Here is a 57,208-nt window from a genome sequence, read left to right as displayed (position 1 = left end):
CAGCAAACACCTGCCGGACAAAGCAAAGGGTTTGTGCCAATGGAAGGAGGGCGCATGCTTGGCTTTGGTCCTGACACGCCGCATGTCGCCCTTGAACTGAGCCGAAGACTCAGTATGTTTCGCAAGCCTGCTTGAAGTTTTGTAGAATGAGCACAAAACTTATTTTTCTGGTCATTATCCTTCTATCTCTTCTGATCTCAATTTTATTTTCTCTGAATATTGGCGCAACACACATCAATCTCTGGGCGCTTGTGTCCTCTCAGGCGCACCAGGCCCTTAACCGGGAGGTTGTGCTCTTTATCCGTGCGCCGCGTGTTGCAATGGGAGTTCTGGCTGGCGCGGCCCTGGGGGGAGCGGGTGCCATCATGCAAGGGTTGTTCCGTAACCCTCTGGCAGACCCAAGTCTGATAGGTGTTTCCTCCGGTGCAGGGCTTGTAACATCCGTTTTGATTGTATGTGGCGTGCCAGAGTTTCTTCCGCCCGCATATGGAGCGTGGAGCCTCCCACTTGGTGGCATGGGGGGTGGATTTGGCGCAACTGCGTTACTCTATCTCTTTGCCAGGCGGCAGGGAGAAACATCTATCAGCACTATTCTGTTGGCTGGTGTGGCATTTTCTGCGTTCTGTGGTGCGCTAACAGGTATATTGGTGTTTCGTGCAACGGATCAGGCTTTGAGAGATATCACGTTCTGGACCATGGGCAGCCTGGTGGGGGTTAATTGGTCACGTGTTCTGCTTGTTCTTCCTTTTTTTGCAGTTTCCCTGCTTTGCACAGTCGGTCTGGCGCAGCCATTGAACGCCTTGCTGCTGGGGGAGGCTGATGCCAGTTTGATGGGGTTTCCGGTTGAACGTACCAAGCAACTTGCCATGGTGGCCTGTGCGGCTTCTGTGGGGGCCTCGGTTTCCATGGTTGGGTCCATAGGGTTTATTGGCGTGGTGGTGCCACATCTTGTCAGGTTGGTCACAGGGCCCGATTACAGGTGGGTTTTACCCGGCAGTGTTCTTTTGGGTGCCATGCTTCTGGTGATGTCAGATTCGCTTGCGCGTATTGTGGCCGCGCCAGCAGAAGTGCCGGTAGGGATTATCACAGCCATATTGGGCGCGCCGGTTTTTGTCTGGTTATTGGTGCGCACCCATAAAGGGAGCAGTGTGTCATGAAGCTGCGCCTTGAGGAGTGTTGTGTTGTTCGTCAGAATAAAACCCTTCTGGAATCGCTTTATCTTTCCGTAAAGCCTGGAGAAATTCTTGCAATTATTGGCCCAAATGGTGCCGGGAAAAGTACGCTGTTGCGGGTAATGAGTGGCTCCATACAGCCCACATCTGGCACCGTGTGGCTTGGTGGTCGCAATATGGCAGAATTCAGCGGCATGGAACTTGCTCAGCACCGTGCGCTTCTGGCGCAGGAGTGCACAACAACAGCACGTTTTTCTGTGCAGGATCTGGTGAGTATGGGGTTAACCTATACTGGGAAACATATTGTCCGAAAAAAGAAAAATGAGATTATAGAATCGGTTCTCGACCGCGTGGGTTTGGCTGATTTTGGGGAGCGGGATAGCACTACCCTTTCCGGAGGAGAGCGGCAACGGGCGCATCTGGCGCGCGTGGTGGCTCAGTTGCACGGTGGGGTGGAGAGTCGGGGCGCTGGCATTCTGTTGCTGGATGAACCTCTAGCCGCGCAGGATCTGGCCCACCAGAAATTGATCATGGAGTGTGTGCTTGCGTACGCTGCACAGGGCGGGAGCGTTGTGCTGGTGTTGCATGATCTTAACTGGGCGGCAGCCTGTGCTGATACCATTGCAGTCTTGTCTAGAGGGCGGTTGCATGCGCAGGGTAAGCCGGTGGAAGTTCTAAACACCCATCTTCTGGCAGAGGTGTTTGGAGTGCAGTCACGCAATTATGTGACTCACGTTGGCACAGGTCGGCCGTTTATCATACCGCACGATCTGATGGAACGTTCATCTTTAAGGACATGAAAAAGGAAAGCATATGTATATCGCCATGAATCGCTTCAAGGTTCATCCTGACCACGAGGAAGCTTTTAAAAAGCGTTGGCTTGACCGTGAAGTTCTTTTGAAAACGGTTCCCGGTTTTGAAAGCTTTCAGTTTCTTCAGGGGCCACGGTATGAGGATTATGTGCTGTATGCCTCTCATACTGTCTGGGCGTCTTATGATGCCTTTATCGGGTGGACAAAATCCGAACAGTTTCGGGCCGCTCATGCCAATGCGGGAGAGGGCAAACCACTGACAGTTGGTCCCCCGGTTTTTGAGGGGTTCCAGGTTCTTCAGAATATTACCAACTGAGATTTTCCATTTCTTTCTGCCGTATATTTCTGAACCATACGGCAGTTTTTTGGCCTGACGGTGATTTTGGAAATGCAGGAAGGAGGCATCTAAAGACCTCCTTTCATGATCGAATGACAATTATGACTGATTGATATCTCAAGATGTGGAAAATTCTTGAGAGAGGTTTTTCGGCCTCTTCATGTACAATATTTATAAACTTCTATAAAATAGTTATAAAATTTAAAATATTCCAAAACAGATGGGTTTTTGTTCCTTCAGTTTTGGGGAGAGTGGCGATCAATGTGGCCCAGATCACGGTCTGGGGCGATCACATTGCGGACGCGTCGTTTTAGTTCCTTCGCGTCAGGAAAACCACCATCCTGTTTCCTCTCCCAGATGACATGATCATTAACGCAAATTTCAAACCGTCCTCCTGTATCAGGGATAAGGGAAACTTCTCCCAGCTCTTGCCCGAATGTGGACAGAAGCTCCTGCGCCATCCACCCAGCGCGCAAAAGCCAGTTGCATTGTGTGCAGTAGCGAATGGAAACGCGAGGGGCAGTGGAAGAAAAGACAGTCATGCCGACACCACTTGAGTTTTGCGAAAGATGGGGAGACAAAGATCAGAGTGGGTTTATAGCATGTGTGAAAGCGCCGGATGGAAAATATTCTTGGAGAATGAACGGGAAGCGCTATTGCGTAGAGCGCAAAAGGCAGGTTCCGTTACGCTGCGGTAAGATCAGACTTGCTCAGAAAAAGAGAAAAAAGCTGATTATGTAAACGCTGGAGAGAATGAGGTGCGTTTGAATGATAGGCGACAAGAGGAGTGATTATTATGCAGGCGACGTTAGCAACGAAGAGTCAATAGAGGGCATAAAAAAACGCCGGGTTTTTACGCCCGGCGTTTTTTGCTGGTGAAGCTAGATGCTTCAGAACTCGACGCTTGCGCTGCCCATGACCATGAAAGGAGCGGCGATGGAGTAAGTGCTGTTGCCAGCCCTGATCTTGGAGCCAAACACGCCTGTTGTGGCCAAGCCATTGGCCGCGGTTCCGTTTACATAGCCAAGATAGTGCCGGTCCGTGATGTTGCGCAGGTTGAGGCGCAGGGTGGGGGCCTTCAGAACACCCCAGTCCTTGAAACGGTAGCCGGCATTGACGTTCATGGTCAGATAGCCAGGAATATGCTGGTCATTGTTGAAGGAGGAATACTGCTTGGCGATATATTTCAGGCCGTATCCTGCAAAGAAGTGACCGTCATCGTAATCAAGATTGAAAGCCAGTGAGTATTTAGGGGTTTGGGGTGCGAACTTGCCTTTGCTGAACACATAGTCGCTACCGCTGCCAGCGGCCACGTTGCTGTCCGTGCGTGCATTAATATATTCTGCGGAGAAATACGGACGGAGATGGTAGAGGATCGGGCGGGTACCCACTTCAACATCCACACCATCGGCATGGGAGTTCCCGCCATTGATGCTCTGGCTGTAATAATCACCATTCGGCATGACCACGGTCTGCTGGTATAGGCGGTTGGTGAAATTGTAATGGAAGTAGGTGATGGAGCTCATCACCAGCGGTCCCTGATAACGCCAGCCAAATTCTTCAGAAATCGAGATTTCAGGCTTCATGTTGGCATTGGCGTGGGTGGAATAGCCACTGCCTGCAAAGTAGGCGCCGGAATCATAGAGAGACGTATTCATGGGAATACGGAAATTTGTAGTAGAGGACGCGAAAAGCTGGTTTTCGTTGTTGATCTTGAAACGGATAGAAGCGGCGGGCAGAGGCTGCTGCCAGGAACCGTTGATATAGGGGCCAGTTGAGGTGTCTGGCAGGAAGTTGTGACCCTGCCGGTTGACTACCGTATATTTCAGACCAGCTTCCAGTGTCAGGCGGTTATGCAGAAGGGAAAGGCTGTCTGCAATGAACATGGTGTGAATGCGGGTTTGGGTCAGGTTGTCCCGATATTGTGCGGTTTCACCGTTAGAGAGAAGAAGGTGAGGGCCGCTTCCCATCAGATCATTGGGTTTGCCGGTGGCGTAATCGATCAGGCTGTAAGGGCCAGTCTGGATCTGCTTGGAATATTCGAACCAGTAGCCGATGCTCAAACGGTTGATGCCGGTATGCAGGGACAGCTTTGTAACCGCACCGGGACGGTAGGTTTGTGTGTTGGATGGGTTATACAGCAGCAGGGAGCTGGTGTTGGACGCATTATAGGGGCCGATAGAGCCCGTCATGGTCTGAGACCCGTACTGCTGCTTTGTCAGGTCTTCGTTATAGGCGCCCCCACCATTGCCGTTCCCATACCAGAAATAAGGGGTTTCGGTCAGGGTCAGGTTATCAGTCAGCGTAAAGGTTGAAGGCGCACTGGCGTAGATATTGGTGAAGGGGTTGCGGTGCAACTGATAGTAGGTGGAGTTGGGTTTTTTGGGATCCCATTGGGAGGAATAGGCATTATGAATGCCCTTTTGCTGCCAAGCGCTCATGTTGGTGGATGGGAACATCACACCTGTTGACTGGTTGCCGACGAGGGAGAAGGAAATTTTGTTTCCTTTGCCCCATTCACTGACCCACTTTGTTTCACCATGCAGCTTGTTCTGGCCGCCGGGGCCGCGCCAGGATTGTTCGACAGCATCCGAGAAGGACACATAACCGCGCACATTGGTGTGGCCAACATACCCGGTATCAAGGCGACCGAAAATGCGACGGGCATTATAGTTGCCGTAGGAGCCAACTATTTTACCGCCCAGGCGTTCCTTGGGGTCCAGCAGATACATGTTCACAGCACCGCCCGTGGCGCTGATGTGCGGACTATCAAGATCGGCGGAGCCCTGTTCCACATTAATGGTACGCAGATTTTCAGGATCGACGATTTCCTGCGGATAGACAGCGTAGCTGCCGATATCGTTGATGGGGAACCCTTCAAGCGTGAAGCCGATCTGACTTTCGGTCAGACCGCGCATGCTCACATGCCCACCGGACAGCCCCATGGGGTCGGTAGAGGTTGTGTTGACACCCGGCAGCATTTCAATGAGCTGCATGGGGTTGAGGCCCGCAGCCTGTTTCTGAATGAATTCAGCTGTCACGGTCGAGCGGGACTTGGGCGCATCTTCCTTGATCATCAGACCACCGCCCACGGACCGATGGCGGGAGCCTTTGACATCCAGATTTTCAGGAGCCTGATCGGTAGGGGCTGTTGATCCCATCATGGAGGGCTGAGAGGAGGAAGCGGCTCTCGGGGCCTGTTTGACCTGCCGGACAGGTTTACTGCTTCTCTCCGTATGCGCCTCCGTCGGAGCGGCTAAGGCGTTTGCCGCTGGAATGGCAAAGCTGATCAATGCAGAGGTTGTAAGAAGGCGGCGCATGAAGGAGGGCATTGGGTCCTGTTCACATCGGCTGGTATAGTGAGCATGAGCTCTTGGAATGACGATAGCGTCTCATTACGATAAAATAACATCAGTGGGCACAGCAGAATCAGGGCAGAGGTGTGTTTGCTGCATGGCCGTGTCAAATTGGTAACAGTGTGCCCATGGAGCATGACTAATTGGCCTCTTAACCTGCGAGTTGTTTGTGCAACTGGTCAGGTATTGAGCAACAGGAGAAGGGATGGCCCTTGGGAAGGCAGGGGTAGGACGCATTATTGGAAGGGAGCCGGACCCTACAGCGGGTGGTAATATATACAGCGAGGATGCGTGGTTTTTTATGTTGCCACAGTGTGTTGTTATTTTTTTTGATTTTTATTTCTGGTTGTGGTTATTTTTTAATAATAATATAAATTTGTATTTTATCTGTAAATAGAACTCAAATAATCGTTGTATTTATTCCATTGATTTTTTATTTGGAATAAGGTGTTCGTAATATTTCTATATCGCTATGTGTTAAAGGCATTTTTGGCCTGAGGGCAGAGGAGCACAATCATTCTCCTCTTTTCTCAAGTGGGATCTCGTCAGCCGTTTTTGCAAAAAGAAGTTAAAACCGGAAAACGAAGTTTGACTGATAGTAGGTGGCGCTGGACCCGCCTGCGCGGTTGAGGCTGTGAGATGTCATGAAGCGTGAGACATATTGTGTCCAGGAAAGATGAGGCGTGATCTGCCATGCCAGAGAGGCCTGCGGGGCCATGCCAATGAATTTCCCATCAAAATTATGAGCGAAAGTATAAAATCCAGAAGACCGGTAAACAGGATCTTGAGTGCTGTAACGCCAGAAGAGCGGGTATTTCACTTGCAGGCTAAGCGATTTTACAAAAGTGGCTCTCACCAAGGGCGCAAAGCTGATCAGGTTTGATCCTGTCATGTAAGTGGTGGTGTCCAGATAATTGGTTTGCGGATTAAAGGGAGAAATGTAGGTGCCGATTGTGCCGGAATTCTTGTTCTTGTTGCCTCCGGAATAGACATCTGTCTGGAGGCCCAGAAATGTATGAAACCGGTTTTTAGGTAAGCGGTATCCTACAAGCGTATTGATGGCATAACTGCTGACAGAACGGGCTTCATTGGTTTTGGCATAACGGAACACCCCACCCTGCCAGATGCCGCCAAGGGAAAATTCAAATGGGCCCGCAATTCCATGCCAGCGGATGCCAAAATTGTTACGGGTGTTGGACCCTTTGCTGCTGCCTGTGGCCGTTGCAATAGCGCCGCCGGAGCCTGAAAGTTTATAGCCAACATAAAAGGCATCCAGAAAAGAATAGGTGCGGTCTCCCATGAAGTGACCATCAGGTGCGGCCCATGTCATGTTGAAACCATAAAGACGGGTATTGTAGTTTTCAGTATCCCGGAACATTTTTGTATAGCTGTCATTGGTCTGGACAAAATCCCAGCCATCTATACGCAGACGTGGCCAGACCATATAGGCCCGAAAGCCGTTCCAGGACAGGGGGACGTTGGGCGTCTCCCGGTTGTAGAGCATATAGGATGGGGCATCCAGAAACTGCTGTCTGCCAAACATGAAACCACTTTTTGCCCCCAGCATGTTCCAGCGGGTTTCAATAAAAGCCTGCTGCACATCAAGCCGTTTTCTGTAGGTGCTTCCATAACCGTAACCATTCCAGCCCCCGGCATCCGCATTGATGAGCTGACCAAACAGGCGCACGTGAGAGCCCAGATGCAGATCAGCACCGTACAGGTTTCTGACCCCAAAGCGACCGGAATCATTGTTTTTCTGGGTGCCCAGATTAGGACGACTTTCGAACCAGTTGCGCAGCCGGGTCTCGCCAGAAAAACTGAGCCATATTGAGCCACTGTTATTCAGGGCGATGTATTTGAGAATATCAAAAGGGTCCGTCCGCCTGCTTTTGTCTCGCAGACGGCTCCAGTCTTCCGCCCAGGGCGCGATACCGTATTGCCCTACAGGACCAAATCCTGCTGCTTCACCATTGCCTCTGTTGAAAACACCCCAGTCATATTGTCGGCCAGAGGAACGCCCTTGTGCGCCAGTGGTGCGGATTGGCTGCCCGACAGGTGTGGCGTGCGGGTAGAGGATAATTTTAGGCAGGGGGGCGGTGTGGACTGTAATCTGTTCTCCCGAATGAGCAGGAAGCTGAGCGATGCCATCTGGTGCGGGGACAGTGGTGCCAGTCTGTGTGGAGGCCTGAGGGGTGATGGTTGTTGGAACACTGACGGCAGAAGGCGCGGCAGCCATAGCCGGAGCAGCCATCAGGCAGAGCGCAGAAGGTGAGGCGAGAAAGAGGAGGCGCTGAACGGCTGAAGACTGAAAACCAACCATGGGATTTCCCAAAAAGCAGTATAAAACCAATAAATGAAATTTAATCGTAACGAAAAAAGAATATGCATATCACGAATTAAAACGCAATATAAAACTAACAACGATATATATTAGTTAGTATGTGAACTATTCTCTAAGGTTGTGGGGTGGTTTGTAGAGGGATGTTACAAAAGGTGAGATACGATGATGATAAGGGTTATCAAAAAATACTATAATTTATGTTTTTACTTGACGAATAATATACAAATGATAACGTGAATTAGGCGCTGGGGTTGCTGCGGTACCCGAAGAGATACGCGCAAGGTATGAGGAGAGACAATTACAGTGTCAGATATCCTGTCACGGCGCGCTTTTATGGGCGCCGCAGCTTTAGCTGGGGGCGTAGCCGCCGGTTTTGCTTTTCGTCCCGCAAAGGCGGACACTATCCGGTTGCTGAATGTCTCCTACGACCCCACACGGGAGCTGTATGCGGATATCAATAAGGCTTTTGCCGCAGCCTATACCAAAACGCATGCTGACAGTTCCGTTTTTGTCAGAACATCGAATGGTGGGTCTGGTGCGCAGGCGCGTTCCGTTCTGGAAGGGGCCCCTGCCGATGTTGTCACGCTGGGTCTGGCGTATGATATTGATATTCTTGCCCAGCACGGCTTGCTGGCTCAGGATTGGCAGAAGCGTCTGCCTCATAATTCCACACCCTTTACCAGCACGATTGTTTTTCTCGTCAGAAAGGGAAACCCCAAAAACATTCATGATTGGCCAGACCTGATCCGTGATGATGTAAAGGTTGTTACGCCCAACCCCAAAACATCAGGGGGTGCCCGGTGGAACTATCTGGCTGCATGGGGATGGGCCCTGCGTCAGCCCGGTGGTTCGGAAGAAACGGCACGCGCTTATTTGAAAGCGCTTTTCAAGCATGTGCCTGTGTTGGATACGGGCGCGCGCGGCGCGACAAACAGCTTTGTACAGCGTGGATTGGGTGATGTGTTGCTGGCGTGGGAAGATGAGGCCCTGCTGGCGGCCAAGGATATCGGGCCAGACCAGTTTGATATTGTGGTTCCCAAAGTGACCATTCTGGCGGAGCCGCCTGTCGCTGTTGTGGATAAGAATGTGGCCCAGCATGGCACGCAGACTGCTGCGCAAGCGTATGTTGATTTCCTGTTCTCTCCTGAAGGGCAGCGTATTGGCGCGAAACATTATTTCCGTCCCGTAGACCCCGCGGTGGCTGCTGAAAGCCAAAGTCGCTTTCCAAAAGTGGAAACGTTTGACATCGCCAGTTTGGGTGGGTGGGCCACGGTGCAGAAAAAGCACTTTGGTGACAACGGTATCTTTGACCAGATTTATCGTGGCTGAATAAGAGAGACTCTGGCTTGGTATGATGGTTGCCAAGCCTAAAAGCGCCCCATTTCAGGTGCCCTTTTAGAAAGGGCGGAATGCCGTTTGTGGTGGCATAGGCGGCTGAGGGGCTGCCTGAGAAGAAACGGGTGGCCTGTCGAAAGGACCAAAGGGGCCTTTGGGTACGGCAGGCCAATTTCCCGTGGAGGGAGGTTCCACCAGATCTGAGGGGGGATGGGGCATAGCCTGTTCTGCTGCTGTCATGGCCAGACGGTTGCGCGGCAGAGCTTCCGGGCAGTGGTCACACATCCAGCGAATGATTTTTTCCCGAATTTCACAGCGTAAATCCCAGCTTCTGATAGCCGTGCGCGCGCTGGCCGTAACACGGATGATCATGGTCTGGTCTGTGCAGTCAGCAACCTGTGCGCTGAAATCCTTTCCCGTCCATTGGGGGCAGCCGCGCACAATTTCTTCCAGCTTGGCGCGGATACGGTCCATGGGGGCGCGGTAATCCACATGCAGATAGACCGCCCCAATCAGTTCTGCTGAGTTGTAGGTCCAGTTTTCAAAAGGCGTATCGAGAAAATACGCAATGGGCACAATCCGCCTGCGCCAGTCCCATGAGCGCAGCACCACAAAGGTGGAGGTGATCTCCTCCACCCAAGTCCAGTCCCCCTGAAAGGCGATCAGATCCCCCATGCGGATGGGTTGTGTCATGGCAATCTGAACACCGGCAAACAGGTTCACCAGAATAGGGCGGGCCGCAAGACCTGCAATCAGGGAGGCCGCACCTGCAGAGGCAAACAGGCTCAGCCCATATTCTCTGACCGGTTCAAACGTGATCAGTTCGGCGCTGACGGTTAGCACGCAGATCAGAATTTCCGCAACGCGCCGGAGCAGGCGTACCTGTGTGGCATGTTTGCGGGCAAGGATATCATCGTCCTGATCAGCTTCTGCAAAGCGCACCAGATAGGCATCTGAAATTACGCGAGTGGTCAGCAGGGTGCCCAGGCCCATGACGGCCACAAAGCTCATCAGCAATAGATGCGCGACTGTATCCAGTAACTCGCCGCGCAGGCCGCAGGCGGGTAGGGCCACACTCATGGCGAGAATGACAACGGTCAGCCGGACAGGGCGGCGCATGGTGCGGGTGAAGGACCGAACAAAGGCGCCCCGTTTGGCCCCGGGAATGCGCATGAGAATACGGTCTGTCACCAGACGGCTGAGAGCCGCCGCGCAAAGGCCGATGAGGGCGAGGACCAGAAGGGAGGCGAGCGAGGGCGGAAGCCAGCTCAACCATGTGCGGAAGGAAGAGACAAGAGGGGTCAGTTTAGTCTGGATAGTCTCCGCCATGGGTTCATGCTGGAGGGTGGTCGATGTGATGGACATAAAGAAAAGTGGGAACCTTGTGGTAAACGAACAAAAAAGCGGGTGATGGGCTGCTCCGGCACTGGCAGCACCACACAATAGGCTTGGGGATAAGTTTAAGACGCCTGAGCAACAAAGAGGTTCAGGCCGGGCTGCCTTGCAGCGGAAAGAGGAAGGTCTTCAGGGCGACGAAGAGGAAGGCATTATCTAACTGATGGGGGCAGTGCTTCGTCCGCAAGGCTGCCGGTTGGTTTTCTCGCCCACCGCCAGGCGCCTAACCCCTGCCGGGCTAACTCACGGTGCATGATCATGATGGGCCATTGGCCGGACCCCTGATAGGTGCCCATGCCATCCGGTGCCGCGAGGCGCTTGGCAAGAGCTTCCACCAAAGTCACGGAGCGATGGCGTCCGCCAGAACAGCCAATGGCGATGGTGGCGTATTTTTTACCTTCCCGCACAAACCGCGGGAGCACCAGTTGCAGCATGGCGTGAATCTGGTCCAGAAACGGCAGATAATCCGTATCTTCCGCCACATAGGCCGCAACATCCGCATCCAGTCCGGTTTTGGGGGCTAGGGCAGGGTCATAATGAGGGTTTCTCAGGAAGCGGGCGTCAAACACAATGTCGGCTTCACGCGGTAAGCCTGCCGGAAAGGCAAAGGACATCAGGGCAACGGTCAACCCCTCAGCAGACCCTCCCTGCCACGGACTAAAGCGACTTTCTACAAACTGCCGTAATTCTGGCGGTGGCATGTCTGATGTATCAATAACCAGATCGGCCGCGGCGCGTAGGGGGGCCGTAAGGGTTGTTTCTTCTTCAATCCCTTCCTTGATGCTGCCGTGCAGGGCAAGGGGGTGGCGGCGGCGGGTTGCGGTGTACCGCCGCAGTAGAACACTTTCTTCCGCCGTGGCGTAAATCAGTTCAACCCGAAGGTTCGGGTTGACGCGTAGCCGGGCCACTGCTTCCAGCACGGCGGAAGCATCAAACCCGCGCGTGCGGGAATCCACCCCAATGGCAACAGGGCGCTCTGCACGGGCCACAATATCGTCCAGCATCCCGAGGGGGGGGTTATCAATAACCTCGTGGTCCAGATCTTCCAGAATGCGCAGGATAGAGGACTTGCCTGCACCAGATAGCCCTGAAACCAGCAGGATACGGCGTGGAACAAGTGTATCATCCGCGCACATTACATCTGTTCCTTTCTGTGGCCGGGGGCGGCAAAAAGTGTTCAGGCCTGCATGGCAAGCGGGAAGACCAGCGCCTGTCAGCAAAAACAGGCATCCGCTGCTGAATAAAGCACTGACCCAAATTAAGGTAGCGGCATTATGCTCGGGTCTGGCCCCGTTGCGCAATATGTCTGCAAAGCTTTGGGCGGGCAGGGCGTACCCGCACTGCATGCATGACACGGTTCACATTTTATAGGGTATGATTTGTTACGAAAGAGCAATTTGCGATTCTGAGAGATCTGGCAGTATAATGAGCACTTATGGTTGACGCGTTACATCACACTCCTTTTGGCTCTTCCGCTCCTACGCTGCGGGTGGAACACGGTCCTGCAGGGGTGCGGATCAAGGGACTCAGGTCTTCTTCTGCCCCAACACAAACCATAGCGGAACAATGTGCCGCAGCATTGGATATGGGCGTGGCAGTGCTCGCGCAGGAAGGACTGTCCTTAAAAGATGTTACGCGGGTGGTGTATATCATTGCGGATGCGGCTGATTTTCCATCCTGCTTTCCCACCTTACGGCACGTTTTTTCACATTTATCGCCTTCTCTGACCCTTATGTGGGTCAAAAGCATGACGCCTGCCGCCGTAAAAATAGAACTTGAGTTGTGCGTTGAAGCCGAACCAGCCTGAGCCGCAATGGGCTCAGGGGGACAACGCGGACTGAAGTCCGGAGTTATTTGAAAATTAAACTTTAAGTCGCAACTTTAGGCAGGCGCACGGTGAAGCGTGCGCCTGCCACATGCCCTTGTGCATCATGCCGGTTTTCAACTGCGATTGTGCCATGCAGCGCTTCTACAATCTGGCGGCTGATGGAAAGCCCGAGCCCGGAATGCTGGCCAAAATTTTCGTTTTTGGGGCGTTCTGAATAAAACCGATCAAAAATGGAATCGAGTTTGGCTTGAGGAATGCCAGGCCCTTCATCCGAGACGGAAATGGAGATCATGTTCCCCACCGGGGCCGCTTCCAGCAGGATGTGGCCGTTGGGTGGGGAAAAGGAAATGGCGTTGCCAATCAGGTTGCGCAAAACCTGCACCAATCGGTCTTCCACCGCCAGAGCGCGGAGGGGATGCTCGGGGGAATCGCCTTCCACTTTTGTGGTGATGATCGGCTGACCTTCCTTGCGAGTGGCCTGATGGATTTCGGCCAGAACAGAGAGAAGCGGTTTGATGGAAACCGGCTCGGCCTGAGCACGGGACATTTCAGCATCTAAGCGGCTGGCGTCAGAGATATCGGTGATCAAACGGTCCAGACGGCGGACATCTTCATTGATGATGGTCAGAAGCCGCCGCTGTTGATTGAGATCTTCAATACGCAGCAAGGTTTCAATGGCCGAGCGGATGGAAGAAAGCGGATTTTTGATTTCGTGACTGACATCTGCGGCAAACCGCTCGATGGCGTCCATCCGTTTCCACAGTGCCTGTGCGCTGGCCTGCAAGGCGCGGGCCACATCGCCTATTTCATCACGACGGGCCAGCAGGCGGGCTGGCACCGTCCCTGTGCGACCCGAAGATTCGCGCATGATCTGGGCGGACGCCGCCAACCGCAACAGGGGGCGGGCGATTGTAAGGGACAGATACCATGAGAGCAGGATGGTAATAACCAGAACTGTGAGGAACAGGGACAAAATGGAGGAGCGCACGGCAAAAACCGAACGATCAACCTGAGAGGCCGCACGGGTAAGCTGGATAATCCCAACCGTATGGCCATCACGAATGACGGGCTCCGCCACGGTAATGATCAGGCGGCCATTAGCCGTGCGGCGGATGTAAGGTGGGGCTTCTGGTGGCGGGCGGAAGTTGGGGCCATTGGCTTCTAACGGGCGGGCGGGATCAGCCGGAATATCGGCCTCATTCGTGTCCAGCCGGACAATATTGGTTTCGTTACTGCGCCATACCCACGTCAGCAGGCGTTCAAAAAAGCTGGGGCCAAAGGGAGGCGGACCATTGGGCTCATTCATGGAGCCGGGTGGCGGGCGATTGCCATGGCGGAACGGAAAGGAGCGGGGTGGGTGATCCGGCTGATCTACTACATTATCCGCTACCAGTTGGCCATCCGGGCCAAATAGACGGGCATGTGCGCTGGGGCTAGGCTCGGTCAGGCGCAGCAGCAGTCGGCGGGCTTGCGAGGATTCCAGTGAAAAATCACTATCCGGGTCTGTGCTGCGGGCGCGCGTGCTGCGAACAGCGCTTTCCCCCAACGCTCCGGCATAAATACGGGCCTGTTCCCGTAAGCCCGCAACTTCCGTTGTCAGGAGGCTGTTCCGGAACTGATTGAGAAACAGCATGGTGACTGCCAGCAGGGCCAGCGGCAGAACATTCACCAGCATGATGCGCCGCATGAGCGGAGAGACCAGCCGTGTTTTGGAGGCCTCATACGCGGCGGTGGCCTCAATGCCACCCTGCTTGTTGCCCTGCCCCGGCAGCTTCAGACTTTTCAGTCTGGAGAGCGAGGAAGAAACAGACATGCGTGTCCGTTGTGTCACCAGCGGGCCTCAGTCTTCCCGGTATCGGTAGCCAATGCCGTAGAGGGTCTCAATCTGGTTGAAATTGTCATCAACCTGCCGGAATTTCTTGCGGACACGCTTGATGTGGCTGTCGATTGTGCGGTCATCCACATAAACCGTGTCCCCATAGGCGGCATCAATCAACTGATCGCGTGATTTCACCAGCCCGGGACGCTGGGCCAGCGTTTTTACCAGCAGGAACTCCGTAACCGTCAGCGGGACATCCTGCCCGTTCCACGTGCATTTGTGGCGCAGTTCATCCAGAGAGAGCGGACCGCGAACCAGTGCACCGCCAACTGGCGTGCCGTTGGCTTCCGCACGGCTTACTTCGTTCCGGCGCAGCAGGGCGCGGATGCGTTCCAGCAGCAGGCGTTGGGAAAAGGGCTTGGTGATGTAGTCATCAGCGCCAAGGCGCAGCCCCATAAGCTGATCCACTTCCTCATCCTTGGAGGAGAGGAAGATGACCGGCAGATTGGACCGGGCGCGCAGGCGCTGCAACAGTTCCATGCCATCCATGCGGGGCATCTTGATATCCAGCACGGCCAGATCAACAGGATAAGCCGTCATGCCCTGCAGGGCCGATTCGCCATCAGTATAGGTGCGGACGTGAAAGCCTTCGGCTTCCAGCGTCATTTGTACCGAGGTCAGGATGTTGCGGTCGTCATCAACCAGCGCAATCGTCTGCTTGGTACGCTCTACCATTGTGTGCGTGTTCCTTCATCGCCTTCAACGCCAGCCCATGAGCATACGGGGTTCGCCCTGTTTGCGCCATGGGGGCAGAGTCTTTCATGTTGCCGCGTTTTTTGAGCACGGCTTGCATGCGTTGTAAAATCATCATCGCGGTGCCGTGCAGGTCTTGTCGGTTCCGGACGGGTTGCTTACTTCTTGGTGCATGACCCACGATACAGATCCCAACCGGGTCGGCACGCCGGTAGAGCCGGCTGAAACCGACCAGATCTCCCAGCCTCAGGAAGCGGTTGCACCTGAAGCGGAGACCCATGCCGAGCCGTCCTCTGCTGCCGAGGGCCGTCTTCAGGAGCTTGAGCAGGAAGCTGCCGAGTTCAAGGAGAAATGGCTGCGGGCCGAGGCCGATAACCAGAACCTGCGTACCCGTGCCAAGCGGGATGTGGAAGACGCCCGGCAATATGCCGTGCAGAAATTTGCGCGGGATGTGGTGGAAGCGGCTGAAAACTTGCGCCGTGCGCTGGCCAGTCTGCCTGCGCATCAGGAAGGGGAAGACAGCGTTCTGACCAAGATGCGTGAAGGCATTGAAAGCACTGAACGTTCTTTCATCTCCATTCTTGAGCGTCACGGCATCAAGTGTGAAGACGCGCAAGGCAAGACGTTTGATGCCAATCTGCATCAGGCTATGGCGGAACAGCCGAGTGCAGAGCATGCACCGGGCACTGTAATGCAGGCATGGACGCCGACATGGACGCTGCACGGACGTCTTCTCAAGCCTGCCATGGTGGTGGTGGCCAAAGCACCGGAATAAGCCGGGTTTCTGGCAAGGGTATGGGTGGTAAAAATTTTGTTTGCCAACGGCTTGCTTCTACTTGAAAGAGCGCAGGCCGCACCATACATCAGGCTTAACACTCGCAACCTGTTTTCCGGCAAAGGAAAACCAGGTGAGAGACTAAGGACCCAGTCCGGTGCTTCGGGCCAGGCTAGGTCGCTGAAGGAGAGTATGAATGAGCAAAGTTATTGGTATTGACCTTGGTACGACCAACTCCTGCGTGGCCGTGCGCGAAGGGAATGAAAACAAGGTTATTGAAAACAGCGAAGGCGCACGCACAACGCCGTCCATGGTTGCTTTCACCGAAGGTGGTGAAATGCTGGTTGGACAGGCTGCGAAACGTCAGGCTGTCACCAACCCGGCAAACACATTCTATGCCGTGAAGCGTCTGATTGGTCGTCGTTTTGATGATGCGACCGTTCAGAAAGACAAGGAAATGGTGCCTTACACCATCGTCAAGGGTGACAATGGTGATGCATGGGTGGAAGCGCGCGGCACGAAATATGCCCCTTCCCAGATTTCCGCGTTCGTGCTCGGTAAAATGAAGGAAACCGCCGAGGCTTACCTTGGCGAAAAAGTAACCCAGGCCGTTATTACGGTTCCTGCTTACTTTAACGATGCCCAGCGCCAGGCAACCAAGGACGCCGGTCGTATCGCTGGTCTTGAAGTGCTGCGTATCATCAACGAGCCCACCGCTGCGGCTCTGGCTTACGGGCTGGAAAAGAAAAGCGGCGGCACGGTTGCGGTTTATGACCTTGGTGGCGGCACGTTCGATGTTTCCGTTCTGGAAATTTCTGACGGTGTGATCGAAGTGAAATCCACCAACGGGGATACGTTCCTGGGTGGTGAAGACTTTGATAACCGCATTATCGGGTATCTGGCGGATGAGTTCAAACGCGAACAGGGCATTGACCTGCGCGCTGACAAGCTGGCTCTGCAGCGTCTGAAAGAAGCTGCTGAAAAAGCGAAGATCGAACTGTCTTCCTCCAAGGAAACGGAAATCAACCTGCCGTTCATCACCGCAGACGCTTCTGGTCCGAAGCATCTGGTGCTGAAGCTGACCCGCGCCAAGCTGGAAAGCCTTGTTGATGATCTGATCCAGCGCACGCTTGAACCCTGTAAGGCTGCTCTGAAAGACGCTGGCGTCTCTGCTTCTGAAGTAGATGAAGTCATTCTGGTTGGCGGCATGACCCGTATGCCGAAGGTGATTGAGGCTGTTAAAGGCTTCTTTGGCAAGGATCCGGCCCGTAACGTGAACCCGGACGAAGTGGTGGCCATTGGTGCAGCCATTCAGGGTGCGGTGCTGAAAGGTGATGTTAAAGACGTTCTGCTGCTGGACGTAACCCCGCTGTCTCTGGGTATTGAAACCCTGGGTGGCGTGTTTACCCGCCTGATCGACCGCAACACCACCATCCCGACCAAGAAGAGCCAGACCTTCTCCACTGCGGAAGACAACCAGAACGCGGTGACCATTAAGGTCTATCAGGGCGAACGTGAAATGGCGGCTGATAACAAGCTGCTTGGCAACTTTGACCTGACGGGTATTGCCCCGGCTCCGCGTGGTGTGCCGCAGATTGAAGTGACGTTCGACATCGACGCTAACGGTATTGTGTCCGTGTCCGCCAAGGATAAGGCAACCGGCAAGGAACAGCAGATCAAGATCCAGGCATCTGGTGGTCTGTCTGAAGGCGATATCGAACAGATGGTCAAGGATGCTGAAGCCAATGCGGCAGCAGATAAGGCCAAGCGTGAACAGGTTGAAGTGCGTAACAACGCTGAAAGCCTTGTGCATCAGGTTGAAAAGTCTCTGTCTGAAGCGGGTGACAAGGTTCCTGCTGCTGACAAGACGGAAGCTGAAGGCGCTATTGCTGCGGTCAAGACGGCTCTGGAAGGCAGCGATGCCGAAGCCATCAAAAGCGCAAGCGATCGTCTGACACAGGCTGCCATGAAGATTGGTGAGGCTGTGTATAAGGCTGGTCAGGCTGAGGAAGGTGCTGCTGCTGGCGGCGCTGGGGCAGCCGGGGCCAACCCGAATGAGGAAAAGATTGTTGATGCGGACTTTGAGGACGTAAACGACAAGAAGTCCTGATCGGGCGCGACTATCGCGGATGGCGGGGTTGGTTTCCCCCCGCCATAACCGTTTTTTCTCTGGCGTCCGTGCTTCCTGGAAGGCGGACGCCTTTGTCATATCTGACACATGCTGCGCTCAGTAAGAGGCAGAACCCCCTAAGAGGATTTTCATGGCCACCCAGGTTGACTACTACGAACTTCTTGAAATCTCCCGCACGGCATCGGCTGACGAAATCAAGAAGGCCTATCGTAAGATGGCCATGAAATATCATCCGGATCGGAATCCGGGGGATGAGCAGGCCGAGGCCAAGTTCAAGGACGTCAATCAGGCTTACGATGTTCTGAAAGATGAACAGAAACGCGCCGCGTATGACCGGTTTGGCCATGCAGCTTTTGAAAATGGCGGTGGCGGTGGTCCCGGCGGGTTTGATTTCAATGGCTTTGGTGGCGGTGGTCTGGGCGATATCTTCGAGCAGATGTTCGGGGATATGATGGGTGGCCGTCGCGGTGGCCGTGCTCGTACCGGCAGTGATATCCAGACCCATGTTGAGATCACGCTGGAAGAAGCGTTTTCCGGCGTGAAAAAAGATGTGCGGGTCATTACCCGTGTGGCCTGTGAGTCCTGCCATGGCACCGGGTCCAACGATGGTGCGGCAGGTGTGACGGTTTGCCCAAGCTGCCATGGTGCAGGGAAAGTTCGTGCCCAGCAGGGATTCTTTGTGGTGGAACGGCCGTGCCCCACCTGCCACGGCACCGGCAAAAGTGTGAAAGACCCCTGCAAGGCCTGCCATGGTGCAGGCACGGTGGAAAAAGAGCGCACAATTGGCGTGCAGATTCCTGCTGGCGTGGAAGATGGCACCCGTATCCGCATCTCTGGCGAGGGCGAAGCCGGGCAGGGCGTGCCGCCGGGTGATCTGTATGTGCATGTGTCTGTCTCAGAACATTCCATCTTCCAGCGTGATGGTGCGAATGTTTATTGCCGTGTGCCGTTGCGCATGGGCCAGGCTGCTCTGGGTACGGAAATTGAAGTCCCCGTTATTGATGGCGGCCGGGCAAAGGTAAAAATTCCCGCAGGGACCCAGACGGGCGAACATTTCCGTCTGCGTGGCAAAGGGTTCTCCGTCCTGCGTTCCAGTGCGCGGGGGGATATGTATATTCAGGTCACTGTTGAAACACCGCAGCATCTGAACAAGCGCCAGCGCGAACTGCTGGAGGAGTTTGAGAAAGAAGCCGGTGAAAACGTGAAGGGCAGCCCGGAACACTCCGGCTTTTTTGCCCGCGTGCGTGATTTTTTTGAAAACAAAAGCTGAATTTTGACACTAAAGGAACAGCCCGCATGACAGAAAAATCCCTTCGGGTCGGGATTGCCGGTATTTCAGGGCGTGTGGGCCAGTTGCTGGTAGAAGAAGTACAGGCGGCCGGGGCCATTCTGGCGGGGGGCACGGCCCGCAAGCCGGGTGGTGTTGTCGGCTTGCCGGAAAATGTCCCTGTTTTTTCGGACATGGCATCTCTGGCAGCAATCAGCGATGTGGTGATTGATTTCACTCATGCAGAGACAGTCGTGGCTCATGCTCAGGCTTTGGCCCAGCACGGTACGGCGTGGGTTCTGGGCACCACGGGTCTATCTGCTGAACAGAGTGCTGCCGTCTACAAGGCCGCGCAGACCATCGCTATTGTGCATGCGGCCAATTTTTCGCCAGGCGTGACGTTGGTGCAGCGTCTGGCGCAGATGATGGGTCGTGCATTACCGGCTGAGTCCTATGATGTTGAAGTGCTGGAAATGCACCATCGGCAGAAAGTGGACGCTCCATCAGGCACGGCCCTGGCAATTGGGGAAGCTGTGGCCCAAGGGCGTGGTGTGGCTCTGGTTGATGTGAAGGAAAGTGGGCGAGACGGGCATACCGGTCCGCGTAAAACCGGCGCTATCGGGTTTGCCGCTCTGCGCGGCGGGCAGATTGTCGGGGAGCATGATGTTCTGTTTACCTCGGCGGATGAGCAGATCACACTCTCGCATCGGGCGTTTGACCGGCGTATTTTTGCGACCGGAGCGGTAAGGGCGGCTTTCTGGGTGGAAGGCCATGCGCCGGGATATTTTGGTATGGAAGATGTTCTGGGGCTTCCGCCGCTTTAAAAAAGGCAGCCTTTTTGGAACGCGCCCCAGCCCTTTGCCGGGGCGTATGATTTACGAAGTTTTGCTGTAAATAAAAATAGTTAGCCGTTTTTTTCATAACGGCAAAAATGGCTTTGCAGTTGTAAATGCTCATGAAAGTGGCGGTTATCCGCTAATCCACCCGCACGGGAGCTACGGACATTTTCTACGCATGGCGGCAATACACTTGACCATTGGTCACTATTCCGCCACACGGTTTCGTCCCCTTTCCTCAAGGGTGATATCACAATTCCTATTTCACAGTGCGTGGGGCAGACGGCACCATCATGCGTAAAGACGGCGATTTCCTGTTCACTTCGGAATCTGTTTCCGAAGGTCATCCCGATAAGGTTGCGGACCGGATCAGCGATACTGTTCTCGATGCCTATCTTGCAGCAGACCCTGAAGCTCGCGTGGCCTGTGAAACCTTGGTTACCACCAATCGGATCATTCTGGCCGGTGAAGTGCGTGGCCCGGCTTCCGTTACCTCAGAAGGCCTGATTCAGGCCGCGCGTGATGCGGTAAAGGACATTGGTTACGATCAGGAAGGTTTCTCCTGGCGTACGGCTGACGCCGCCAATTACCTGCACGCACAGTCCGCTGACATTGCTGTTGGCGTTGACAGTGCCGGTGAGAAGGACGAAGGCGCAGGCGACCAGGGCATCATGTTCGGTTATGCGTCCAACGAAACCGACACCCTGATGCCGGCTCCGCTGTATTATGCGCACCGCATTCTGCACGAAATCCGTGATCTGCGCCGCGCTGGCGATGCACGCGTTGCGGGCCTGCAGCCGGATGCAAAAAGCCAGGTTACGCTTCATTATTCCAATGGTCGCCCCGTCAAGGCAACGTCCGTGGTGATCTCCACCCAGCATGATGCGGGTATTGATCAGAAAGAACTGCGCGATCGTCTGGGCGGTGTGGTGCGTGGTATTCTGCCGGAAGGCTGGATGCCGGAAGATAACGAATTTTATGTTAACCCGACCGGTGTTTTCGTGATTGGCGGCCCGGATGGTGACTGTGGTCTGACCGGTCGTAAGATCATTGTGGATACCTACGGTGGTGCAGCCCCGCACGGCGGCGGCGCATTCTCCGGCAAGGACCCCACGAAGGTTGACCGCTCTGCCGCGTATGCCTGCCGCTATCTGGCCAAGAACGTTGTAGCCGCTGCTCTGGCTGATCGTTGCACCATTCAGCTTTCCTACGCCATTGGCGTGTCTCATCCGCTGTCCGTTTATGTGGATCTGGATGAAACCGGCAAGGATGTGGATGAAGCCCGTCTGGGCAAGATTCTGCGTGATGTGATGGATCTGTCTCCGCGCGGTATCCGGAAGCATCTGCGTCTGAACCGTCCGATTTATGCTGAAACATCTGCTTATGGTCATTTTGGCCGCAAGCCGGATGATGCGCGTGATAACTTCACGTGGGAACGCACGGATCTGGTTGACGCCCTGCGTAGCGCACTGAACCGCTAAGAAGAAAAGCCTGACGCTACCTATGACGGACGATGCCCGCGCGCCTGATGTAAAGCCGCCCCCTGAGCGACTCTATGGACGGCAGCGCGGCCATCCGCTCCGCCCGCGTCAGGAACGTCTGCTGGAGGAAGCGTTGCCCCGGCTCCGCTTCCCGCTTGATAAGGCAGCCACACCGGCTGCCGGTTTTGGCAAGCCGCCCCGGCAGATCTGGTTTGAAGTCGGCTTTGGGGGAGGAGAACACTCCTACGCCCAACACACCGCACATCCTGATATTGGCTATATTGCCTCAGAAGTTTTTGATAACGGGCTTTGCTCGCTCCTGACCCGCCTTGTGCCGGTTGGGCAGGAAGCAACCGCGCCCATTCCGGACATGCTGCGTTTGTGGGATGATGATGCCCGCATACTGCTGAAGGCCATGCCGGAAGCCTCGCTGGACCGGCTGTTCCTGATGTTTCCGGACCCATGGCCCAAGGCACGGCACGCCAAACGCCGTTTTGTGCACCCCCAGAATGTTGAACTGGTTGCCCGCGTGCTCAAACCCGGTGCTGTGTGGCGGGTTGCAAGTGATGACCCAACCTATCAGGCATGGGTGGAAGAGGTGATGGCGGCGCAGCCTTATTTTGAAGCGCCCCCACCTGCCACCGAACGGCCGGAAGGCTGGTTCCCCACGCGGTATGAGGCAAAAGCCATCGCCGCAGGCCGGCAACCGCTTTACTGGACATTTACCCGCCGCTGAGTGCCTGACCTGCCTCAGCATACGGTTGCTCTGGCACGGCAGGTTGGGTAAGCAGCCGCTTTACAGCTTTTAGCCGTGCGAAAGGTCTCCGCTTATGAGCCAGTCCCCGCAGCCTGTGCGCCGCGCTCTGATTTCTGTTTCCGATAAAACGGGGCTTCTTGACCTTGGGCGCGCTCTTGTGGCGCACGGGGCGGAAATTCTCTCCACAGGGGGGTCCGCCAAGGCCCTGCGGGAGGCTGGCCTTCCGGTTACGGAAGTTTCTGACCACACGGGTTTTCCAGAAATTCTGGATGGGCGCGTCAAAACGCTGGTTCCCCAGATCCATGGCGGCATTCTTGGTCGGCGCGATCTGCCTGCCCATGTGGCGCAGATGGAAGAACACGGCATTGCCTCGATTGATCTGGTGGCGGTCAATCTCTACCCGTTTGAAAAGACGGTTGCCTCTGGCGCAGGGGCTGAAGACTGCATCGAAAATATTGATATTGGCGGCCCGGCCCTGATCCGTGCGGCAGCCAAGAACCATGATCATGTTGTGGTGCTGACGGATACGGCCCAGTACGCCGGCCTGATTGACGCCCTCAACAAAGGCGGCAGCACGCTGGATCAACGGCGCGCTTATGCGGGCGCTGCCTATGCGCGGACTGCGGCTTATGATGCCGCTATTGCTGCGTGGTTTGCCAAGCAGGCGAATGAGGTTCTGCCCGAACGCTTCACACTGGCTGGCCAGCGTGCAGAAGTGCTGCGTTATGGTGAAAACCCCCACCAGCAGGCTGCTTTCTACCGTGATGGCAGTACGCGCCCCGGGGTGGCGACCGCCGTGCAGGTGCAGGGCAAGGCGCTTTCCTACAACAACATCAATGATACGGATGCCGCGTTTGAAGCCGTGGCGGAGTTTGACAAACCTGCCGTTGTCATTGTGAAGCATGCTAACCCGTGTGGGGTGGCTATCGGCTCTTCCCTGACGGAAGCGTGGCAGAGTGCGTTGCGCTGTGATCCAGTTTCCGCCTTTGGGGGAATTGTAGCGCTGAACCGCACACTGGATGCCGCAACGGCGGAACAGATTGCCGGTATCTTTACTGAAGTGATTGTTGCCCCGGATGCCGAAGAGGCCGCTAAAGAGGTTCTGGCCCGCAAGAAAAACCTGCGTCTGCTGCTAACGGGCGCTCTGCCTGATCCGGCAGCAGCAGGGGTGGTTGTGCGTTCCGTGGCGGGTGGGTTCCTGGCCCAGACGCGCGATAATGGCCGCATTACACCAGACTCCCTGCGTGTGGTGACCAAACGCGCGCCGTCCGCACAGGAAATGGCAGATCTGGAATTTGCCTTCCGTGTGGCCAAGCACGTGAAGTCCAACGCCATTGTCTACGCCAAAAACAACGCAACTGTGGGCATTGGCGCAGGGCAGATGAGCCGCGTGGATTCCGCCCGCATTGCGGCGTCCAAAAGCGGGGAGGCCGCCAAGGCCGCTGGCTTGGATGCGCCGCTGACCCAAGGTTCAGTTGCGGCATCTGATGCCTTTTTCCCGTTTGCCGATGGCCTTGAAACCATTGTTGCGGCAGGGGCCACGGCTGTTATTCAGCCAGGCGGTTCCATTCGGGATGATGAGGTGATTGCTGCGGCGGATGCCGCCGGAATTGCCATGGTCTTTACTGGTATGCGTCATTTCCGCCACTGACACGCTTTTCCGGCTCTTGCCGGAACGGCTTTCCTGTCGAACAATGGCGTAAAGTTTCACACATCTCTGTCTGGTGTCGCTCAGATGCCGGGCGGAGATGGTTTCATTGGTTGACCCCATGCGCCTTTTGCTTTCTTTTCCAGCATCGCTGCTGGCTTCTTCCATTGCGGTGGCCGCACCGGCCGCACACCATGCCTCTTCCTCACAATATGCCGCGCATCAGACCGTTACGGAGCAACAGGCTGTTGGCGTGTATGATCTGTCCGGTCTGCCGCAGTTTAGTGGCAAGGTGGCGCAGTTTCTGCCCTCTCCTCATGGCAGTGTGACAGGGCTGGTGCTGGAAGATGGAACGCAGGTTCTCGTCTCGCCGGAGCAGGGGCATACACTGGCCGGATTGGTAAAGCCGGGTGATACGGTATCCATCCGCGGGCTGAAGGCACGTACTCTTCCGCTTATTCGGGCTTTTGGCATTACCAGCCCGCGCGGTCGTGGCATGCAGGATAATTTCATCTCCATGCCGCAGCAATCGACCGAGATGATTGCAGGGCCGGATATTGTTCTGCATGGCGAGGTCTGGCTCTCCCTCTATAATCTGGATGGGCAGGTAACGGGGGCGGTGCTGAAAGATCACTCCGTTGTCTATCTTTCTGCGCGTGAAGCGGGCCGCGTGGCGGCATGGCTCAAGCCGGGTCAGCCCCTTTATGCGGTAGGCACCGGCAGCAGCGGGGAACTCGGCACGGCAATTGATGCGCGTGAGATCGGGCCTTCTGCTAACCAGTTGACAGGCATTGCTGTTGGCAATGGCCCGCCCCCCGGCCCCGCACCGGGGAGTGCAGGGTATGATATCATTCCTGGGTCAGAAGAGCACTGAGACCGTCTCTTCAGTTTGCTATCGTTTCTTTTTTGAAGAACTTTCAGGTCGTTAGTGCGTTGTAACCTTAGAAGCATAAGCATGCCGAAGCTTTCTCTGAACAGGGGCAACGGTTTTCTTGAGGAGAGACGCGATGGCGATTTTGAGATGGGTTCTTGTTTTTCTGATTTTGGCGCTGATCGCTTCCGTTTTTGGGTTTGGCGGCGCGGCGTCCAGCTTTGCTGGAATTGCCAAAATTCTGGTGTTTGTCTTTGTGGTTCTGCTGGTGATCAGCTTCTTCTTTGGTCGCTCTCCATAACGGCATTTTCACGAACGGATAGGATGAGACAAAAGTGTGGTGGCTCTGTGCCCCACACTTTTTTTATGGCCTGAGACCGAATACAGGACGTGCAGAAAGCGGGCTGATGCGGCTTCACCAAATGGTTACCGATTTTGGTGCAGGATGGGTTGCGGGGGCATAAAGTTCCGGCAGGTTCAGGCCTGTTTTCTGTGTGCGGCCATGCACCACAATACCCCGGTAACCAAAAAGATCATGGCGAAGGTTTCGGTGCCGGTGGGCCAACGGTGTTCCCACAGAAAACTATAGAGCAGGGCGAACAGGGTTTCGAACACGATCATCTGTCCACTCAGGGAGAGCGGGAGAAGGCGGGCTGCCCTGTTCCAGAATCCGTTACCAATGATGGATGAAAAAATCGCCACACCACCGCATATGGTCCAGAAGCGGAGCCAGTCCATGCCTGCGTGGGGTGGATACCCTGCAGACCCAGGGTAGAAAAAAGCAGGAAGACCGAGTGCCAGTGCCTGTGCCCCAGTGACAACGCCCGTCAATAAAGACCAGTCATGCCCACTGATGTGGGGCCGCCGCCGGAGCCACCGGCTGTTCATGACAGAATACGCCGTCCAGGAGGCCAGAGCCCCCACCGCACAGAGAATACCCAGCGCATAGTCCCACATCGAGGAAGGCGTAGGGGAAGAACTGGAGGCTGACGTGTGGAGCCATGATCCGCAGACAATCAACACAATGCCTAAAACGCTGAGCAGAACAGGTGCCCCAACATGCCTGAGCGGCATGCTGTCTTGATCGCGTGAGGCACAAAGTAGGACGGTGATGGGCAAGAACCCGATAATCAGGGAGGTGGCCGGGCCGCCAATCAGCGGGACGGCGGCGGCCAGAAACACGTAGTAAATAAGGTTGCCTAGCAGGCTGAGCCAGAACAGTGCGCGCCATTCTTCCTGATTGACCTGCTGGCTGACCATTTTCCAGCGCGGGGCGAGCATCACACAGGAAAGGATGCCGTACAGGATATAGCGTCCCGCTGCCATCTGGAGCGGACTGAAATCCTGCAGGAGCCGAGGGACAAGAAAAACAATGCCCCACAGGGCACCTGCCATTACGCCATTGGCCAGTCCGGCCAGCAATGTTCTGGATGAGGTCATGAAAAGAGAACTCTCCTCAATCAGATAGCGTCAATCAGGCAGAAGGAAAGAAAAAGCGGGCTGAGGGCAGGGAATGCAGGAGAGCCGAGTGATTTTTTCTTTGTTGTCGGGCGTCACAAGAAAAACCCCGTTGGCAGCAGGTGCCAACGGGGGAAGAAGATTACCCTTCAATCTGGGTAAAATCGGCAATCAGGCGCATCATGCGGACCAGTCGCGCCAGAAGATGCAGTCGGTTAAGGCGTAGTTCAGGCTCAGGCGCGTTGACCGTCACGGCCTCAAAAAACTTGTCCAGCGGCGCGCGAAGTGTTGCGGCCTCCTTCATCGCATCGGTAAAGCGTTCTTCTGCAAACGCCTTTTCCACAGCCGGTTCAACGTGATCCAGTGCGTTGGCCAGATCGCGCTCTTCGGTTTGGGTGTACAGGCTGGCATCCGGCGTTTTTTCGTGCGGACCATCCTTTTTGTCTTCAATGCGCAGAATGTTGGCGGCGCGACGGGTGGCTGCCAGCAGATTCTTGCCATCCTCCGTTTCAAGCATGTCCTGCAATGCCTGGGCACGGGCGAGCAGCCGCACGATATCTGTGTCCGTATTGCCGACCGAGATGGCGGCCAGACAATCATACCGTGCGCCTTCTGATCGCAATTGCACGCGCAGCCGTTCAGCAATGAACTGAGGCAACAAGCCCAGATCAGGCGCGTTCTGCAAGGCTTCGGGCAGCGCTTCCGCCGCAAGTGTGAAGAGCTTAACCAGATCCAGCCGCAGGGTGTTTTCACGGATCAGGCGGATAATGCCCAATGCTGCACGGCGCAGGCCAAACGGGTCGCCAGAGCCGGACGGTTTTTCACCAGCCGCGAAAAATGCCGTCAGCATATCAAACCGATCGGCCAGACCTAGCACAACGGAAACCGGCGCCGTGGGCACGGTGTCTCCGGGGCCGCGCGGCATGTACTGTTCACTGATGGCGGTTGAAACAGCCTGTGTTTCACCATCATGACGGGCGTAATAGCCACCCATCACGCCTTGCAGTTCAGGAAACTCGCCAACCATGCCGGTTGTCAGATCCGTTTTGCTCAGCAGCGCTGCACGTTCACAGTCTTCTTTGGAGGAACCGACCATGGGCGCTATCAGCCCGGCCAGCCGCATCATGCGTTGTGTGCGTTCCCCCTGCGTGCCCAGTTTGGCATGGAACGTGATGTTATCGAGCGCGACCAGACGAGAGTGAAGGGTCTGCTTGCGGTCCAGATCCCAGAAATGGCGGGCATCGGCAAAGCGGGCACGAAGCACACGTTCGTTCCCCGCCACAACAAGCGCGCCGCCATCCGTTGGCACAATATTGGCCACAAAGGCAAAGCGGGGGGCGGCTGTGCCATCACTGTTGCGCAGAGCGAAATAACGCTGGTTCACGCGCATGGAAACCTGCATCACTTCCGCAGGCAGATCCATGAACTGTTCATCAATCCGGCCCAGGAAGGGTACCGGCCATTCCACCAGTCCGGCCACTTCATCCACCAGTCCGGCATCAGGCACAACGGAAAGGCCTTCGCTTCCGGCCAGTTCGGCCAGCCCTTTGCTGATAACCGTGCGTCTTTCAGCAGCGTTGACCATGACAAACCGGCTACGCAGTGTTTCCTGCCAGTTGGCTGTTCCACTAACCGCCACGGCCCCCGGAGCCAGAAAACGATGGCCTTCTGTCTGGTCTCCTGCCTGTAGGTTATGGCCGTTATCATCGCCGTGCGCCAAGGTGAAAGGAATCACGTTTCCATCCAGCAGGCACAGGATGCGGCGCAGCGGACGCACCCACGTAAAGCTGCTGCCAGCTCCCCATCGCATGGATTTCGGCCACGGAAAACGCCGTAACAGATCAGGCAAGGTCGCAACAAGATGGTCCTGCGCACTCAGGGCAGGTTCCTCGCGTTCCAGCACCCAGAAGCCATTTTGCAGGGTCAGGGCCTCGCGGGAGACACCATGCTTGCGGGTGAAGCCGTCCAGCGCCTTGTCCGGCGCGCCTTCACGCGGGCCGCGCTCGGAGAGGGTGCGGCCCGGCACCATGGCATCCAGCGTGCAGGATGCGGCAATGCGGCGTGGCCCGGTATAGGCTTTCAGGCCTTCAGGCTTGAGGGGGGCCAGGGCTTCAGTCAGCAGCCGCACCAGCGTTTCGCCAGCCTGCTGCTGCATGCGGGCAGGAATTTCTTCAGAAAACAGTTCTATCAGCAGTTCAGGCATGATCTTATTTGTCCTCGCCAGCCAGCCAGGTCTCGCAGCAGAGTTTCGCCAGGGTACGCACACGCCCGATATAGGACGCACGTTCGCTCACGCTGATCACGCCGCGCGCATCCAGCAGGTTGAACAGATGGCTGGCCTTCAGGCACTGGTCATAGGCAGGCTGGGCTACACCGGTTTCGGCCAGTGCAGCACTTTCTTTTTCGGCATCAGCAAAATGGCGGAACAGAAGATCTGTGTCGGCCAGTTCAAAATTGTGGCGTGAGTAATCCTGCTCCGCGCGCAGAAAGACATCGCCATAAGTCAGGCCCGCACCGTTGTAATCAAGGTCGTATACATTTTCCACGCCCTGCACATACATGGCCAGGCGTTCCAGCCCGTAGGTGAGTTCCGTGGAAGGGAGCACAACGGGAATACCGCCAACCTGCTGGAAATACGTGAACTGGGTGACTTCCATCCCATCACACCATACTTCCCAACCTAGCCCCCATGCGCCGATGGTCGGGTTTTCCCAATCATCTTCCACAAAGCGGATGTCATGCTTGTCAGGATCGATCCCGATGGCGCGATAGCTGTCCAGCAGCAGTTTCTGGCTCTCTTCCGGCGTGGGTTTGAGTAGTACCTGATACTGATAATAATGCTGGAGCCGATTGGGATTCTGCCCATAGCGGCCATCAGACGGACGGCGGCACGGCTGCACATAGGCTGCCTTCCACGGTGTACTACCCAAGGCGCGTAATGTGGTGTGTGGGGAGAGCGTTCCAGCTCCAATTTCCTGATCATAAGGCTGGAGAATGGCGCATCCCTGCCTGGACCAGAACTGATGGAGGGTCAGGATCAGGTCCTGAAAGGAAAGAGGCCGCTCAGTAGGGCTGGGAGACGCCGGGTCCATGGTCAGGATGAAACTCCGTAGTGTGGCTTGATGACGTGGTACAGTCAGATAAACACCCAGCCGTAAACCAGCCGGGCGCATGATGCGCCACACCATACAGATGTGCGTGGCATACAGGAAGAGAACCTGATGAACTCGTGCCGCAGCCCTCTTGCAACGCTTCTGCCCGCGCGCCACATCTTGAACAGAGTGACGTGGCAGCATGCGTAATGTTATGTTCGTATGGAAACAGCCCGCAGTCAGGCAGGAAGGTATGTGATGAACAACGAAGAACGCGACCTTATCTCGAAATTTGTTGCACGGGTGAGTGGCGCGCCACAGGGTGGCTTTGGCAGCGTACCCAGCACCCGGCCCAACCTGCCGCCGGTTGATCCGGAAGCAGATAACTACATCGCGCAGGAATTCCAGAAATATCCGGAAGCCCGCTATCGGATCACGCAGATGGCTGTTGTGCAGGAAGCTGCGCTGGTAGAGGCGCAGAACCGCATCCAGCAGCTTCAGTTCCAGCTTCAGCAGGCGCAACAGCAACTGCAGCAGGCCCAGCAGCAGAAACCTGCTTCAAGTGGTTTTCTGGGGGGGCTTTTTGGTGGAGGCCAGCGTCCTCAGCAAGCCCAGCCGCAGCAGGCTCCTCCCGGTTGGGGTGGGAATCCGGGTGCCATGCCACCACCGCAATATCAACAGATGCCGTATGGTATGCAGCCGGGTATGTTCCAGCGCGGGGGTAGCGGGTTCCTTGGGTCCGCGCTGACAACGGCCACAGGCGTAGCCGGCGGGATGCTGGCGGCTAATGCGCTAACCAGCCTGTTCAGTGATCATCACGGTGCGGGGGCCGGAATGGGCGATGGTGGTTGGGGTGCGGGCGCGCCGCAGAGTGAAACCATTATCAATAATTATGGAGACGCCGCTGATCCGTTTGCCGGGCAGGGCACCACGGCTGATCCGAATTTTGATGCCGGAAACAATGCGGACTGGGGCGGCCAGGATGCGGGCGGTGATGGCGGAGATTTTGGTGGCGGCTGGGGCGACGATAACTTCTGACCAAACGGAAAGGGGCGGATCTTCCGCCCTTTTTTGTATCAGGACGGATCTGTTTCTTTCTTGTCCTTGGCGGGACCCATGGAGCGGATGAGATCCAGCATGTGTTTGCGTACCGTGGCGTCTGGAATGCTGTAGTAAGCGCGGATCAGTTCAAGTGTTTCCTTGCGGGAAAGCAATGGCATGTCATCCTGGGCAAAACCGGGAAGAGGACGGCTGGGGGCTGCTCCTTCAAATAACGTTTTTCTTTCTGCAAGCCCGAAGTAATGGGAGGAATGCGCGTCTGCCCGCTGAGGAAAGGACGGTTTTTCCTGATCATCAAAGAAGAAACTGACAGGCACATCTAGAGCAGAGGCAATTTGATACAGGCGAGAGGCTCCAACCCGATTGGTGCCGCGCTCATATTTCTGGATTTGCTGAAATGTAATGCCAACGGCTTCGCCCAGCTTTTCCTGAGACAAGCCCAGAAGCATACGGCGGAGGCGGATACGTTTGCCAATATGCGTATCCATGGATGTAGCGCGTGGAGAACTGGACGAACTGACCGGTTCCTCTGAAGATGGAGTGTGTGTCACGGTGCCTCTCACGGATGAAGAGACCGATATATAAATCCTACATTAAGACATTATAAAGGAATAATTAACGCTTGAATGTGCGTTTCATGTCTTTTTGGTAAGTAATCAAAGCAAAAAACATACAGATAAAGCACAAAATAAGTGGCAGAATTCTGCCGATGTGGGCAAAAAACGTCTTTTTTAAGGCGGGTGGTAAAGGCACAATTAAAACGTCAGCTTTTCCCCAATTTATACGTTTCAATTCGTGCCCATATCCATCATAGGCAATGGATATACCTGTATTTGCTGCGCGCGCCACGGGTAAACCTTCTTCTACCGCCCGTAGTCTGACCGAGGAAAGGTGCTGGCGTGGCCCCGCGCTGTTTCCAAACCACCCATCATTGGTCACATTAGCCAGCCAACGAGGGCGATCCTTCTCATCCACGACCGCACCTGAGAAAATGACCTCATAACAAATCAATGGGCCAACACCCGGCACGTTGGGCAGATGCCATGTTTGCGGGCCGGGGCCAGCCGCCATTCCGCCCTGTGGTACAATCTGAAGCGGGATGAACGGAGGCTGATATTCCCCAAAAGGAACCAGCCGTGCTTTGTCATAAACAGCTTCAATGCCGCCATCCGGCGCAAGGGCCAGTACGGAATTGCGGTAGCGGTTGTCGGTATCCAGCCGCAGCGCGCCAATAATCCCGGCTTCTGCGCCTGCCCCCCATGCCATGATAAGCTGACGGGCGCGGGGACTATCCTGCAACAGATCATACCCGGGAAATGATGTTTCCGGCCAGAGAAAGACGATTGGGCTGGAGGCAAGGGCGGGTGTCGTCTGCTTCAGCTTCTGGGCCTGTAATACGCCGCTGGCCGTCAGCCTGAGGTAGCGCAGAAAAATATCACGTGGGTTCTGGTGGCCCACTTTTTCCGTTTCTGGCACATTCCCCTGCACAATCACGGCAATGGGTCCATTCTCTCCGGATGGGTGGACGGAATGGAGTCGGAACAGGCTTGCGCTGAGTCCTCCCCCTACAATCAAGGCGGCAAGTGCCACAACGCGCCAGCGGGATGTGGGGGTAGGCAACAGCACGCACTGTTTCTCCTGCCGGGCGCGCCACGCATCCTGCAAGGCTTCGCCACAGAACAAGGCTCCAAGCACCAGAAGAAGCGTGAGGCCATCAACACCAATCCATGCGGCAGGCTGGATCAGCACATCTCCCACGCGTCCGGGTATGGCCAGAGAACTTCCAAGCGGATTCCATGGAAATCCGCTGAACAGAAACACGCGGCCCATATCGAACAGGGTCCATGCACCTGCAAAAAAGACCATGCGCCGAGGGCCGGGGCGCGCCAGCAGGCTCAGTGCCGCTGGGGCTGCTGTCATGGGGGCGAGGATGAGGGCGCAGCCAAGGGACGGAAACGGCACAAACCACCAGAATTCTTCCGCACGGATCATGACGGCATTGACCAGCCAATAAAGGCTGGCGGTGTAGAGCCCGAACCCGAACAGCCCACCAGCCCATGCGGCTTCTTTCCACGTGGTGGCGCGATTGATTACTCGCCCCAGCATGGGGAAGGTAAAAAGCAGGATGGGCAGAAAATGAACGGGGGGTAGAGCAAGGGCCGTCAAAGCCCCGATGCCAAGCATGAGTGCCGCCCGGAGTAGAGCAGAACGGCGCTTTTCAGAAGAAGAGGCGCGGAAAAAAGCAGGGCGTTTCACAACAGGATCAGGCCCATGCTGGCAGAGAACTCAAAAAAATGGAGACAAGAGAGAGGCGGGGCTCTCTCAGTCCAGTGCATCACGCAGGCGGCGTTCGTAATGGCGATAGTATTTATCGGCCATCAGTTCACTTTTCACCAGAACAGCAACATCGGTTGTGTTGAACTGTGGGTCAATTACCGCACCATCCCCCACATATCCCCCAAGGCGGAGATACCCTTTGATAAGAGGAGGCAGGCGCGCCAGACATTTCCGGTAATCAAGAGCGTGCGGATCAACCCGCAGCATCTCCACCTTACGTTCCGGCAGGGCCTTTACGCGTAGGGCCGGGGGCGCAAGATGATTATGATAAAGATAGGTCAGTTCATCCGCCAGATCATCCGGGTTGGTGCCAGGCAGGCTTGCGCAGCCAAACAGCACATCAATCCGGTGCAGGAAGATGTAGGAGGCAATACCCCGCCATAACAACTGCATGGCGGCCCGACCGCGGTAGTTTTTATCCACGCAGGACCGACCGACTTCCAGCAGACGCCCCGGAAATTCCGTCAGGGCGGAAATGTCATATTCGCTTGAAGAGTAGAAATGGCCGATTTTGGCGGCGGCATCGCTCTGCACAAGGCGATACGTGCCCACCACGCCGCGGGCATCCGAGGCAATGGCGTTATCAATCACCAGCAGATGGTCTGCTACCTCGTCAAACTCATCAATATCGCGCTTCAGGCGGAGGGTTTCCGGGCTGGGATGGGCACCCATTTCCTCATAAAACACACGGTAGCGAAGGGCCTGCGCGGCATCGCGTTCCGCTTCCGTGGCGGCAATGCGCACACTCAGATTTCCTCCCCGCAGTTCTGGAAAGCCATTGCGTTCCAGATCAAGGGTGGAGAGCGAACTGGCTGCAGGGTGCTGTGCCGCGCTCATGCGTCCACTCCCTTCGCCTTACGGGCGCGGGATGGAGCTTTAGCGTCCTTGGGAGGCTGAGGGCGTTTTTTGCCAAAGAGTTCAAGCCGCATGGAGACAAAATCGAAACCAAGCCGCTCAGCTACCCGGCGCATCAGTTCTTCATGTTCCGGGTCTTCAAACTCAATCACCTTACCGTTATCAACATCAATAAGATGATAATGGTGCCGTCCGCCTTCCGTGGCTTCATAGCGGGCGCGACCGCCGCCAAAATCCCGGCGTTCCAGAATCCCTTTTTCTTCCAGCAGCCGGACCGTACGATAAACGGTGGCGACTGAAATACGGGAATCCAGCGCCGAGGCCCGACGATAGAGTTCTTCTACATCCGGATGATCATCTGCGTCTGACAGAACGCGCGCAATAACGCGACGCTGCCCAGTCATTTTCAGGCCATGTTCTACACAGAGCTGCGCGATCCGCGATTCTTCTGCCGACTGAGACTTCAAGGGCGCAAATCCTGCTTATTACCACCTGCATTCATTCCTATATCAGGTAGCCGAAATGGAAAGGGTTTGTCCAATTTTACACAGGCCTACAGGTTTTCTATGGTGTGATCTGGAAGAAAGTTTCCCACCCCGGCCGTGGGCTTGAGGAGTTTCAAAACCATGCAGAATGCCCTTTTCGACCACCACGATGGGGCCAGTCCTAGTGCCATGACTCTGGATATCACGGCAGAGAAGTGCCCCATGACCTTTGTCAGAACGCGTCTGGCGCTGGATGGGTTGCCGGCTGGAAGTCTGCTTGCCGTAAGGCTGAGGGGGGAAGAGCCCCGTAAAAATGTCAGCCGGTCCGTGCGTGGGCTGGGGCATCTCATTCTCTCGGAGCAGGAAGAGGCTGATGGCAGTGTGGTTCTGACCATTCAGAAAAAAGGCGACCCGAAGGCCGCCTGAGAACACGGTCACCGTTTCAGGTTGGCCGTCCTGTAGGCAGACAAGTTCTCGTCTGCCTACATGTGTTGATCAGTTGTTCATGGCTTCAAAGAAGTCATTGTTGGATTTGCTGTATTTCAGCTTGTCCAGCAGGAAGTCCATGGCGTCCATGGTGCCCATGGGTGCCAGAATGCGGCGCAGTACCCACATTTTGGACAGGGTGGCGCGGTCAACCAGCATTTCTTCCTTACGGGTGCCGCTTTTGGTGATGTCAATGGCCGGGAAGGTGCGCTTGTCAGCCAGCTTGCGGTCAAGGATGAGTTCGGAGTTGCCGGTGCCTTTGAATTCTTCAAAGATCACTTCATCCATGCGGCTGCCGGTATCAATCAGTGCCGTAGCGATGATGGTGAGTGACCCACCTTCTTCAATGTTACGGGCGGCACCAAAGAAGCGCTTGGGCCGCTGTAGCGCATTGGCGTCCACACCGCCGGTCAGCACCTTGCCGGATGAGGGCACAACGGTGTTATAGGCACGGGCCAGACGCGTGATGGAATCCAGCAGGATCACAACATCGCGCTTGTGTTCCACCAGACGCTTGGCCTTTTCCAGCACCATTTCCGTGACCTGCACGTGGCGGTGGGCTGGTTCGTCAAAGGTGGAAGAAATCACTTCACCCCGCACAGAGCGGGCCATGTCGGTCACTTCTTCCGGGCGTTCGTCAATCAGCAGCACAATCAGGAAGCATTCCGGATGGTTGGCGCTGATGGAGGAGGCAATGCTCTGCAGCATAACCGTTTTACCGGTGCGCGGCGGCGCCACAATCAGGGCGCGCTGCCCCATGCCGATGGGGGCAACAAGATCAATCACGCGCGGCGTGAAATCCTGTGTGCTCTTGCCTTTTTTACCCTTGGTTTCGCTTACGGCCGGAGCCTGGCTTTCCACTTCCATCTGGAGGCGGCGCTCTGGGTAAAGCGGGGTCAGGTTATCAAAATTGATGCGGTGGCGTACGGCCTCCGGCGGTTCAAAATTGATGCTGTTGATTTTCAGAAGAGAGAAATAGCGTTCCCCATCACGCGGGGCGCGGATCTGGCCTTCAACCGTATCCCCTGTGCGCAGGCCGAAGCGGCGCACCTGGGTGGGGGAGATGTAAATGTCATCCGGGCCGGGAAGGTAGTTTGATTCGGGGGAGCGGAGATAACCGAACCCGTCATGCAGGATCTCGAGCGTGCCGTCGCCGTATATGGCCTGGTCGTTATCGGCCAAGGCTTTCAGGATGGCGAACATCATGTCCTGTTTGCGCAGAGACGATGCGTTTTCGATATTCAGGTCTTCGGCGCAGGCTAAAAGATCGGCCGGTGATTTGGCCTTGAGTTCCGCAAGATGCATCTAGGAATGCCCTGACTGGCAATAGTTCAGAAGGGGAAGGTCTGGACCGGGAAAAGCCTGCCATCGGAGGTGCCGGTGCATAACAACAGCGTGTTACGCCAGCATGCCGACGCAGGATGGTCCTGACTTAGGGAGGAGGGCCACTGGACAGGTGAAGTCAGCCAGTGTCTAGGCTGGGAAGATAGTGGGAACCGGCCCGTTCGTCAACCATCCGCGTGTTGCAACATGGCGCGGCGGGCCGTTTTCAGCGGGCGGTGGCTGATGTGGTTGCGGCCTGCCATGCTGAACGTGTCAGCCAGTATTCGGAAATGGACGTATCAGGTGAGATGAACTGCGTGACCTGAGACCACAGTTGCGTCGGGCGAGGATGGTTGGTGAGCGCGCCAGACATCTGGGCCTCGGAACAGGGGCCATCCAGTGTCAATGTGCGGTGGGGCAGGGCGATGCTGAATGTGCAGCGGGAGGTCTGGCTCAGGGCCGTGGCGCTGATATGCCCTTTCAGGCGACCGGCAACCAGCGGGCGCATGCTGGAATCCAGCCGCATCATTTCCCCTTCCAGTCCACCACCCTGCGTCTGGTGCATGCCAAGCAGAATGCGCGTATCACCATGCGAGGAAAGACCACCATAACGGAGGGGTTCTGCCGCCATCTGGTTGAAAAACGCCTGATAATTTTCCTGTGGAGCAGCAGAGGAGGCAGCCCGCGCTGGTGTGGTCACTCCCGGGACTGAAAGCAGCAGGGCAACAGCAGCGCCCAGCGCAAAACCCGGGCGGAATGAAAACAGGGAACGGTTCATTTGATGCCTCCTAGCCAGCCTTTGCGCCAGAACCAGAGAAGTGGAAGAATGACTGAGGCCGCCATGAGCCCCAGAGAATACCAGTAGCCAAAGCGCCAATCGAGTTCAGGAATATCCTTGAAGTTCATTCCATAAACCCCGGCGATCAGGGTCGGGGCCACGCCAATGAAGCTGACAACAGTCAGAACTTTCATCACGCCGTTCTGTTCAATGCTGATAAAGCCCAATGTGGCGTCCAGCAGAAACTCTACCTTGCCTGCGGCTTGTGAAACATAATCCGTAAGGGATGAAAGATCCCGGTTGGCGGTTGTCATGCGGGTGCGCAACATGCCGGAGAGTGCATAGGGCGCGTTTTCCGTTGGCAGGGTGGTTACGCCCGCTTCAAATCGGCGTGTTGTCAGCGGAAAGCCGGAGGCTGGTGCTGCGCCGTCCTTTTTGCTTTCTCCCAGAAAAATGGTGATGCGCTCTAGCCCAAGCAGTGTATCCCGCATGCGGGAGCATAAATCACCTGAGCTGCCAACGCGTTGCAAAAGATCCCGCTGCCATGCGGCAACGTTGCGCAAAGGTGGCTGTTCGCGCTGGCGTCGGAAAATATCGTGCGAGAGTTTGTCCAGCAGATTGCCCACACTTTCCAGAATATCGGCCAAGCGGTCCACAATGGTTTCAATAAGGGCCACCAGCACTTCACCACTACCGAGTGTGACTTCTGCCCGGGGAGCAACAACGGCTGCAGGCGTGGGGGATTCAGCAATATGGCCCGGGGGAAGCGCCATGGTGGTCTCGGGCAGGGACTCGGGAGCACGATGTTCGGGAGGGGCAGCGTGGTCGGCCACCATCTGCGCTACGGCTTCAAATGAGGGATAGGCCTGAAAGCGGATGGTAATCAGCCGCTCCGCTGTAAGAATGAACCCGACGGGCGAGGTCTGAAACTCGGTACCAATTTTTTTGAGCAGGGGGGTGGACAGAAAAGCCGCCCCGTTGCGGACACTTATGCGAGATGAGCTTTCAATTTCATTCAGATCATCAAATGTGGGAATGGGCTGGCCGCACAGGGCGGTGGCCAGAGCCTGTTCCTGTGGGGTGGGGTTCAGCAGATCAAGCCATGTTACGCCATGGGCGTCTGCCTCGTTTTCGACCGCCCGGGCGGGCATGCCGGGCCTGTGGGCCAGGAACATGCAAATCTCCCTGAAATTCTAGCAGCATTTACATCAAGCCTGCGGGCCGTGCGGGTGTGGAACCGGGCGGGGTGCCGCGCCCACAAGACTATTGAGGGATATGCCCGTGTCTGCATCCGGCTGGCAAGGGTATGGCGCTTTGCGCATGCGGGGGCTGTGCAAGCTGCAATGGCTTCTGGTAAGCCAGAACACTGCCAGGTGGCCATGGGTGGCCCCGGCATAACGCGGCACAGGAGCGGTAGAACCAGCAATGGCGGACCCGGTAGAACACGGCATAACAGCAAATCAGGCCAATTCCCTCCGGCATGGACCGGATGAGCGTGGGCATTTTGGTGGCTGGTATGGTGGGCGCTTTGTGGCGGAAACGCTGATGCCGCTCGTGCTGGAGCTGGAGCAGGCCTATAACGCCGCCAAGGCTGATCCCTCTTTCCAGAAAGAACTTGATTTCTACCTGCGTGATTATGTGGGTCGGCCCAGCCCGCTTTGGTTCGCCCGCCGCATGACGGAAGAATTGGGCGGCGCGAAGATCTACATGAAGCGTGAGGAACTGAACCACACAGGCTCCCACAAGCTGAACAACGTGATGGGCCAGATTTTGCTGGCGCGCCGCATGGGCCGCACCCGCATTGTGGCGGAAACCGGGGCAGGCCAGCATGGCGTGGCGACGGCCACCGTCTGTGCGCTGTTTGGCATGAAATGCGTGATCTACATGGGTGCGACAGACGTTGAACGTCAGTCTCCCAACGTGTTCCGTATGCGGCTGCTTGGTGCGGAAGTGGTGCCTGTTACGGCAGGTGCCGGCACGCTGAAAGATGCCATGAACGAAGCCATGCGGGACTGGGTGGCCAACGTGGCGGATACGTATTTTCTGGTGGGCACGGTGGCTGGGCCGCATCCGTACCCCGCCATGGTGCGTGATTTCCAGAGCGTGATCGGGGAAGAAACCAAGGAGCAGATGCAGGCCGCAGAAGGGCGTTTGCCGGATGTGGTAGTAGCGGCCATTGGCGGTGGTTCCAACGCCATGGGTATTTTCCATCCGTTCCTTGATGATTCTTCCGTAGGGCTGATCGGCGTGGAAGCCGCTGGGTGTGGGCTGGATAGCGGCAAGACTGCTGCCTCCATTGAGCGTGGCCGCCCCGGCGTTCTGCATGGCAACCGCACCTACCTGCTGCAAAATGCAGATGGCCAGATTGATGAGGCACACTCCATCAGCGCCGGGTTGGATTATCCGGGGGTTGGGCCGGAACATTCCTGGCTGAGTGACATCGGTCGTGCGGAATATGTGGGTGCGACGGACACGGAAGCACTGGATGCCTTCCAGCTTTGCACCCGCACGGAGGGCATTATTCCCGCGCTGGAATCCGCCCACGCCATTGCCTATGCAGCCAAGATTGCACCCACCCTGCCCAAGGACACACTGTTGGTTGTGAATATTTCCGGCCGGGGGGACAAGGATATCTTCACCGTAGCCGAACATCTGGGAGTGAAACTGTGAGCCGCATCGCCGCCCGTTTTAAATCTCTGGCCGCCGAAGGGCGCGGCGCGCTCATCCCGTATCTGGAAGCGTATGATCCGGATCTTGAAACGTCTCTGGCGCTGCTCAAGGCCATGCCTGCCGCTGGGGCGGACCTGATTGAAGTTGGTATGCCGTTTTCCGATCCGTCAGCAGATGGGCCGGTTATTCAGGCGGCAGCGCGCCGGGGACTGAAGGCAGGAGCCACATTGCCGGGCGTGCTGGCTATGGTGGCGGAATTCCGCAAGGAGAATGCGGAAACGCCCGTCATCCTGATGGGCTATCTCAACCCGATTGAAGCCTACGGGTATGACCGGTTCTGCACAGACGCCGCCAAGGCCGGTGTGGATGGGTTGATTATTGTCGATCTGCCGCCGGAAGAAGCGGATGTGATCGAAAAACCAGCCGAGGAAGCGGGGCTGGACATTATCCGGCTGGTGGCGCCTACCACGTCTGATGAGCGTTTGCGTTATGTGCTCTCCCACGCCTCCGGCTTTGTCTATTACGTCAGCATCACTGGCATTACGGGCACCCGCACGGCAAGCAAGCATGATCTGAAAGAAGCCCTGCCGCGTCTGCGTGCGGCAACAGATCTGCCGGTCGCCATCGGGTTTGGCATCCGCTCTCCGGAACAGGCAGCAACGGCAGCCAGTATTGCAGATGGCGCGGTTGTCGCTTCTGTCCTGCTGGCAACTCTGGCTGAAACGCTGGATGCGGATGGCAAGGCCACAGCGGAAACCCTGCCGCGCGTGTTGGAGCAGATTCGCGCGCTGGCTGCTGCCGTGCGCGCCGGTGTTCCCGCTGCGGACCAAACCGCTTGATGACCCTGCGCAGTTCAGCCCTGAACGGATGAGCACACCGTATCGGGTTTTCGTTATTGGGGGCGGCCCAGCCGGTCTGGCCGCCGCTGAAGTGCTGTCTGATGCCGGGTGTGTGGTTCATGTTGTGGAACGCATGCCCAGCCTTGGCCGTAAATTCCTTATGGCCGGGCGGGGCGGGTTGAATATCAGCCATTCTGAAGAGCAGGAAAAGCTGCTGGCGCGTTATGGTGCGGCAGCCCCGTGGCTTGCCCCGGCACTGGCAGCATGGACAACGGATGATATCCGCCATTGGATGAGCGGACTGGGGCAGGAAAGCTTCATCGGTTCCTCCGGTCGTGTCTTTCCCAAAAGCATGAAAGCCTCTCCGCTTCTGCGGGCATGGCTTGCCCGTTTGCAGCAGCAGGGCGTGCAGTTTCACACCCGCGTGGACTGGACTGGCTGGGATGCTGCAACCGGAAGGCTGACTTTTACACCGGCACAAGGGCGCTCTGATCTGCCGCCTGACCTTGTAGAACCCTGCCGAGCGGATGCCGTGGTGTTGGCCACGGGCGGCGCAAGTTGGCCCCGGTTGGGTAGCAACGGCGCATGGGTTCCAGCATTGCAGGCGCAGGGTGCGACCGTGGTGCTCTTGCAGCCAGCCAATTGCGGATTTCGTACCAACTGGTCCGCGGCCATGCGGGACCGTTTTGCTGGAACGCCGCTCAAGCCTGTGACCCTGCGGTTTGGTGACCATACCGTGCGTGGGGAGGTGGTCGTGACGGCCACTGGCTTGGAAGGCGGCGCGCTTTATGCGCTGTCTGGCGTGCTGCGGAACCACATCTCCCAGCATGGGCCGGCAGAACTGCTTCTTGATCTGCGGCCTGATCTGAGTGTCGCGACTCTGGCGAGCCGACTGGCCAAAGTGCGCCCGCGCGAGAGTTTGTCCAACCGTTTGCGCAAGGCGTTGCGTTTGCCGCCCGTGGTCTCGGCGTTACTGCGTGAGGAGGTTGAGGTTCCCGTCACCCCTCAGGCGCTGGCGGAGCGGCTCAAGGCACTTCCCGTTCTCCTCACTGGGCCCGAGTCTATTGAGCGGGCTATTTCCTCGGCTGGAGGGGTGGCTCAGGCCGCGTGTGAGGCAAATTTTATGCTTCACGCCAAACCGGGTGTTTTTGTTGCCGGCGAAATGCTGGATTGGGAGGCTCCAACCGGCGGTTATCTGCTGCATGCCTGTCTTGCCACGGGCCGTGCCGCCGCAAAGGGTGCATTGCAATGGTTGCGGGAAACCCGTTCCTGACGGTATCGGATGCCCCATGACCAACATGATCACAATGGGGGAAGTGCCGGGCGGCGGTCCCGCACAGATGGACCTTGCCGAACTTCTGGCCACGCGCCTGCTGGTGCAGGGCAATTCCGGTTCAGGAAAGTCGCACCTGCTGCGGCGTTTGCTGGAGCAGTCTGCGCGGTTGGTGCAGCAGGCCATTATTGATCCGGAAGGCGATTTTGTCAGTCTGGCCGACAAATTCGGCCATCTGGTGATTGATGGGGCCGAATGTTCTGAAATGGCGCTGCATGCGGCGGGTGAGCGGATGCGCGTGCATCGCGCCTCTGTCGTGCTGAATCTGGAAGGGCTTGATGCCGACCAGCAGATGAAATGGGCCGCCGCGTTTCTGGGCGGCATGTTCGAAACCCCGCGTGACTATTGGTACCCTGTTCTGGTGGTGGTGGACGAAGCCCAGCTTTTTGCTCCCGCAGCGGCGGGTGAGGTTTCGGACGAGGCCCGGCGGTCTTCGCTGGGGGCCATGACCAACCTGATGTGCCGTGGCCGTAAGCGTGGGCTGGCAGGCGTTATAGCCACCCAGCGTCTGGCCAAACTGGCCAAGAACGTGGCGGCCGAGGCGTCTAACTTTCTGATGGGCCGCACCTTTCTGGATATTGATATGGCCCGTGCCTCAGACCTTCTGGGCATGGAGCGGCGGCAGGCAGAAGCCTTCCGTGATCTGCCCCGCGGCACGTTTGTGGCGCTGGGTCCGGCAATGTGCCGCAGGCCAACACCCGTGCGTATCGGCTCGGTTGAAACAGAAAGCCGCTCCGCCGGGCCGGTGCTTACGCCATTTCAGCCCCCTTCCGAGCCGCTGCATGATCTGATTCTGGCCCCTTTGCCTGCGGCGGAAGCATTTGTGCGCTCCAGAAAAGCGCCTGCCACCCCGCCGCCTGATCTGCTTTCCCAGCTTGCCGCCCATGGCGAGGCGCAGGCGGCAGCCGCACAGGTGGAGCAGGAGCAGGAAGAAACGCCGGAAGATCAGGGCGAACGCGAGTCCCGCATGGCCGCCATTGTGCGGGACATGCTGGCGGATGATGAAACAGCATTTCGCTCCGCTGCCGTGCTGTATCAGGATTTTCTGGTGCGGTGCCGTATTGCCGGGCTGGGCCGCAATGCGCTGGACCTAAAAGGCTTCAATCGCGCTTTGGCCACGGCGCGGAGTGGTGTGACAGAAGATCTGTCCGTCACGCCGGAATGGCAGCAAGCAGAAGCGCTGGCCAATGCTCTGCCGGAAGATCTGCAATCCGTGTTTCTGTTTCTGGCCCGCGCGGCCATTGATCGGCAGCCGTGCCCCTCAGATGCGGAAATTGCCCGGGTGTATGGCACTGTCTCGCAAGGCAGAGCGCGCCGTTTGCTGGAATGGCTGGAAGACCGCAACGTGATTGTCTTGCAGGCGGATGGCATGGGTCGCCGGGTGATTACGGTCATTGGTCCGGGTTGGGAAACCCTGCCCGGCGCGCCGCAGGCGTAATACGCAAAAAAGTGCCGCCTTGCGGGCATGACGGGCGCGGCCTGCGGTGCTATAGCCCGGAGCATGACGGATGACCCGCCTTTCAGCCCGGCCTTGCTGCCGGCCGGCTTTGTAGATCTGCTCACGCCTGATGCCCGGACCGAGGCAGAAGGTGTGGACGCGCTTATGGGCGTATTTGCCTCACACGGATATAACCGGGTGCGGCCGCCGCTTATGGAGTTTGAAGAAACTCTGCTGGCGGGCTCTGGGGCCTCTCTGGCTGACCAGAGCTTCCGGGTGATGGACCCGGATACGCGCCGCATGATGGTGCTGCGGCCTGATATCACGCCCCAGATTGCCCGTATGGCCGCGACTCGCCTTGGTGGCGCCCCGCGCCCGCTGCGTCTGTCCTATTCCGGTTCCTGCGTGGTGGTTCTGCCTGCAGCGGCGGAAGAAAGCGGTCGCCAGATCATGCAGGCAGGGATCGAGCTGATCGGCCCGGATACGCCTCAGGCCGATGCGGAAGTCGTTTCCGTTGCGGCAGAAGCGCTGGCGCAACTGGGTGTGCCGGGTGTCTCGTTTGACCTGACCATGCCTCCTTTTGTGCCTGCCTTGCTTGAAGAGGCAAAGGTTCCTGCGGCCGTGCGCCCTGCGTTGATGCGTGCGCTGGACCGCAAGGATGCCGCCGCCGTGGCGGAACTTGGGGGCACGTTGTCTGAAACGCTGATTACCCTGCTGCGTGCGGCTGGCCCGGCAGAACAGGCTGTCAGCCTGCTGGCGCGCATCGATCTGCCGCCGCGCTCCCGCGCTATTATCCAGCGTCTCGCTGATACGGTGGAAGCAGTTCGGGCGCTGAACCCCACCCTGCGCCTGACAGTTGATCCGGTTGAGTTTCGGGGCTGGAAGTACCACACTGGCGTATGCGTTACGGTGTTTGCCGTTGGTCGGTCTGAAGAACTGGGCCGTGGTGGACGCTACCTGTGCAATGATAACGAACCTGCCTGTGGCCTTACGTTCCGGCCAGACGTGCTGTTCCGCATGATTCCGCCCGCCGCAGCGCGTCCGCGTGTCTATCTGGCCCCAGGGGCGGACCGTCAGGTTGCGGCCAGCCTGCGCAAGCAGGGCTATGCCACGCTTGCGGCCCTTGGAGGCGTCTCTGCCGCCAGGGCAAAAGGGGCCGCCTCCACACAGGCAGAAGCCCACGGGCCGGAGTATGATCGGGCCGAGGCCAGACGCCTTGGGTGCAGCCATATTCTTTCAGGTGCCACGTGCACGGAGCTTGAGTAACGGCCGCCAGCCTCAGGCGGCCTCTCTGCCCCATGCGGGGCGTAATCAGGCAGATTTTCCAGGAGCAGACTGTTTATGTCCAACGTCACCGTAATTGGCGCCCAGTGGGGCGATGAAGGCAAAGGTAAGATTGTTGACTGGCTGGCCAGCCGGGCAGACATTGTTGTGCGCTTTCAGGGCGGCCACAATGCGGGCCATACGCTGGTGGTGGGCAATCAGGTTTACAAGCTTTCCCTGCTGCCTTCCGGCGTTGTCAGCGGCAAGATTGGCGTGATCGGCAACGGCGTGGTGGTGGACCCGCAGGCTCTGCTGGCAGAAATTGGCCGCATTCAGGAACAGGGGCTGGTTGTGACCCCTGATACCCTGAAAATTGCGGAAAACGTGCCGCTGATTCTACCTGTGCATGGCGCGCTTGACCGCGCGCGTGAAGCTGCACGTGGCGACCGCAAGATTGGCACCACCGGCCGTGGCATTGGCCCCGCCTATGAAGATAAAGTGGCCCGCCGCGCCATCCGTCTGTGTGATCTGGCTGAGCCGGAAACGCTGGACTGGAAGCTGGACGAACTGCTGCTGCACCATAACACTCTGCTGGCGGGGCTTGGCGCACCAACCTTCAAGAAGGAAGACCTGCTGGCCTTCCTGACGGATATTGCCCCCAAGGTGCTGCCGTTTGCCGCCCCCACATGGGACATTCTGGATGAAGCGCGCCGTACAGGCAGCCGTATCCTGTTTGAAGGCGCTCAGGCTGTCATGCTGGATGTGGACCACGGCACCTATCCGTTTGTTACCAGCTCCAACACGGTTGCCTCCAATGCAGGTACGGGCTCGGGTATGGGCCCAAGTGCCGCTGGTTTTGTGCTGGGTATTGCCAAGGCGTACTGCACCCGCGTGGGGGAAGGCCCGTTCCCGTCTGAACTGCATGATGATGTGGGCCGCAAGATTGGTGAGCGTGGGCATGAATTCGGCACAGTTACGGGCCGCCCGCGTCGCTGCGGCTGGTTTGATGCCGTTTTGGTGCGTCATGCCGTGCGTGTTGGCGGCGTGAACGGTCTGGCCCTGACCAAGCTGGATGTGCTGGACGGGTTTGACGAAATCCGTATCTGCGTTGGGTATGAACTGGACGGTAAGACCATTGATCGCTTTCCGTCCTCTCCGGCGGCTCAGGCCCGTATCAAACCGGTGTTTGAAACGGTTGAAGGCTGGAAAGATACGACCCACGGAGCACGGAGCTGGGCAGAACTGCCTGCGCAGGCCATCAAATATGTGCGTCGGATTGAAGAATTGGTAGGCGCACCGGTCACCCTGCTGTCCACCAGTCCTGACCGTGATGATACCATCCTGATGCGTGACCCGTTTGAAGACTGAGGCACACAGACATCTTCCCCTGGCCTGCTAAGGCTAGGGGAAGCACGTTTGGGTCAAGATATAGTGAAGGCCCGGTTCTGGCGCGGAAGTGGCAGAGCCGGGCTTTTTTGTATCAGCGCGGCTGGGCAGGGTTCTGCTGCATGGCTGTGGCAGCCGGACCTTCCGCAAACCCGCCAAACACGCGGGATGTGGGGTAAAGGGCATGCAGCCGCTCTTTGCGGGCATTTTCATCCAGCGTGGCAACAATGCCTTCCAGCATACCCAGCTGCAGCATGCCGCGTGCAGAGAAAGCCTGGGAAAACTGCTTCCCGAAGGTTTTTAATAAAACTGTCACGGAGGGGCGGGACGCTTTGCCGCTATGCGGCAGAGAAGTGCGAAAAATACTCATGCGAGCGTATCCTGGAGGTGCATCCGGCACGATTGCCGGTCCAGCTCCTTTCCGGTCCCATAATCCAGGAAGTCTGGTGATGTATATAAAGATTTTGCACATCAGCAGGGTGTTTTTCGCAAGGGCGGCAGCGGTGGCGGATTTCCGCCATGCAGTTGTTTTTTTGTCCGGCCACAGCCTATTCTCCGTCCGAATCGTTATGGGTAGGTCATGACGCAGAAAACGAACATTCTTGTGGTTGAAGATGATCCGGCACTCTCCCGGCTTATCTGTTACAATCTTGAAAAACAGGATTACGAGGTCCGGCTGGCAGCAGATGGGCAGGACGCGCTGGAGCAGATTGCGCGCCGTATGCCTGATCTTGTCCTGCTGGACTGGATGCTGCCTGGGGTTTCCGGCATTGAAGTGTGCCGCCGCTTGAGGGAACAGCCCAAAACCCGTACGCTGCCCGTGATCATGCTCAGTGCCCGTGGGCAGGAGACAGATAGCGTGCGCGGGCTGGATACTGGCGCGGATGATTATCTGGTCAAGCCCTTTGGCATGGAAACGCTGTTTGCGCGTGTAAAGGCCATTTTGCGGCGTGTGCCCCCCCCCAGCAAAACCTTGCAGTTTGAAACGCTGGTGCTTGATCGGGTAGCGCACAAGGTTGAACGCAATGGTCGTCTGCTGGCGCTTGGCCCAACCGAATACCGGCTGCTCGAATTTCTGATGAGCCATCCTGGGCAGGTTTTCTCCCGCGAGGAACTGTTGGAGCACGCATGGGAGCGCAGTTCCTACGTTGAATTGCGTACTGTGGATGTGCACATTCGTCGTCTGCGCCAGACGCTGAATGAAGGGGATGAAAAAGACCTGATCAGAACAGTGCGGGCGCGCGGTTACGCGCTTGATCTGCCGCAGGACTGATTTTGTCCGATTGCCCGAACTGGCCTGACTCATGATGCACGCCCTGCTTTTTGCGGCTGGTGGTGCGTTGGCGGGAGGTCTGCTGGCAAGCGGACTGACGGCCTTGGCTTTACGGCGTGGTCAGGACCCTGTTCCAGAAAAACTGCCGGAACCTCCGCCCTTTCTTCCCGCCAGAGCGCGACTGCTTATGGCTGTGGAGCAGGTGGTGTCTTCCCTCCCGGCAGCCAGCCTGGTGCTCGATCAGGACAGGCGCCAGCTTTATGCTTCCCCCCAAGCGTACCGACAGTTTGGAGAAAGCGTAGGCAGTATTGAACGGCATCCGGCGTTTCAGGGGGCGTTGGATCGGCTGGCGACGCGCAGCCCCACCCGGGGGGAAGAAATAGAAGAAGCCCGCATTGTTCTCGATGTGCCCATGCATCGCATTGTGCGGGGGTTTTTCCAGAAAAAGGCATTTCCCAAGAACATTTTTGCGTCTGAAGAGGAAAGGAACGAGGAACGCCGCACCGTTCTGCTGACCTTTGTTGTCCTTTATGATGTGACCGAGGCCGAGATCACGGAACGCCAGCATGCGGATTTCGTCGCCTTTGCCAGTCATGAACTCCGAACACCGCTTGCAGCCCTGATGGGTTTTATTGAAACCCTGCAAGGCCCGGCAGCGGATGATCCGGAAGCCCAAAAGGAGTTTCTGGGTATCATGGCGGCGCAGGGCCGTCGCATGCAGCGGTTGCTTGATGGTCTGCTGTACCTCTCCCGTGTGCAGATGCTGGAACATCAGCGCCCGCGCGGGCAGATACGGCTGGTGGAACTGTGCAGCAGACTCCAGAGCGAGACGAGCATCCTGTTTCGGCAGAAGAATACAGCAGAACTGGTTGTTGTGCCCCCCGATAATCCGGACCTGTGTGTGGCGGGCGATGAAGACCAGATGTTGCAGGTGTTGATCAACCTTGTTGAAAATGCTCTGAAATACGGTGCCTGCCATGGCAAGGACCGACGGGAAAGCGCGCTGAAAATAACAGTAAGCTGTGCCGAGGTGCCATCGGGTGGCGGCTGGCCAACGGGGCCGGGCGTTGTTCTGCAGGTGGCGGATAATGGGCCGGGTATTGCCGCGCGGCATCTGCCACGTTTAACGGAACGGTTCTATCGGGTGCCCAAAACATCTGCCGTGGTGCAGGGAAGCGGTCTGGGGCTTGCTATTGTACAGCATATCATCACCCGCCATGGTGGTCGGTTTGTGGTGGAGAGCATTGTGGGGGAAGGCACAACCTGTAAAATCTGGCTTCCGCTCGGGCAGGTGGCGGGTGTCACAAAAACGTAACAAAACTGTCTTGAATACGTCATTACCTTTTAAGAGGCAGACCCTTTAAGGGAGAGGGCAGACGCAGCTTCGCTGTGTTTTTTTGATGATGTTCAGGGATCATACCGAAATGCATCTTTCATTCCGGCCTCTTGCTATTCTGCTTGCGGCAACCAGCCTTGCCGCTGCATTGCCGGGCGTCTCCATGGCTGAAAGCGTAACGGGGGCAGGTTCCAGCTTTGCCGCACCGATTTATGAAGCATGGAGCGAGGCCGCCAAAACTGCTGTTGGGGTAACAGTTAATTACCAAAGCGTTGGCTCCAGCGCAGGGCAAAATCAGGTTCTGGCAGGAACGGTGGATTTTGGTGCATCTGATGCACCCATGGATGCGCAGAAAATTGAGTCTGCCCATTTGTTCCAGTTTCCCACCGTTATGGGCGGTATTGTGCCGGTTGTGAACATTCCGGGCATGAAAGCCAATACGCTGCGCCTGAGTGGTGATGTGCTCGCCGGTATTTATGCAGGTGACATCACGGAATGGAATGATGCCAAAATAGCGGCCCTGAACCCGGGCGTAACATTGCCGGATCTGGCCATTGCGCCGATCCACCGTGCTGATGGCTCTGGCACCACGTTTGTGTTCACATCCTATCTGGCCCGGTCTTCTGACTCCTGGAAAAACAATCTGGGTGCTGGCACGTCCATCTCCTGGCCCGGTGGTCTGGGTGCCCGTGGGAATGATGGCGTTGCCGCTACCGTGCAGAATACGGAAGGCGCTATTGGTTATGTTGAATATGCCTACGCCAGCCGTAACCACCTGACCACCATCAAGCTGCGCAACCATGCGGGCGAAGATGTTGAAGCCAACCAGACCAGCTTTGCGCATGCCGCTGAATCTGCTGACTGGAAAAATGCCTCTCACTTCGCTGTTGATCTGCTGGATACCGCAGGCCATGGCGCATGGCCCATCGTGTCCGCCACGTATGTGCTGACCCCGGTTCCGCCCAAAGATGCCGCACGTGGTAAAGCTGTGCGTAACTTCTTTACGTGGAGCTTTGAAAAGGGTGATGCCATTGCTGCCAAACTTGACTACGTGGCTCTGCCGCAGGCAGTGAAAAGCGCCATTCTGTCTTCCTGGAAATAAGCGCTTATTTTTTAGATTATCCTAATAAATAAAAGTTATTTTAATAAGTGAGGGCCGTCTGAATATCAGACGGCCCTTTTTCATAAAACTGTAAAGAAACCATCACGAAACCATCACGCACAAGAAACAGAATACGACGTATTCAGCGCTCATCGTCTTCTCTCAGGGAATGGCCTGATGCGTTGTAAAGCTGTTGTTTCTTCTTTTGCGTTTGCTTCTTTTCTGCTGAGCAGCGCAGCATCATCATCTGCTTTGGCGTCTCCTTCGGATGATGCGCAGATCCGTGCGCTCCGTGTAGAAATGGCGCAAATGCGCAAGGAAATGATGGGGCAGATTTCCACGCTGAAAGTGCGTCTGGCCCGTAGTGAGGCAAGTGCCCACAGGCAGGAGCATACCGGCACGGCATCTGTTCAGAACACCCATGCCAACCCCCGCATGCTTGCCTCCGGTCCGATTGATCCGAGAGTGAAGTTTGCTGAGCCAATTCCCCGCGCAAACAGGCTGCGTCTTGCCACGTCTGGCACCCCTACGAGCGACCGTGGGGACATTATGTCCTGGAAATCATTCCGGGCGGCTACGGCCGGTGAGGAAGACGTACATGTCGGTGGTATGATCATCGGTTTTCCAAAAGGCCGCTTTACCATAGCCACGGAAGATGCAGCTTATGCGCTGTCCATTGGTCTGGCATTTCATGAAGATTTTGGCGGCTTCTTTAATGCAGGCCCTCGCCGGGGTGAAGGGCGTGGCGCATTTAACAGCTTTACAAGTAATATGCGGCGTCTGCGTATTCCGTTCACCTTCCGCTATAAAAACTTTGTTGCGGCTGTCACGCCAGATTTCGGGGCCAACCATAATGATGGTTATGTTGGCCTGTATGAAGGAAACCTGAACTACACAGGTTTGCGGAATACTATCCTGACGGTTGGTTACTTCCAGCCCCGCGTTACTGAAGAAGATTCTGAAAGCTCCAACGACTTCTTCACCCTTGAACGTCCCAGCATTACCGACATGGTTCGTAACATTGCGGCGGGTGACGCACGCTTCAGCGTGGGTGCTCTGCATTACGAAAAACGTTGGTGGATTGCAGGCTACTTTACCGGACAGGAATGGGGCCACCGCAACGCGTCTGACAGCAGCTCCACCTATTATGGTGGCGGCAGCGGCACCACCATGGATAGCCAGACAGGGGCCACATTGCGTGTTGCCGGTCGTCCGGTTGCCACGAAAGATTGGGATGTTCACGTAGGGGCATCAGGCATTTCCGCTTTTCGTCTGGCGTGTAATGCTGCCTCGTCCACCTCTGGTTCGGCTACCTCCTGTTCCCGCTCTACATCTTTTGGGCAGCGTCCGGAATTTGATATTGGTGAAGCAAACCTTGCGGCAACGGGTGCCATCAACCATGCGTCTCAGGTTTGGGCAGCAGGACCTGAACTGGGGGTGCGTTGGGATCGGCTGCTTGTAAAGGGTGAATACTATCATGTCGGTGTTCAGCGCGAAGGTGCTGGCCTGAAATCTGCCGGGTTCCAGGGCTGGTATGGTTCAGCGGCTTACACAATTTTCGGCACACCGCGTATGTATAGCGAGAAGAGCGGTGCATTTACTGCTCCTGGTGTGAAAGATAATGAGGAATTCAATCCCGCTCTTAACCACTGGGGCGCGCTTGAAGTTGTGGGTCATTACAGCGTGATCGACCTGAACAGTAACCTGGGCGATGCAAACGCCAAGAACGTGATCCGTGGTGGCCAGCAGACAGTATGGACGGGCGGCCTGAACTGGTATCCCAACCGTCACTTCCGTCTGATGCTTGATTTCAGCCACTTCATCGTGTCTCGCAGCGAGCAGGCTACCAACATTTATGGACGCACGGGTAACTCTGTTGCTGCCCGTGTTCAGGCCGGTTTCTAAAATTCTGTCGATTTAAAAAGGATGATGCAGGTGTTCTGTGTCATCCTACTGCGCCGGTAAATAAGAACTGTGCAGGAGGCCGCGCCAGACCAACAATGGTCAGGCCGGCCTCTTTTGCCAGATTTAGGGCTCGTACGGTGGGGGCGGAAATAGCGACCAGCGTTGTAAAACCCGCCATAATGGCTTTTTGTGCCATTTCATAAGAGCAGCGACTGGTAATAACACAAAACCCTGAGGAAAAATCAGCCTTTTGCCGCAAGCCTGCGCCTATCAGTTTATCCAGTGCGTTATGACGGCCAATATCTTCCCGTATCAACTTTACAGCACCAGTGTCATCACACCACGCTGCGCCATGCACCATATGGACCTGTGCGTTCAAAGCCTGATGGCTGGCAAGTTCCGTCAGACTTTTCTGTATGGCTTTGAGGGAAACAGGAGGCGCGGCCGGCACTTTTGGAAGTTGCGTATGCAGGCTTTTCAGATCATCACTGCCGCAGATACCACATCCTGTACGGCCGGTCATGGCCCGGCGTGATTGGAGAAGACGTCTGAAATCCTCACCCGCTATGGAAAGATGCAGCGTCACGCCATCTTCGGCCTCTTCCACGCGTACGGAGCGAATGGACGCAGGTGTAGAGACCAGCCGTTCTGTTATGGAAAAACCAAAAGCATAATCTTCAAGATGCTCTTTTGTCGCCATCATCACAGCATATGGCACGCTGTTGAAAACAAACCCCACCGGGGTCTCATCCGCCAGACTCAGGTGGGTAGACGTGCAGTCTGTGTCAGTCAGTTTTTCGGCTGGCCAAGAGATCACGAGTGGGTCACTCATTGATCAGTCCTTTTTCAATCATGCGGCATGCAGAGGCATAGTCTTCTGGCGTATTGATGTTGAAGAACGGATCAGGAGCGTGGCCCGCAAATGTCACATGGCGCACGCCAAGAGTTCTGGCAAACATCCGCACCCGTAGCATGTGAGGGGACGGTGGCTGTGCCAGCCAGTCCTGTAACCGCTCAAGGCAGCTTGTGGGCCATGTTGCTACCAGTGGGTGTTCTCTCCCGCTAGAGACAGCAACAGCGGGTGCAGGCAGCAAACGCTCAACCAGCGTTGCGGGAATAAACGGGGTGTCTCCTGGCACAGTCAACACGGTATCGCACTGCTGCGTTCTGGCCCATTGCAGTCCAGCCAGAACACCGGCCAGCGGGCCGCGTTCATCTAACGTGTCTGGCAGAACCGGTATGCCCCAGGGTGCGAACCGGGCGGCATCTCCATTGGCACTTAGGGCCAGCGTTGCGCACTGGGGGGCGAGTTTACGGATCAGGTGCGTAAGGAGAGGTTCCTCATTCAACGCAAGAAGGGGTTTGTCACATCCTCCCATACGCATGCCTTTGCCCCCTGCAAGGATAACGGCGGCAACGTGGGAAGGGTAAGGATGAGCGCTCATGCTGAAAAGACTCCTGCAAGCCGAGGGATATGGCAAGAGACTTTGCACAGGGCAACGGATGTCGCCCATGGTCGTGCAAGGATCAGAAGGCAGTAGACAGCAAAAAGCCCCGGCAAAGCGGGGCTTTCAGCCATAAAACCTTCGTTCCGCAGCGTGGGCAGAACGCGGTTCAGGGAGGGTGGTTTTAGTAGTTCCGCGCCGGAAGCACGTTTTTGTAAGCAATCATGCAGGCAACATATGCGTTGTCATACTGCTGCTGAATGCTGCCTTGGCGGGAATTGGAGTAGGCACCACCACCAGCCGTTCCGGCCAATGCACCGGCACCGGCACCAATTCCGGCACCCACGCCTCCGCCTGCAGCGGCACCCAACCCGGCACCCAGAGCCGTGGCGGCGAGCCCACCGTAAAGGGCACGGTGATTCTGGCGTTCTGCCTGTCCACTTACGCTGCTGGAAGCCTGAGAACGGCAGAAATTCTGTTCCTGCGCGAATGTGGCATAGTCTTTACCCGGTCCCGGCAGCACCATGGCGGTGGGGCCCATAGGGGTTTCCGCGCACGCAGCCAGAAGCAGTGCAGGAACCAGGAAAAAAGCGGCATGTCCAAGTTTCATTGGTCTTACTCTTAGTGTTTAGTTGGTAGCGAAGTATCAGATTAATTTAGCTTTTTTAAGGCAACGCGACCCTCTCCAAATAACATTCATTAAACGCAGGATAGTGCTGAAAGTTCACTCAACTCTCCACCTCAGCTTCGGGGATAGAGGACATTCAAAGAGGCTTCTGGAGCAAGTGGCTTTCTTCTGCATACACACTACGGGCCAGAATTGCGGGCGTGCATTTTTCCACCTTTGGAGTGTCAGGGCACAATGCACTCCGCAAAATGGCAGGTTGCCCACTGTCCACCCGGTTTTCAACCGGACTTCCGATACGGAGTTGCTCTAGGCTCTGGTGGAAAACAACAAACCGCACAAACGGAAGGCCTTTTGCGTCCTGCCAGAGTTCAAAGCCCAGAGTGGTATCCGGTGCGGTCGGGTCTGGCTGGTCTGTGAACGCCCAGTCCAGCCCGAACAGCGTCGCCAGCATATCAAGCGTTGTGTCATGTCCGACAAAAACAACCATGCGGGCAGAGGCTGGAATGGTATCGCCATTTGGGAGGGGCGTTGCATGTTCCGACAGCAAACTGGTGAGGGCATCTGCCAGATATCTCCCGCGCGGGATGGCAATGACTGGGAGGCGCCGGGTGAGATGGCTTTGGTACGTATGGGCAGGCAGAACAGAGGCCACCAGAGCCGCTTGATCTGGGTTGGCGGGAGATGTTTGCGGTGCAGTGCCGGCAGAGGCGTTGTCTGCTGGCGGGATAGCAGTCTGCACGGTAGGAGGGAGACCCTGACAGTATTCCAGCAGTAGGTTTTCAGAAACGGTAGAGGCGAGGGCCATGCCGCCTGTGACATGTGGAGCCCCTTTTTTCCATGAAAGCTGGGCCGGAGCGGAAAAACAGACACTTCCGGGTTTCCCGCATCCCTGGGGAGCAAAAAGGCTTTGTAAGTGAGCGGATGCCGTCTGCGCAGACTTAGGAGGGGGCTGATCAGGAGGCAGGGTTTGCCCGAGCGTGGTTAAAACCGTCTGCTTTTCAAGTGTTTCATGTCCACTGGCCAAAGCATTGAAAAGAGGATCTTTCTGCCCGGCAGGGAGAGAGGCTGCCGTTTGCAGGCATCCCGCGCTCAGGGTTTTTGATAGAACATTGCCGGTTTCCCGCGTGCGGGTGTCAGCCGCATCGGCCCACACAAAAAGAGTGGGCGCACAGGCTCTGCCTCCTTCGGAAAGAAGAGCATGGTAATAATGGCCCAGAAAGGTGCCCATTTGTGCCACATCCGTGCGGCCATGTTCTGTTAATTGCCCCGGGGGCACCGGCCATGCAGACCACGTAACGCCTGTGTTGGCCTTTAGGGCTTCGGGTGTCTGGGTCGGGCTGCGAATGCCGTGGCGGGTGACCAGAATGACCCGCTTGAGGACAGCCCCCCTTTCAGGTGCCAGTTGAGCCTGAGCCTGAGCCTGAGCCTGAGGCGTGAGCGAAGCAACAAGCATGGAGAGAAGGAGCAGCACCGAAAGATGCGCAGCAGAGCATACTCCGGATGGGAGGAAACGTAGGGACGGCAGGAAGGAAAAACGCATGGCACCAGACAGCAGACGCGGAAAAAGCCTAGTGTAAGGGGCTTGGAGGGAGACCTGCAAATAAGGGGCAATAGGCTCCCGGTTTTCCTGCAAAAATCCGGTTGATAGCCCGTCAGGAAAGGCGGGTCACCAGAAGCTGGTTGATGCGGAAGCCTTCTACGTCCACCACTTCAAACCGGAAACCGCTTTCATCAACCCGGTCTGTTTTGCGGGCCATGCGGCGCAGGCGATGCATGACAAAGCCGCTGATGGTATCAAACTGGGCACTGTCAGGCAGTTCGACCAGATGCAACTCGCGCATCACATCGCCAATAGGGGCGGCACCGTCAATCAGCCAGGAATTTTCATCCCGGCGCACAATGGCCTGTTCCTCAAAGGGGTTGGCCAGACCATCCATCAGCGCCCCCATGATATCCTTGAAGGTGATCAACCCCACCACAAGCCCATATTCATTCACAATCAGGGCAAAGCCGACGCCATGGGTATCAAACTGGGCCAGCGTATCCCACAGGTTCAGGGTTTCCGGCACGGACAGCACATCACGCCGCATCCGGAAAATAGGGTTGGGTAACGCAATCTCGCCAGCGACAGGCGTGATGGAGGGGTCCACCACGGACGCAAGCACGTCTTCAGAGCGGATGGAGCCAATAACCGTATCCAGTCCGCCATTGCACAGCGGGTAGCGGGAATATGGTTTGGCCCGTACTTTTTCATGGTTGCTCTGGGCTGTGTCCTGCACGTCCAGATACACAATTTCATCACGCGGGGTCATGGCGGAGGTAACGGAACGATCCTGCAGGCCCAGCACGTTCTGGATCATCTGGTGTTCCTGCTCCAGCAACACGCCAGAGGCCGTGCCTGCGGCCAGAATGGCGCGTAGATCTTCCGGTGTGACCGGCTCCACGGCTGAGGCCGCAGGAATTTTCAGGGCCCGCAGAACAGCATCGGATACCTTGGAGAAAATCCAGACAAATGGGTAGAGCGCCCGCAGCGCGAATTTGGGGAACCACCCAATGGCCAACGCTACCTTGTCCGGCGCGTTCATGGCCACCCGTTTGGGGAGCAGATCAGCAAACAGGACAAACACGCCTGTCACCAACACGAAGCTGAAAGCTGACCCCAGATTCTGCGCCAGCCCGGAGGAAAGGCCCCATTGCATCAACAGAGCCGCACTGGGGGGCGCCAGCATTTCCGAACTGACAATACCACCCAGAATACCAACCCCGTTCAGGCAGATCTGAAGAACGGTCATCACCTGCCCGCTGTTGCGACGCAGGGCCAGGAAGGCCTGCGCACGCTTGTCTCCTGCCTCCGCACGGGAGCGAAGCCTGACTTCCCGCGCTGCCGCGAAGGAAATCTCGGACAGGGAAATCAGGATGCTGACCGCAATCAGCAGGACAAGGGCCAGAATGCCCAGCAGGAACAGGATCAAGAGAAAACTCTACAAACGAGAGAAAAATGGAAATATCCCGTAAGCTATAACTTGTGTGGCTCCTGCCGCCTAGTTTCTTTTGCCTTGCGCAGCAGGCGGATTACCGGGAGATTTTTCCCTCTCTATTCTCCTGCGCCCGTTCTTTTGTCAGATGGTGGTCAAAAGATAACAACTGCTGGCCTGGATGGGGGAGGTGGTGTTTTTCTTCACATTCGGGTCAGACAGTGGTCATTTACCTTCTTTAAAGAGGGGGGTGTATCCTGGTCCTTTGCGGCGCGTTGTGGCAGGGTGTGCGTCCGTAAACAGGACGTGTTTTGCGCATGATGGGCCAATGGCCTCAGATGCAGGTCAGAATCGCCTTCAGACCCCAGGAAAGAAAAACAGCATGTTCGATGCGTACCTTGTGGAGAAGACTGCGGAGGGCACTCCGTCTGTTGTTCTGCGCCACCTGCCAGACGATCAGTTGCCCGAAGGAGATGTGACGGTGCGGGTGGAGTGGTCCACCCTCAACTACAAGGATGCGCTGGCCCTTACTGGCAAGGGGCCGATTATTCGGTCTTACCCCATGGTCCCCGGCATTGATTTTGCAGGCACGGTTGAAGCCTCCAGCAATCCCGCTTTTTCTGTTGGGCAGAAAGTGCTGCTGAACGGGTACGGGGTAGGAGAAAAACATTGGGGTGGTCTGGCAGGCCGTGCTCGGGTGCCGGGTGAATGGCTTGTTCCCTTGCCGGAAGCATTTACCCCCCGGCAGGCCATGGCGGTGGGAACGGCTGGTTACACGGCCATGTTGTGCGTGCAGGCTTTGCAGAAGCAGGGGGTGACACCGCGCAG

The 57,208-nt window shown here is 56.6% G+C and carries 51 protein-coding genes (1 of these 51 cut by a window edge); 28 read left to right on the top strand and 23 right to left on the bottom strand.

Annotation, left to right across the window (positions count from 1 at the left end):
* The 4 genes in view from AD944_RS10085 to AD944_RS10070 are tightly spaced (at most 13 nt apart) and all read left to right on the top strand, a layout consistent with a single transcriptional unit that may run on beyond the window.
* Positions 1-135, top strand: partial view of a heme/hemin ABC transporter substrate-binding protein gene (locus AD944_RS10085; RefSeq protein ID WP_236709179.1) — the 3' end only. The gene continues 810 nt to the left of window position 1, outside the view; only the last 135 of its 945 coding nucleotides appear in the window; the start codon falls outside the window, past its left edge; its stop codon occupies positions 133-135.
* 11 nt (positions 136-146) lie between these two features.
* A complete protein-coding gene (locus AD944_RS10080; RefSeq protein ID WP_045542108.1) occupies positions 147-1,157 on the top strand; it encodes a FecCD family ABC transporter permease in 1,011 nt (336 codons plus the stop codon).
* A complete protein-coding gene (locus AD944_RS10075; RefSeq protein ID WP_045542107.1) occupies positions 1,154-1,972 on the top strand; it encodes a heme ABC transporter ATP-binding protein in 819 nt (272 codons plus the stop codon). The genes AD944_RS10080 and AD944_RS10075 overlap by 4 nt, the downstream gene beginning before the upstream one ends.
* Positions 1,973-1,985: 13 nt before the next feature.
* Positions 1,986-2,300 carry an antibiotic biosynthesis monooxygenase family protein gene (locus tag AD944_RS10070; RefSeq protein WP_045542106.1) on the top strand — a complete coding sequence of 105 codons (315 nt, stop codon included), beginning with the start codon at positions 1,986-1,988 and terminating at the stop codon, positions 2,298-2,300.
* Positions 2,301-2,557: 257 nt separating this feature from the next.
* Here AD944_RS10070 and AD944_RS10065 read toward each other — a convergent pair whose 3' ends face one another.
* The 3 genes from AD944_RS10065 to AD944_RS10045 all read right to left on the bottom strand — a co-directional run bounded on the left by AD944_RS10065 (position 2,558) and on the right by AD944_RS10045 (position 7,997).
* Positions 2,558-2,863 (bottom strand): SelT/SelW/SelH family protein, encoded by a 306-nt coding sequence (locus AD944_RS10065; RefSeq protein ID WP_045542105.1) that lies wholly within the window; start codon positions 2,861-2,863, stop codon positions 2,558-2,560.
* Between the two features lie 348 nt (positions 2,864-3,211).
* Positions 3,212-5,485 (bottom strand): TonB-dependent receptor, encoded by a 2,274-nt coding sequence (locus AD944_RS10055; protein ID WP_373863242.1) that lies wholly within the window; start codon positions 5,483-5,485, stop codon positions 3,212-3,214.
* A 760-nt stretch (positions 5,486-6,245) separates the two neighbouring features.
* On the bottom strand, positions 6,246-7,997 hold the full coding sequence (locus tag AD944_RS10045; protein WP_236709178.1) for an alginate export family protein: 1,752 nt from the start codon (positions 7,995-7,997) through the stop codon (positions 6,246-6,248).
* A gap of 354 nt (positions 7,998-8,351) precedes the next feature.
* Between AD944_RS10045 and AD944_RS10040 the strand changes: the two genes are divergently transcribed.
* A complete protein-coding gene (locus tag AD944_RS10040; protein ID WP_045542103.1) occupies positions 8,352-9,347 on the top strand; it encodes a sulfate ABC transporter substrate-binding protein in 996 nt (331 codons plus the stop codon).
* Between the two features lie 66 nt (positions 9,348-9,413).
* Here AD944_RS10040 and AD944_RS10035 read toward each other — a convergent pair whose 3' ends face one another.
* On the bottom strand, positions 9,414-10,718 hold the full coding sequence (locus tag AD944_RS10035) for a mechanosensitive ion channel family protein (RefSeq protein ID WP_052427144.1): 1,305 nt from the start codon (positions 10,716-10,718) through the stop codon (positions 9,414-9,416).
* 182 nt (positions 10,719-10,900) lie between these two features.
* Positions 10,901-11,884: an RNase adapter RapZ gene (gene rapZ / locus AD944_RS10030; protein ID WP_045542085.1), complete on the bottom strand. Its 984-nt coding sequence runs from the start codon at positions 11,882-11,884 to the stop codon at positions 10,901-10,903.
* A gap of 299 nt (positions 11,885-12,183) precedes the next feature.
* Here rapZ and AD944_RS10025 point away from each other — a divergent pair, with 299 nt between their 5' ends.
* Positions 12,184-12,555 (top strand): Rid family hydrolase, encoded by a 372-nt coding sequence (locus AD944_RS10025; protein WP_052427143.1) that lies wholly within the window; start codon positions 12,184-12,186, stop codon positions 12,553-12,555.
* Positions 12,556-12,616: 61 nt separating this feature from the next.
* Here AD944_RS10025 and AD944_RS10020 read toward each other — a convergent pair whose 3' ends face one another.
* Together AD944_RS10020 and AD944_RS10015 are read right to left on the bottom strand one after the other, a co-directional pair.
* Positions 12,617-14,263 (bottom strand): ATP-binding protein, encoded by a 1,647-nt coding sequence (locus tag AD944_RS10020; protein ID WP_169794916.1) that lies wholly within the window; start codon positions 14,261-14,263, stop codon positions 12,617-12,619.
* 153 nt (positions 14,264-14,416) lie between these two features.
* On the bottom strand, positions 14,417-15,130 hold the full coding sequence (locus AD944_RS10015) for a response regulator transcription factor (RefSeq protein ID WP_006557852.1): 714 nt from the start codon (positions 15,128-15,130) through the stop codon (positions 14,417-14,419).
* Positions 15,131-15,320: 190 nt separating this feature from the next.
* On the opposite strand from AD944_RS10015, the gene AD944_RS10010 reads away from it, so the two are divergent.
* From AD944_RS10010 to AD944_RS16390, 9 genes are all read left to right on the top strand, one after another.
* Positions 15,321-15,923 carry a nucleotide exchange factor GrpE gene (locus AD944_RS10010; RefSeq protein ID WP_045542084.1) on the top strand — a complete coding sequence of 201 codons (603 nt, stop codon included), beginning with the start codon at positions 15,321-15,323 and terminating at the stop codon, positions 15,921-15,923.
* A 196-nt stretch (positions 15,924-16,119) separates the two neighbouring features.
* A complete protein-coding gene (gene dnaK, locus AD944_RS10005; protein WP_045542083.1) occupies positions 16,120-18,033 on the top strand; it encodes a molecular chaperone DnaK in 1,914 nt (637 codons plus the stop codon).
* A gap of 151 nt (positions 18,034-18,184) precedes the next feature.
* Positions 18,185-19,324: a molecular chaperone DnaJ gene (gene dnaJ, locus AD944_RS10000; protein WP_045542082.1), complete on the top strand. Its 1,140-nt coding sequence runs from the start codon at positions 18,185-18,187 to the stop codon at positions 19,322-19,324.
* 26 nt (positions 19,325-19,350) lie between these two features.
* Complete coding sequence (gene dapB / locus AD944_RS09995; RefSeq protein WP_045542081.1) at positions 19,351-20,145, top strand: 4-hydroxy-tetrahydrodipicolinate reductase; 795 nt, start codon at positions 19,351-19,353, stop codon at positions 20,143-20,145.
* A gap of 305 nt (positions 20,146-20,450) precedes the next feature.
* Positions 20,451-21,638: a methionine adenosyltransferase gene (metK, locus tag AD944_RS09990; protein ID WP_045542099.1), complete on the top strand. Its 1,188-nt coding sequence runs from the start codon at positions 20,451-20,453 to the stop codon at positions 21,636-21,638.
* 22 nt (positions 21,639-21,660) lie between these two features.
* On the top strand, positions 21,661-22,374 hold the full coding sequence (gene trmB, locus AD944_RS09985) for a tRNA (guanine(46)-N(7))-methyltransferase TrmB (RefSeq protein ID WP_006557858.1): 714 nt from the start codon (positions 21,661-21,663) through the stop codon (positions 22,372-22,374).
* A 94-nt stretch (positions 22,375-22,468) separates the two neighbouring features.
* Complete coding sequence (gene purH / locus AD944_RS09980; RefSeq protein ID WP_045542080.1) at positions 22,469-24,046, top strand: bifunctional phosphoribosylaminoimidazolecarboxamide formyltransferase/IMP cyclohydrolase; 1,578 nt, start codon at positions 22,469-22,471, stop codon at positions 24,044-24,046.
* A 118-nt stretch (positions 24,047-24,164) separates the two neighbouring features.
* On the top strand, positions 24,165-24,917 hold the full coding sequence (locus AD944_RS09975) for a hypothetical protein (RefSeq protein WP_035377143.1): 753 nt from the start codon (positions 24,165-24,167) through the stop codon (positions 24,915-24,917).
* Between the two features lie 133 nt (positions 24,918-25,050).
* Entirely contained in the window at positions 25,051-25,215 is a 165-nt protein-coding gene (locus AD944_RS16390; protein ID WP_006557861.1) for a DUF1328 domain-containing protein, read from the top strand.
* Positions 25,216-25,391: 176 nt separating this feature from the next.
* On the opposite strand, the gene AD944_RS09970 is transcribed toward AD944_RS16390, so the two are convergent.
* The 3 genes from AD944_RS09970 to AD944_RS09960 all read right to left on the bottom strand — a co-directional run bounded on the left by AD944_RS09970 (position 25,392) and on the right by AD944_RS09960 (position 29,545).
* A complete protein-coding gene (locus AD944_RS09970; protein WP_045542079.1) occupies positions 25,392-26,354 on the bottom strand; it encodes a DMT family transporter in 963 nt (320 codons plus the stop codon).
* 160 nt (positions 26,355-26,514) lie between these two features.
* Positions 26,515-28,575 carry a glycine--tRNA ligase subunit beta gene (gene glyS / locus AD944_RS09965; protein ID WP_045542078.1) on the bottom strand — a complete coding sequence of 687 codons (2,061 nt, stop codon included), beginning with the start codon at positions 28,573-28,575 and terminating at the stop codon, positions 26,515-26,517.
* 4 nt (positions 28,576-28,579) lie between these two features.
* Positions 28,580-29,545, bottom strand: coding sequence for a glycine--tRNA ligase subunit alpha (locus AD944_RS09960; RefSeq protein WP_373317153.1), 966 nt, complete (start codon positions 29,543-29,545; stop codon positions 28,580-28,582).
* 177 nt (positions 29,546-29,722) lie between these two features.
* Between AD944_RS09960 and AD944_RS09955 the strand changes: the two genes are divergently transcribed.
* Entirely contained in the window at positions 29,723-30,502 is a 780-nt protein-coding gene (locus AD944_RS09955) for a DUF2076 domain-containing protein (RefSeq protein ID WP_035377067.1), read from the top strand.
* A gap of 38 nt (positions 30,503-30,540) precedes the next feature.
* Here the strand turns inward: AD944_RS09955 and AD944_RS09950 are convergent, their stop codons facing one another.
* From AD944_RS09950 to AD944_RS09935, 4 genes are all read right to left on the bottom strand, one after another.
* Positions 30,541-31,011 carry a helix-turn-helix domain-containing protein gene (locus tag AD944_RS09950; protein ID WP_045542077.1) on the bottom strand — a complete coding sequence of 157 codons (471 nt, stop codon included), beginning with the start codon at positions 31,009-31,011 and terminating at the stop codon, positions 30,541-30,543.
* A gap of 127 nt (positions 31,012-31,138) precedes the next feature.
* A complete protein-coding gene (gene lnt, locus AD944_RS09945) occupies positions 31,139-32,779 on the bottom strand; it encodes an apolipoprotein N-acyltransferase (protein WP_045542076.1) in 1,641 nt (546 codons plus the stop codon).
* A gap of 66 nt (positions 32,780-32,845) precedes the next feature.
* Positions 32,846-33,697: a GNAT family N-acetyltransferase gene (locus tag AD944_RS09940; RefSeq protein WP_035377062.1), complete on the bottom strand. Its 852-nt coding sequence runs from the start codon at positions 33,695-33,697 to the stop codon at positions 32,846-32,848.
* Positions 33,694-34,119, bottom strand: a complete 426-nt coding sequence (locus AD944_RS09935; protein WP_035377139.1) for a Fur family transcriptional regulator — start codon at positions 34,117-34,119, stop codon at positions 33,694-33,696. Before AD944_RS09935 ends, AD944_RS09940 begins: the two co-directional genes overlap by 4 nt.
* A gap of 222 nt (positions 34,120-34,341) precedes the next feature.
* Here AD944_RS09935 and AD944_RS09930 point away from each other — a divergent pair, with 222 nt between their 5' ends.
* Positions 34,342-34,626 (top strand): sulfurtransferase TusA family protein, encoded by a 285-nt coding sequence (locus AD944_RS09930; protein ID WP_082741192.1) that lies wholly within the window; start codon positions 34,342-34,344, stop codon positions 34,624-34,626.
* Between the two features lie 69 nt (positions 34,627-34,695).
* On the opposite strand, the gene rho is transcribed toward AD944_RS09930, so the two are convergent.
* From rho to AD944_RS09915, 3 genes are all read right to left on the bottom strand, one after another.
* A complete protein-coding gene (rho, locus tag AD944_RS09925; RefSeq protein WP_035377060.1) occupies positions 34,696-35,991 on the bottom strand; it encodes a transcription termination factor Rho in 1,296 nt (431 codons plus the stop codon).
* 244 nt (positions 35,992-36,235) lie between these two features.
* On the bottom strand, positions 36,236-36,787 hold the full coding sequence (locus AD944_RS09920) for a hypothetical protein (RefSeq protein WP_052427141.1): 552 nt from the start codon (positions 36,785-36,787) through the stop codon (positions 36,236-36,238).
* On the bottom strand, positions 36,784-37,962 hold the full coding sequence (locus tag AD944_RS09915) for a magnesium transporter CorA family protein (protein ID WP_035377058.1): 1,179 nt from the start codon (positions 37,960-37,962) through the stop codon (positions 36,784-36,786). Before AD944_RS09915 ends, AD944_RS09920 begins: the two co-directional genes overlap by 4 nt.
* Positions 37,963-38,212: 250 nt before the next feature.
* Here AD944_RS09915 and trpB point away from each other — a divergent pair, with 250 nt between their 5' ends.
* The 6 genes from trpB (at position 38,213) to AD944_RS09885 (ending at position 45,698) form a co-directional block, all read left to right on the top strand.
* Positions 38,213-39,457 (top strand): tryptophan synthase subunit beta, encoded by a 1,245-nt coding sequence (trpB, locus tag AD944_RS09910; RefSeq protein ID WP_045542074.1) that lies wholly within the window; start codon positions 38,213-38,215, stop codon positions 39,455-39,457.
* Entirely contained in the window at positions 39,454-40,296 is an 843-nt protein-coding gene (gene trpA / locus AD944_RS09905) for a tryptophan synthase subunit alpha (protein ID WP_045542073.1), read from the top strand. The genes trpB and trpA overlap by 4 nt, the downstream gene beginning before the upstream one ends.
* 28 nt (positions 40,297-40,324) lie before the next feature.
* On the top strand, positions 40,325-41,569 hold the full coding sequence (locus AD944_RS09900; protein ID WP_045542095.1) for a TIGR03862 family flavoprotein: 1,245 nt from the start codon (positions 40,325-40,327) through the stop codon (positions 41,567-41,569).
* 16 nt (positions 41,570-41,585) lie between these two features.
* A complete protein-coding gene (locus AD944_RS09895) occupies positions 41,586-43,067 on the top strand; it encodes an ATP-binding protein (protein WP_045542072.1) in 1,482 nt (493 codons plus the stop codon).
* Positions 43,068-43,094: 27 nt separating this feature from the next.
* Positions 43,095-44,333 (top strand): ATP phosphoribosyltransferase regulatory subunit, encoded by a 1,239-nt coding sequence (locus AD944_RS09890; protein WP_045542071.1) that lies wholly within the window; start codon positions 43,095-43,097, stop codon positions 44,331-44,333.
* Between the two features lie 75 nt (positions 44,334-44,408).
* Entirely contained in the window at positions 44,409-45,698 is a 1,290-nt protein-coding gene (locus tag AD944_RS09885; RefSeq protein WP_006557882.1) for an adenylosuccinate synthase, read from the top strand.
* Positions 45,699-45,810: 112 nt separating this feature from the next.
* Here the strand turns inward: AD944_RS09885 and AD944_RS09880 are convergent, their stop codons facing one another.
* Positions 45,811-46,086 carry a hypothetical protein gene (locus AD944_RS09880; protein ID WP_006557883.1) on the bottom strand — a complete coding sequence of 92 codons (276 nt, stop codon included), beginning with the start codon at positions 46,084-46,086 and terminating at the stop codon, positions 45,811-45,813.
* 210 nt (positions 46,087-46,296) lie between these two features.
* On the opposite strand from AD944_RS09880, the gene phoB reads away from it, so the two are divergent.
* From phoB to AD944_RS09860, 4 genes are all read left to right on the top strand, one after another.
* Entirely contained in the window at positions 46,297-46,989 is a 693-nt protein-coding gene (gene phoB / locus AD944_RS09875) for a phosphate regulon transcriptional regulator PhoB (protein WP_006557884.1), read from the top strand.
* Positions 46,990-47,020: 31 nt separating this feature from the next.
* On the top strand, positions 47,021-48,304 hold the full coding sequence (locus tag AD944_RS09870) for a sensor histidine kinase (protein WP_052427140.1): 1,284 nt from the start codon (positions 47,021-47,023) through the stop codon (positions 48,302-48,304).
* A gap of 109 nt (positions 48,305-48,413) precedes the next feature.
* Complete coding sequence (pstS, locus tag AD944_RS09865) at positions 48,414-49,427, top strand: phosphate ABC transporter substrate-binding protein PstS (RefSeq protein WP_045542093.1); 1,014 nt, start codon at positions 48,414-48,416, stop codon at positions 49,425-49,427.
* 177 nt (positions 49,428-49,604) lie between these two features.
* On the top strand, positions 49,605-51,332 hold the full coding sequence (locus AD944_RS09860; RefSeq protein WP_045542070.1) for an OprO/OprP family phosphate-selective porin: 1,728 nt from the start codon (positions 49,605-49,607) through the stop codon (positions 51,330-51,332).
* A 40-nt stretch (positions 51,333-51,372) separates the two neighbouring features.
* Here AD944_RS09860 and fdhD read toward each other — a convergent pair whose 3' ends face one another.
* The 5 genes from fdhD to AD944_RS09835 all read right to left on the bottom strand — a co-directional run bounded on the left by fdhD (position 51,373) and on the right by AD944_RS09835 (position 56,377).
* Entirely contained in the window at positions 51,373-52,164 is a 792-nt protein-coding gene (gene fdhD, locus AD944_RS09855) for a formate dehydrogenase accessory sulfurtransferase FdhD (protein WP_236709177.1), read from the bottom strand.
* Positions 52,157-52,777 carry a molybdenum cofactor guanylyltransferase MobA gene (gene mobA, locus AD944_RS09850; RefSeq protein ID WP_045542069.1) on the bottom strand — a complete coding sequence of 207 codons (621 nt, stop codon included), beginning with the start codon at positions 52,775-52,777 and terminating at the stop codon, positions 52,157-52,159. Before mobA ends, fdhD begins: the two co-directional genes overlap by 8 nt.
* 184 nt (positions 52,778-52,961) lie before the next feature.
* The gene (locus AD944_RS09845) at positions 52,962-53,387 is read right to left on the bottom strand and encodes a glycine zipper family protein (RefSeq protein ID WP_035377042.1); all 426 of its coding nucleotides are present in this window, start codon (positions 53,385-53,387) and stop codon (positions 52,962-52,964) included.
* Positions 53,388-53,541: 154 nt separating this feature from the next.
* Positions 53,542-54,945 carry a histidine-type phosphatase gene (locus AD944_RS09840; RefSeq protein ID WP_045542091.1) on the bottom strand — a complete coding sequence of 468 codons (1,404 nt, stop codon included), beginning with the start codon at positions 54,943-54,945 and terminating at the stop codon, positions 53,542-53,544.
* Between the two features lie 112 nt (positions 54,946-55,057).
* A complete protein-coding gene (locus tag AD944_RS09835; protein ID WP_035377041.1) occupies positions 55,058-56,377 on the bottom strand; it encodes a hemolysin family protein in 1,320 nt (439 codons plus the stop codon).
* Between the two features lie 385 nt (positions 56,378-56,762).
* Between AD944_RS09835 and AD944_RS09830 the strand changes: the two genes are divergently transcribed.
* Positions 56,763-57,208, top strand: a 446-nt coding sequence (locus AD944_RS09830) for an alcohol dehydrogenase catalytic domain-containing protein (protein WP_156477256.1), incomplete at its 3' end; no start/stop codon positions are given.

The sequence above is a fragment of the Acetobacter tropicalis genome (genome assembly GCF_001580915.1).
Lineage (GTDB): Bacteria > Pseudomonadota > Alphaproteobacteria > Acetobacterales > Acetobacteraceae > Acetobacter > Acetobacter tropicalis.
Note: the sequence above shows the minus strand (reverse complement) of the source record. Positions and strands in the feature narration are given on the sequence as shown.

Bases quoted from the DNA above. Each gene is read 5' to 3' on its own strand.
- AD944_RS09900 (WP_045542095.1), top strand. From the start codon at position 40,325: ATGAGCACACCGTATCGGGTTTTCGTTATTGGGGGCGGCCCAGCCGGT.
- AD944_RS10025 (WP_052427143.1), top strand. From the start codon at position 12,184: ATGGTTGACGCGTTACATCACACTCCTTTTGGCTCTTCCGCTCCTACG.
- AD944_RS09955 (WP_035377067.1), top strand. From the start codon at position 29,723: ATGAACAACGAAGAACGCGACCTTATCTCGAAATTTGTTGCACGGGTG.
- AD944_RS09890 (WP_045542071.1), top strand. From the start codon at position 43,095: ATGACGGGCGCGGCCTGCGGTGCTATAGCCCGGAGCATGACGGATGAC.
- dnaK (WP_045542083.1), top strand. From the start codon at position 16,120: ATGAGCAAAGTTATTGGTATTGACCTTGGTACGACCAACTCCTGCGTG.
- trmB (WP_006557858.1), top strand. From the start codon at position 21,661: ATGACGGACGATGCCCGCGCGCCTGATGTAAAGCCGCCCCCTGAGCGA.
- AD944_RS09845 (WP_035377042.1), bottom strand. From the start codon at position 53,387: ATGAAACTTGGACATGCCGCTTTTTTCCTGGTTCCTGCACTGCTTCTG.
- AD944_RS09940 (WP_035377062.1), bottom strand. From the start codon at position 33,697: ATGAGCGCGGCACAGCACCCTGCAGCCAGTTCGCTCTCCACCCTTGAT.
- AD944_RS09930 (WP_082741192.1), top strand. From the start codon at position 34,342: ATGCAGAATGCCCTTTTCGACCACCACGATGGGGCCAGTCCTAGTGCC.
- AD944_RS09920 (WP_052427141.1), bottom strand. From the start codon at position 36,787: ATGAACCGTTCCCTGTTTTCATTCCGCCCGGGTTTTGCGCTGGGCGCT.
- AD944_RS09880 (WP_006557883.1), bottom strand. From the start codon at position 46,086: ATGAGTATTTTTCGCACTTCTCTGCCGCATAGCGGCAAAGCGTCCCGC.
- dapB (WP_045542081.1), top strand. From the start codon at position 19,351: ATGACAGAAAAATCCCTTCGGGTCGGGATTGCCGGTATTTCAGGGCGT.
- mobA (WP_045542069.1), bottom strand. From the start codon at position 52,777: ATGAGCGCTCATCCTTACCCTTCCCACGTTGCCGCCGTTATCCTTGCA.
- AD944_RS10080 (WP_045542108.1), top strand. From the start codon at position 147: ATGAGCACAAAACTTATTTTTCTGGTCATTATCCTTCTATCTCTTCTG.
- AD944_RS10055 (WP_373863242.1), bottom strand. From the start codon at position 5,485: ATGATGGGATCAACAGCCCCTACCGATCAGGCTCCTGAAAATCTGGAT.
- rho (WP_035377060.1), bottom strand. From the start codon at position 35,991: ATGCATCTTGCGGAACTCAAGGCCAAATCACCGGCCGATCTTTTAGCC.
- AD944_RS10010 (WP_045542084.1), top strand. From the start codon at position 15,321: ATGACCCACGATACAGATCCCAACCGGGTCGGCACGCCGGTAGAGCCG.
- AD944_RS10075 (WP_045542107.1), top strand. From the start codon at position 1,154: ATGAAGCTGCGCCTTGAGGAGTGTTGTGTTGTTCGTCAGAATAAAACC.
- AD944_RS10015 (WP_006557852.1), bottom strand. From the start codon at position 15,130: ATGGTAGAGCGTACCAAGCAGACGATTGCGCTGGTTGATGACGACCGC.
- trpB (WP_045542074.1), top strand. From the start codon at position 38,213: ATGGCGGACCCGGTAGAACACGGCATAACAGCAAATCAGGCCAATTCC.
- AD944_RS09885 (WP_006557882.1), top strand. From the start codon at position 44,409: ATGTCCAACGTCACCGTAATTGGCGCCCAGTGGGGCGATGAAGGCAAA.
- AD944_RS10040 (WP_045542103.1), top strand. From the start codon at position 8,352: ATGGGCGCCGCAGCTTTAGCTGGGGGCGTAGCCGCCGGTTTTGCTTTT.
- rapZ (WP_045542085.1), bottom strand. From the start codon at position 11,884: ATGTGCGCGGATGATACACTTGTTCCACGCCGTATCCTGCTGGTTTCA.
- AD944_RS09860 (WP_045542070.1), top strand. From the start codon at position 49,605: ATGCGTTGTAAAGCTGTTGTTTCTTCTTTTGCGTTTGCTTCTTTTCTG.
- glyS (WP_045542078.1), bottom strand. From the start codon at position 28,575: ATGCCTGAACTGCTGATAGAACTGTTTTCTGAAGAAATTCCTGCCCGC.
- fdhD (WP_236709177.1), bottom strand. From the start codon at position 52,164: ATGAGTGACCCACTCGTGATCTCTTGGCCAGCCGAAAAACTGACTGAC.
- pstS (WP_045542093.1), top strand. From the start codon at position 48,414: ATGCATCTTTCATTCCGGCCTCTTGCTATTCTGCTTGCGGCAACCAGC.
- AD944_RS10070 (WP_045542106.1), top strand. From the start codon at position 1,986: ATGTATATCGCCATGAATCGCTTCAAGGTTCATCCTGACCACGAGGAA.
- metK (WP_045542099.1), top strand. From the start codon at position 20,451: ATGCGTAAAGACGGCGATTTCCTGTTCACTTCGGAATCTGTTTCCGAA.
- AD944_RS09895 (WP_045542072.1), top strand. From the start codon at position 41,586: ATGACCAACATGATCACAATGGGGGAAGTGCCGGGCGGCGGTCCCGCA.
- AD944_RS09935 (WP_035377139.1), bottom strand. From the start codon at position 34,119: ATGACTGGGCAGCGTCGCGTTATTGCGCGCGTTCTGTCAGACGCAGAT.
- phoB (WP_006557884.1), top strand. From the start codon at position 46,297: ATGACGCAGAAAACGAACATTCTTGTGGTTGAAGATGATCCGGCACTC.
- AD944_RS09840 (WP_045542091.1), bottom strand. From the start codon at position 54,945: ATGCGTTTTTCCTTCCTGCCGTCCCTACGTTTCCTCCCATCCGGAGTA.
- AD944_RS09950 (WP_045542077.1), bottom strand. From the start codon at position 31,011: ATGGATACGCATATTGGCAAACGTATCCGCCTCCGCCGTATGCTTCTG.
- AD944_RS10020 (WP_169794916.1), bottom strand. From the start codon at position 14,263: ATGCGGCGCATCATGCTGGTGAATGTTCTGCCGCTGGCCCTGCTGGCA.
- AD944_RS10035 (WP_052427144.1), bottom strand. From the start codon at position 10,718: ATGTCCATCACATCGACCACCCTCCAGCATGAACCCATGGCGGAGACT.
- AD944_RS10065 (WP_045542105.1), bottom strand. From the start codon at position 2,863: ATGACTGTCTTTTCTTCCACTGCCCCTCGCGTTTCCATTCGCTACTGC.
- AD944_RS09960 (WP_373317153.1), bottom strand. From the start codon at position 29,545: ATGCGCCCGGCTGGTTTACGGCTGGGTGTTTATCTGACTGTACCACGT.
- dnaJ (WP_045542082.1), top strand. From the start codon at position 18,185: ATGGCCACCCAGGTTGACTACTACGAACTTCTTGAAATCTCCCGCACG.
- AD944_RS09870 (WP_052427140.1), top strand. From the start codon at position 47,021: ATGATGCACGCCCTGCTTTTTGCGGCTGGTGGTGCGTTGGCGGGAGGT.
- purH (WP_045542080.1), top strand. From the start codon at position 22,469: ATGAGCCAGTCCCCGCAGCCTGTGCGCCGCGCTCTGATTTCTGTTTCC.
- AD944_RS10045 (WP_236709178.1), bottom strand. From the start codon at position 7,997: ATGGTTGGTTTTCAGTCTTCAGCCGTTCAGCGCCTCCTCTTTCTCGCC.
- AD944_RS09970 (WP_045542079.1), bottom strand. From the start codon at position 26,354: ATGACCTCATCCAGAACATTGCTGGCCGGACTGGCCAATGGCGTAATG.
- AD944_RS09915 (WP_035377058.1), bottom strand. From the start codon at position 37,962: ATGTTCCTGGCCCACAGGCCCGGCATGCCCGCCCGGGCGGTCGAAAAC.
- AD944_RS16390 (WP_006557861.1), top strand. From the start codon at position 25,051: ATGGCGATTTTGAGATGGGTTCTTGTTTTTCTGATTTTGGCGCTGATC.
- AD944_RS09975 (WP_035377143.1), top strand. From the start codon at position 24,165: ATGCGCCTTTTGCTTTCTTTTCCAGCATCGCTGCTGGCTTCTTCCATT.